Here is a 55,284-nt window from a genome sequence, read left to right on the forward strand (position 1 = left end):
CCGGAAATTGCATGGGTCGGCAAGAACGAACAGCAGTTGAAAGCTGAAGGCGTTGAAGTTAACGTCGGCACCTTCCCGTTTGCCGCTTCTGGCCGTGCCATGGCAGCCAACGACACCGGTGGTTTTGTCAAAGTCATCGCTGATGCCAAGACTGACCGCGTATTGGGCGTCCACGTGATTGGCCCAAGCGCTGCAGAACTGGTTCAGCAAGGCGCTATCGGTATGGAATTCGGCACCAGCGCCGAAGACCTGGGCATGATGGTCTTCTCCCATCCGACCCTGTCCGAAGCGTTGCACGAAGCAGCGTTGGCTGTGAATGGCGGCGCCATCCACATCGCCAACCGCAAGAAGCGCTAAGCGAGATAATAAGAAACCACGGCGGAGTTGCCCGTCGTGAGCCTTGCGCGCAAGACTCACCGCGGAATATCCGCTGGACGCAGCCTTGCGCAGCTTTACGGGCCATAAGCCCTGCAAGTTGCGCAAGCAGCAGTCACAGGTGGCGCGGCACTCATAATGAGCGCAGCGCCGAATGCGCAGTACCTAACGAAGACGGTAAAAAGCATGAATCTTCACGAGTATCAGGGTAAGCAGCTGTTCGCTGAATACGGCCTGCCAGTTTCCAAGGGCTACGCAGTAGACACCCCGGAAGCAGCAGCAGAAGCTTGCGACAAAATCGGCGGCAGCGAGTGGGTTGTCAAAGCCCAGGTCCACGCCGGTGGTCGCGGTAAAGCGGGCGGCGTTAAGCTGGTTCGCAGCAAAGAAGACGCCAAGGCCTTCGCACAGCAGTGGCTGGGCAAGCGTCTGGTGACTTACCAGACTGATGCCAATGGCCAGCCAGTCACCAAGATCCTGGTTGAATCGTGCACTGATATCGCTAAAGAGCTGTACCTGGGCGCTGTCGTTGACCGTTCGAGCCGTCGCATCGTGTTCATGGCTTCCACCGAAGGTGGCGTGGACATCGAGAAGATCGCTCACGAAACCCCAGAAAAAATTCTGAAAGCCACTATCGATCCACTGGTTGGCGCTCAGCCATTCCAGGGTCGCGAGCTGGCTTTCCAACTGGGCCTGGAAGGCAAGCAAGTTGCCCAGTTCGCCAAGATCTTCGTCGGTCTGGCCAAACTGTTCCAGGATCACGATCTGGCCCTGCTGGAAGTGAACCCGCTGGTGATCAAGGCTGACGGCGATCTGCATTGCCTCGACGCCAAGATCAACATCGACGCCAACGCCATGTACCGTCAGCCTAAGCTGAAGACTTTCCATGATCCGTCCCAGGACGATCCGCGCGAAGCGCACGCTGCCAAGTTCGAACTGAACTACGTAGCCCTGGAAGGTAACATCGGTTGCATGGTCAACGGTGCGGGCCTGGCCATGGGTACCATGGACATCGTCAACCTGCATGGCGGCAAACCAGCCAACTTCCTCGACGTAGGTGGTGGCGCTACCAAGGAACGCGTTACCGAAGCGTTCAAGATCATCCTGTCCGACTCCAACGTCGCTGCAGTACTGGTCAACATCTTCGGCGGCATCGTTCGTTGCGACATGATTGCCGAAGGCATCATCGGCGCAGTGAAAGAAGTTGGCGTTAAAATCCCGGTTGTTGTTCGCCTTGAAGGTAACAACGCTGAACTGGGCGCTAAAGTACTGGCAGAAAGCGGTTTGAACATCATCGCGGCTACCAGCCTGACCGACGCTGCTCAACAAGTTGTCAAAGCTGCGGAGGGCAAATAATGAGCGTCCTGATCAATAAAGACACCAAAGTTATCTGCCAGGGTATTACCGGTTCGCAAGGTAGTTTCCACACCCAGCAAGCCATCGAATACGGCACCAAGATGGTTGGCGGCGTAACTCCGGGCAAAGGCGGCACCGAGCATCTGGGCCTGCCAGTGTTCAACACCGTGAAAGAAGCTGTAGAAACCACTGGCGCTACCGCCAGCGTGATCTACGTTCCAGCACCTTTCTGCAAAGATTCCATCCTGGAAGCGGCATTCGGCGGCATCAAGCTGATCGTGTGCATCACCGAAGGCATTCCTACCCTGGACATGCTGGACGCTAAAGTTAAGTGCGACGAGCTGGGCGTTGTCCTGATCGGCCCTAACTGCCCAGGCGTTATCACTCCAGGCGAATGCAAGATCGGCATCATGCCAGGTCACATTCACTTGCCAGGCAAAGTCGGTATCGTTTCCCGTTCCGGCACCCTGACCTACGAAGCTGTGAAGCAGACCACTGACGCCGGTTTCGGTCAGTCGACTTGCGTCGGCATCGGCGGTGACCCGATCCCAGGCTCCAACTTCATCGACATCCTGAAGCTGTTCCAGGAAGACCCGAAGACCGAAGCGATCGTCATGATCGGTGAGATCGGCGGTTCGGCTGAAGAAGAAGCCGCTGCCTACATCAAGGCACACGTGACCAAGCCGGTTGTTTCCTACATCGCTGGTGTGACTGCCCCTGCGGGCAAGCGCATGGGCCATGCTGGCGCAATCATCTCTGGCGGCAAGGGTACTGCAGACGAGAAGTTTGCTGCCCTGGAAGACGCAGGCGTGAAAACCGTGCGTTCGCTGGCAGACATCGGCAAGGCTTTGTCCGAGCTGACCGGTTGGGCTGTCAAGTAAGCCTCGCGCTTAGCTGACGCTTTACCAGCAAAGGCCACCTTCGGGTGGCCTTTGTGCATTTGGGCCGCCCATTTATTGAAATGTACTCGGTCCCATGTGGGAGGGGCTTGCTCCCGATGAAGGTGAATCAGTCACTGATATATTGACTGGCACACTGCCATCGGGAGCAAGCCCCCTCCCACATTTTGTCTGTATTGCCAAATTAAGTATGAAAACACGACATTGAAATGTCGCTTATCGGACAGTTCGCCCTGCAACAGTGCGTTTGTCAGGCTAATTCTGTACCCTAGCCGCCTCTTTATGCGTGCGCCTCCCAAAAGGAAGCCCCGCGCTGGACCGGTCGGTCCCGATCAGGACCGGCAGCCTTTCCCTCATCCATAGGGAAGCCCTCTCTAAATTCCGATTCAGTAGTGTGGTATTTCCTCAAATGAAAGTGTTGAAAAGCCAGGATATCCTGGCGTTGGGCTTTATGACCTTTGCCCTGTTCGTGGGCGCCGGCAACATCATCTTCCCGCCTATCGTGGGCTTGCAGTCCGGGCCACACGTCTGGATGGCCGCCTTGGGGTTCCTGATTACCGCAGTTGGCCTGCCGGTCGTCACCGTGATCGCACTGGCCAAGGTCGGCGGCGGTATGGATGCGCTGAGCAGCCCGATCGGCAAGATCGCTGGCGGCCTGCTCGCGGCGGCGGCGTACCTGGCGGTTGGGCCGCTGTTCGCCACGCCGCGTACCGCCACCGTTTCGTTCGAAGTGGGCCTGGCGCCGCTGACCGGCGAAAGCCCGCTGGCGCTGTTCCTGTACAGCTCGGTGTATTTCCTGGTGGTGTTTTTCGTGTCGCTGTACCCAGGGCGCCTGCTGGACACCGTGGGGCGTTTCCTCGCGCCGCTGAAGATCATCGCCCTGGCCATCCTTGGCATCGCCGCGTTTGCCTTGCCGGCCGGTGAAGTCGGTGTCGCCACGCCGGAATACGTCGCCGCGCCATTCTCCCAGGGCTTTATCAATGGCTACCTGACCATGGATACCCTGGGTGCGCTGGTATTTGGCATTGTCATCGTCAACGCGATTCGCTCCCGTGGCGTGGAGTCGCCCAAGCTGATCACGCGTTACGCGATTATTGCCGGGCTGATTGCCGGCGTGGGCCTGGCGCTGGTGTACATCAGCCTGTTCCGCCTCGGCTCGGGCAGCCATGCCGTGGCCGCAGGTGCCAGTAACGGCGCTGCGGTGCTGCACGCCTATGTCCAACATACCTTCGGCTCACTGGGCAGCGGTTTCCTGGCGGTGCTGATTTCCCTGGCGTGCCTGGTCACCGCCGTGGGCCTGACCTGCGCCTGCGCCGAGTACTTCAGCCGTGTGCTGCCGCTGTCCTACAAGACCCTGGTGGTGATCCTCGCGCTGTTCTCGCTGTTCGTGTCCAACCTGGGCCTGACCAAGCTGATCGCGTTCTCCATCCCGGTGCTCACCGCGATCTACCCGCCGTGCATCGTGTTGGTGGCCCTGAGCTTCTGTAAGGATTTCTGGCAGGAGCAGGGCCGTATCGTTGGCCCGGTCATGCTGGTGTCGTTTATCTTTGGCTGCATCGATGCGCTCAAGGGCGCGGGCCTGGCGGATTGGATGCCGTCGCAACTGATGCACCTGCCGTTGAGCGAGCAGGGCCTGGCGTGGTTGGTGCCATCGGTGATGATCCTGGTGGTGGCGGTGGTGGTGGATCGCATGCTGGGAAAACGCAGCGAAGCCATCGCTTAATACCGGACTCACGCGTTACTGAAATGCCCCGTATCAATCGATACGGGGCATTTTTTATGGGCGTCATGCAGTGTCTTTTTGCTTGAGCTAGCGTCGAACAGGTGACTCAATTCTCAAATGGAAACTGTGAACAAGGGCCCACATGTCGTTTGTCGAAACCAATCAAGTCCACTTGCTTGCTGCCCTATGGTTCATCCTGTGTTGGGGCGGTTATACCCGTTACGCCACCTGGAAGGCCCGCGACACGGCCTGCCTGGCCAGCGTGTTGCATCTGTATCGCGAAGACTGGATGCGCCGCATGTTGCTGCGCGATAACCGCATCGCCGACGCCAGCGTGATCGGTAACCTGGAGCGGAACGCCTCGTTCTTCGCCTCCAGCACCTTGATCATCCTCGCCGGCATCCTCACCGTGCTGGGCGCCTCCGAGCGGGCGGTATCGCTGCTGGCGGATATCCCGATGGTGCAGCAGGCCTCCCAGGGTATGTCGGAGATCAAGTTGCTGTGCCTGGCGCTGGTGTTCGTCTACGCCTTCTTCACCTTCAGCTGGTGCATGCGTCAGTACAACTTTGCCGCAGTGCTGGTGGGCTCGGCGCCGATGATTGGTGAGCGGCATGTGTCGGAGCAGGAGCGCAATGCATTTGCCTTGCGGGCGGCGCGGGTGATTTCGATGGCGGCCAACCAGTTCAACTTTGGCCTGCGCGCTTATTACTTCGGCATGACCATGCTGGCCTGGTTTGTCAGCCCGTGGTTGTTCATGTTGATGAGCAGCGGGGTGGTACTAGTGCTATACCGCCGTGAGTTCCATTCCGACGTTTTACAGGTGATGGTGTATACCCCGACGGAGATGCACGTCCCGGATCCGGCAAAAGACAACGTCTCTTGAACGCCGGATAAAACAGCAGGCAAAGAAAAGCCCGCTTTATAAGCGGGCTATCTTTTGCAGCACTACAGCTTTACACCGTGCAATTACTGCTTGGCAGGCTCTGCAGGTGCGGCAGGTGCAGCTTCTTTCGCGGCGGCAGCGTTCGATTCGGCCTGAGCTTTGGCAGCATCGGCGTTTTCTTTCGCAGCGTCGTTCACTTTATCCTGTGCTTTCGCCATGTCTTGCTGAGCTTGCTCAGAATGTGCAGCGGCGTCTTGGGCTTTGTCTTCGGATTTCTTGTCGCAGGCAGCCAGGCCGAGGGCAGCGGCCAGCATCATGGAAATAGCTAATGTGTTGCGCATGGTGTTTCTCCTTATTGAAGATATCTACTGGCCTTTCGAACTCAAGGGGCCAGCATTAGTTCCTTTTGTTCCACAGATATATAAAGCTTTTCGCCAGGAACTTTCCAAATTATTACCTATCCGGCCCACCCACACTAATAAGAATTTAAAAACAATGACCGAAACCCCCTTGTTAGACCGCGCCACTCGCTTTGCTTCGGCGCTTCGCCATTGCCTGGTACTGGGGATTACGGTCCATGCTGCGACGGAGGAGGGCATGACGCTGGTGTTGCCCTACGGCGCGCATATCGTCGGTGATCCCCGCACCGGCGTCATCCACGGTGGTGCGCTGACTTCGTTGATGGACACCGCCTGCGGCATGGCCACCCTGTGCGTGCTGCCCGAGTTCGAGGTATGCCCGACCCTGGATTTGCGCATCGACTATATGCATCCCGCCGAGCCGCATAAACCGGTGTATGGCTTCGCCCAATGCTACCGGGTAACCACCGATGTGATCTTCACCCGCGGCGTGGCCTATCAGGACGATCCGCAGCAGCCCATTGCCCATGTAGTAGGCACCTTCATGCGCATGGGCAAGCACCTCAAGGGGCTGCCAGCATGAGTCATCGATTCAAGACCGGCCTGGAGCAAGCGCTTGGGCGCGGCGATTACGCGGCACTGCTCGATCTGGTTCCCTACGCAAAGCTGATTGGCGTCCAATGCTCGCGCTCAGGGGACGAATTGCTGTTTCGCCTGCCAGCCAACAAGGACAACATTGGTAACCCTATATTGCCGGCGCTGCATGGCGGGGTGATCGCCGGCTTCATGGAACTGTCAGCGGCGTTGCACTTGCTCGTATTTACCGGCGCCCCGGGCCTGCCGAAAATCATCGACTTCTCCCTGGATTACCTGCGCGGCGGCCATTTTCGCGACACCTACGCCACCTGTCAGGTGTGGCGCCAGGGCCGGCGTGTCGCCAACGTGGCGATCACCGCCTGGCAAACCACGCCAGCCGAACCAATTGCCACCGCTCGCGCACATTTCAAGATCGAGGAACCGCCGCGCCCTTGAAATCCAGGTTGGAGCCCCCAACTTTGATGACAACCCGCCGCCAACCCTTTCGGGCGCGGCCATTGCCATCCAATTGGAGTTTGATGACCATGAGTGTGGAAACTCAAAAGGAAACCCTGGGCTTCCAGACCGAGGTGAAGCAGCTGCTGCACCTCATGATCCATTCGCTGTATTCCAACAAGGAAATTTTCCTTCGCGAATTGATCTCGAACGCCTCTGACGCTGTCGACAAATTACGTTTCGAAGCCCTGTCCAAGCCTGAGTTGCTTGAAGGCGGCGCCGAACTGAAAATCCGTGTGAGCTACGACAAGGACGCCAAGACCGTCACCCTCGAAGACAACGGTATCGGCATGAGCCGTGACGATGCGATCACCCACCTGGGGACCATCGCCAAATCCGGCACCGCAGACTTCATGAAGAACCTGTCGGGCGACCAGAAAAAAGATTCTCACCTGATCGGCCAATTCGGCGTGGGTTTCTATTCGGCTTTCATCGTTGCCGACAAGGTAGAAGTATTCAGCCGCCGCGCCGGTCTTGACGCCAGCGAAGGTGTGCACTGGGCTTCCAAAGGTGAGGGCGAGTTTGAAATCGCCACCCTCGACAAGCCCGACCGTGGCACCCGTATCGTGCTGCACCTGAAAGATGGCGAAGACGAATTCGCCGATGGCTGGCGCCTGCGCAACATCATCAAGAAATATTCCGACCACATCGCCCTGCCGATCGAGCTGCCGAAAGAACAGACGGCTGCCGAAGGCGAAGAAGCACCGGCCGTCGAATGGGAAACCGTCAACCGCGCCAGCGCCCTGTGGACCCGTCCGCGTACCGAGATCAAGGACGAGGAATACCAGGAGTTCTACAAGCACATCGGCCACGATTACGAGAACCCGCTGAGCTGGAGCCACAACAAGGTCGAAGGCAAGCTGGAATACAGCTCGCTGCTCTACGTGCCGGCCCGTGCGCCGTTCGACTTGTACCAGCGCGAAGCGCCGAAGGGGCTGAAGCTTTACGTACAGCGTGTGTTCGTGATGGACCAGGCGGAATCGTTCCTGCCGCTGTACCTGCGCTTCATCAAGGGTGTGGTCGACTCCAACGACCTGTCGCTGAACGTGTCGCGTGAGATCCTGCAAAAAGACCCGATCATCGACTCCATGAAGTCGGCGTTGACCAAGCGCGTACTCGACATGCTGGAAAAACTGGCGAAGAACGAGCCTGAGAAATACAAGGGCTTCTGGAAAAACTTCGGCCAGGTCATGAAAGAAGGTCCGGCAGAAGATTTCGCCAACAAGGAAAAAATCGCCGGCCTGCTGCGTTTTGCCTCGACTCAAGGTGAAGACGGTGAACAGGTTGTGTCGCTGGCCGACTACCTGGCACGCGCCAAGGAAGGTCAGGACAAGATCTACTACCTCACCGGTGAAACCTACGCTCAGGTTAAAAACAGCCCGCACCTGGAAGTCTTCCGCAAGAAAGGCATCGAAGTGCTGCTGCTGACCGACCGTATCGATGAGTGGCTGATGAGCTACCTCACCGAATTCGCCGGCAAGTCGTTTGTGGACGTGGCGCGTGGCGACCTGGACCTGGGCAACCTGGATTCCGAGGAAGACAAGAAAGCCGCTGAAGAAGTCGCCAAGTCCAAAGAAGGCCTGGTTGAGCGCATCAAGGCGTCCCTGGGTGAAGCCGTCAGCGAAGTGCGGGTTTCCCATCGTCTGACCGATTCGCCGGCGATCCTGGCCATCGGCGAGCAGGACCTGGGCATGCAGATGCGTCAGATCCTCGAAGCCAGCGGTCAGAAGGTTCCGGATTCCAAGCCGATCTTCGAATTCAACCCGGCGCACCCGCTGATCGAGAAGCTCGACGGTGAGCAGAGCGAAGAGCGTTTTGGCGACCTGTCGCACATCCTCTTTGATCAGGCGGCCCTGGCCGCTGGCGACAGCCTGAAAGACCCGGCCGCCTATGTGCGCCGACTGAACAAGCTGTTGGTTGAACTGTCGGTTTAACACCGTTGTAGAAAAACCCGCTTCGGCGGGTTTTTTCGTTTTAGCGCACCTCAACTGGAGTGAATCATGAGCCAAGTCACACTACGTTCCGTGGTCTATCAGATTGATGGCCAGACTTATGAAAGCCGCTTGGCGTTCGATGCGACCCACAAAGGCCCGCTGCCGGGGCTGTTGATGGCGCCGAACTGGATGGGCGTGAGCGCAGGGGCCGAAGAGATCGCCAAGAGCGTGGCCGGCCACGGCTATGTGGTGTTGATCGCCGACCTCTATGGGCAAACCGTGCGCCCTTCGAACGGCGATGAGGCCGGTGCGGCGATGATGCCGCTGAAGAACGACCGTGCCTTGCTGAACAAGCGTATGCAAGCCGCCTTCGAACAGCTGCAAAGCCAGACTGAAGCGGCTGTGGATACGTCGAAACTGGCGACCTTCGGCTTCTGCTTCGGTGGCTGCTGCTCCCTGGAGCTGGCCCGTACCGGTGCGCCGTTGAAAGCGGCGGTATCGTTCCATGGCACCCTCGACACACCGAACCCCGCAGATGCGAAGAACATCAAGGGTTCAGTGCTGGTGCTGCACGGCGCCTCGGACCCGCTGGTACCGAAAGAACAACTGCCGGCGTTCGAAGATGAAATGAACGCGGCGGGTGTGGATTGGCAATTGCTCAGCTACGGTGGCGCGGTGCATTCCTTTACCGACCCCGAAGCCAATGTGCCGGGCAAGATGATGTATGACGCCAAGACCGCAGCGCGGGCGTTCCGGTCGATGCATAACTTGCTGGATGAGGTGTTCAAGGGCTGATTTTTTAGTGTCTGTTCGGACGCTATCGGGGGCAAGCCCCCTCCCACACTTGGATTGTGAATACAGTGCAAATGTGGGAGGGGCGGTGCGACGATTCGACTTGCCCCCGATGACTATCTAACAGGCAACTCAATCCTTTCAGACTCCCCCGGCACCGTCGGCCAATCCCCAGCCGCCCATCGCTGCCGCGCCTGTTCAATCACCGCCGGGTCGCTCGCCACAAAGTTCCAGTTGATCCGCCGTGGCCCATCCAGCGGCGCGCCGCCAAGTATCACCAGGTGGCAGGCACTCTCGGCAGACAGGGTCATCTCCTGTCCAGTCGGTAAGACCACCAGGCTGCGTACCTCCAGAACCTCACCGTCCAACTGCGCCTCACCCTCCAGTACATACACCGCGCGCTCCTCGTGCTCATCCGGAATCAGCAGGGTAGTGGCCGTCTGCATGCGCACGTCGGCGTACAGCGTGGGCGACAGCACCGGTACGGGCGACTTGAGACAGAACCCGCTGCCGGCGATCAGGCGCACCTGCACGCCCAGGTTATCGCTGACCGGCAAACTGGCCGCCGGATGATGGCTGTAGTGGCCCGGCCCGGTTTCGTGGTGCTTGGGCGATGCCAGCCACACTTGCAGCCCATGCAGCGTAAAACCACTGGCCTTGACCGCCTCGGGCGTGCGCTCGACGTGGGCAATCGCGCTGCCGGCAGTCATCCAGCTGACCTCGCCGGCCTGCACCACTTGGTCCGAGCCCAGGCTGTCTTTGTGCTGCAAGGTGCCTTCGAACAGATAGGTGAGGGTCGACAGCCCGATATGGGGATGCTGGCGGATATTCATCCCGCTGCCCGGCGCGTAACGGGTCGGCAGCATATGGTCGAAAAACACGAAAGGCCCGACGCTGCGACATTCACGCGAGGGCAGTGGGCGCAGGATAGGCTGGCCCTCGACATCTTCGGGGCGAGGGCGGATCACGGTGAGCGTGGTCATGGGGGCATCCCTGTCTGAGCGGGTTGGATGACGCTGAGCATAACCCGCTCGGACAAAGTTGGCGTTATTGGCTGAAGGCGCCTTCCGAAAGTGTGGTCTCGATGCTGACTTCGGCGGTGGTCATCAGTTTGTGCACCGGGCACTTGTCGGCGACACGGTGCAACTCATCGCGCTGAGCATCGGTGAGCACGCCCTTGAGGGTCAGCTTGACGTTGAGCCTGTACTTACCTTTTTGCTCTTCGGCGGCGTCGTGGGTAACTTCTACCGTCACGCCGGTGAGCGGAATGTCTTTCTTCTGCGCATAGAGCCTGACGGTCAAGGCCTTGCACGATGCCAGCGCAGCATCGAAGTAATCATGGGGAGATGGCGCTGAATCGTCACCTCCCAGGCTCTTGGGCAGGTCGGTAAACAGCTCGTGGTTGTTGATAGCGACGCTGTGACGGAAATTCTCAGCGTTCAACGTATTGACGGTAACAGGCATGGCGAACCTCACAAGGCTGTGGATGACGGTCATGCAGTAATAGAACATGCCGACGGTGGGGCGTTCCAGGTTTTTGTCCGTGCTGAACCCTGATGCGTGGCGTAGGGTCTACCCGTATCAGCCCCTATCGAGGTATCACCGTGCTCTGGACCCGTGTGAGTTTTGCCCTGATGCTCGCCGCCAGCAGCCTTGCCGCGCAGGCTCGCGAGTATGCCTACAGCGATGCGCACCTGCATTACGTGGATTTTTTCCAGGAAACCGCAGGCATGGCCAAGCTGCTCAGGGTCATGGCGGAGAATCGCATCGACCATGTGATGATTTCCGGCATTCCCGTGGCCAAGAAATGGCATGAGGACGAACCCAAGCGTCCGCGCTATTACGCAGGCGATGACGCCGATGCCTATTGGTACAGCGCCACCGATGTGATCGTCGCCGCTGCGGTCAATAAGCTGACCCCCGAACAGCGCCAGCACTTTCATCCGTTCCTGGCCGGTTTCAATCCAAACGACAAGAACTCCGCTGCCCACATCCAGCGCATGCTCGACCTCAACCCGGGGCTGTGGCAGGGCATAGGCGAGGTGTTTACCCGCCACGACGACCTCACCGCGCTGACCTCGGGTGACACACCACGTGCCAACAACGAAGCCATGACGCGCATCTATCACTTGGCGGCGGAGAACGACCTGCCGGTGATGGTGCACTCCAACATCACCTCCAAGCGCGAGCGCAACCCGTTGTACCTGGCCGAAATCGAGCAGCCGCTGCGCAACCATCCGCACACGCGTTTTATCTGGGCCCACGCCGGCACCAGCAAGGAAATCCATCGCCATCAGGTGCAAATGGAGTTCTTGCTGCCCACCTTGAATCGCCTGCTGGAAACCTACCCCAACCTGTATATCGACCTATCGTGGAGCATGCTTACCCCGTATTTGCTGGATGATGCCGGAAAGCCCCGGCCGGAGTGGGTCAAGCTGGTAGAGCGTTTCCCGGATCGCTTTATGCTGGGCTCTGACGTGGTAGGACGCTTCAACAAGCTGGGTAAGGAAATGCGCCGCTTTGATCCCTTCCTTGATGCATTGCCTGAAGACGTTGCCCACAAGGTCGCGCGGGATAACTTTTTGGCCATTCTGCCCAAGTCGCCTCGCGATGAGGGAGCGCACTGATAGCGGGTTTTGGTTTTGTGTAATGACGTAAGACGCCGTTAACGTACAGCGGTGGCGCGGTTTTTGTGTAGGGCTGGGGCTGAGGTGGCCCTATCGGGGCATAGGTATCTACACAATTTTGGCACGCTCCTGAACCTGTGACGGCTCAGGAGCCGAAGCCTCTCTAACTGACGCCCCGCGACCAAAATGTGGGAGGGGGCTTGCCCCCGATGCAGGTGACCCGGTCTCATTCAATGGCCCATAAAAAAGCCCCGAACCAGTCGGGGCTTTTCATTGGATCAAGCTACAGGCCTTACTTGCCCTGCCAGCGTTTCAGCACCAGGGTGGCGTTAGTGCCACCAAAGCCGAAGCTGTTGCTCATCACGGTGTCGATTTTTACATCTTCAACGGTCTTGGTCAGGATCGGCATATCGGCGACGACCGGGTCGATCTCGTCGATGTTGGCCGAACCGGCCATGAAGTTGCCTTCCATCATCAGCAGGCAGTAGATCGCTTCGTGAACGCCAGCGGCGCCCAGGGAGTGACCCGACAGGCTCTTGGTGGAGCTGATTTTCGGCGCCTTGTCCCCGAATACCGCACGTACGCCTTCCATTTCCTTGGCGTCGCCGACCGGAGTCGAAGTGCCGTGGGTGTTCAGGTAGTCGATCGGGGTGTCCACGGTGGACATCGCCATCTGCATGCAACGGATGGCGCCTTCACCGCTTGGCGCAACCATGTCGTAGCCGTCGGATGTCGCACCGTAGCCGACGATTTCCGCGTAGATCTTGGCGCCACGGGCCAGGGCGTGTTCCAGTTCCTCGACCACGACCATGCCGCCACCGCCGGCGATGACGAAACCGTCACGCTTGGCGTCGTAGGCGCGGGAGGCCTTTTCCGGGGTTTCGTTGTACTGGGTGGACAGCGCGCCCATGGCGTCGAACAGGAACGACTGGCTCCAATGTTCTTCTTCACCGCCGCCGGCGAATACGATGTCCTGCTTGCCCAGTTGAATCTGCTCAACGGCAGTGCCGATGCAGTGGGCGCTGGTGGCGCAGGCCGAGGAGATCGAGTAGTTGACACCCTTGATCTGGAACGGCGTGGCCAGGCAAGCCGAAACTGTGCTGCCCATGGTCCGCGTGACACGGTACGGGCCAACGCGTTTCACGCCTTTTTCGCGCAGGATGTCCAGCGCTTCCATCTGGTTCAGGGTGGATGCGCCGCCGGAGCCGGCGATCAGGCCGGTACGTACGTTCGACACCTGGTCTTCGCTCAGGCCGGAGTCGGCGATCGCGTCTTTCATGGCCAGGTAGGCGTAGGCGGCAGCGTGGCCGACGAAGCGATAGATCTTGCGATCGATCAGTTCTTCGAGGGGCAGGTCAATGGAGCCGGAAACCTGGCTACGCAGACCCATTTCGGCATATTCCGGGTTGAAGCGGATGCCAGGGCGACTTGCACGCAGGTTAGCGGTGACGGTCTCTTTGTCATTGCCCAGGCAAGAAACGATGCCCAGACCAGTGATAACGACGCGGCGCATGCGGATAACCCTTAAAAGTTGTCAGTGGAAGTGAATACGCCGACCCGAAGGCCTTCGGCAGTATAGATCTCGCGACCGTCGACAGTCACCGAACCGTCGGCGATGGCCAGGTTCAGCTTGCCCTTGAGGACGCGCTTGATTTGAATGTTGTAGGTGACTTTCTTGGCGGTCGGCAGGACCTGGCCAAAGAACTTCACTTCGCCCGAACCCAGGGCGCGACCGCGACCCGGAAGGCCTTGCCAGCCCAGGTAGAAGCCGACCAGTTGCCACATGGCATCGAGGCCCAGGCAGCCCGGCATCACCGGGTCTCCTTCGAAGTGGCAGGCGAAGAACCACAGGTCAGGGGTGATATCCAGCTCGGCGACCAATTCACCTTTGCCGTACTTGCCACCCTCTTCGCTGATATGGGTGATGCGATCCACCATCAGCATGTTCGGGGCGGGCAGTTGCGCGTTACCTGGGCCGAACAGCTCACCGCGACTGCAGCGCAGCAGGTCTTCCCGAGTAAAGGCGTTTTGTTTGGTCATGCGAGCTCCTCAATAATCCCATGCGGCAGGGTAGGGCAAATCTTCCCGAACCGAATGAAGCGTTCATGCCTCATAGCGGTAGCCTACACATAGACTATTGCGTTGTAGTGAAAGTCACAGCGTCAAGGTACTCAATGTACACTTGTTCACTGAAATGTTAAACCGGACCTGTTTATCGGCCCGTTCGGGTGCCTAAGACTGCCGCACTTTCGTCTTCCACGCCAGTCGGACTTGGCTTGAACGCCACAGCTAGTTCACCCAGCGCTGAAGGATTTGCTGCAAATCCGTGCGTTTGAACGGTTTGGCCAGGTAATCGTTCATTCCAGCAGCGAGGCAGGCTTCGCGGTCGCCCTGCAAGGCGTTGGCGGTCAGGGCGATAATCGGCAGATCGGCGCAGCCCGGCAGCTGGCGGATGCGCCGGGTGGCCTCGTAGCCGTCGATCAATGGCAGGCGGCAGTCCATCAGGATGGCCGTGAAGATCAGGCTTTCGGCGCTGCGGATCGCCTCGGCGCCATCGGTGGCCAGGCTGACTTCGAAGCCCAGGCTGCGCAGCATGGCTTCGACCACGGTACGATTAACCGGGTTGTCTTCCACCAGCAGTATATGCCGCCCGTCGCCTGCACTGGTTTTACCCACGGCGTCCGGGGCGATGGCGGGCAGGCTCTGTTGATCGATAGCCAGCGGAATTTCCAGGGTGAACACCGAACCCCGGCCTTCTTCGCTCTGGGCGCGCAGGGTGCCACCCATGCGTTCGGCCAGCGTACGGGCAATCGGCAGGCCGAGGCCGGTGCCGCCGTAACGTCTTGAAATGGAACTGTCGGCTTGCTGGAACGCGTCGAACATTAACTCCAGGCGCTCGGCGGAAATGCCGATACCACTGTCGCGCACGGTGCAGGTGAACCACACCAGTTCATGGTCCAGGGTTTGCCAGTGGGGCTGCACGTGTACCGTGCCGTGCTCGGTGAACTTCAAGGCATTGCCGATCAGGTTCACCAGAATCTGCCGGATACGGGTCGGATCACCGCGCACCCGCAGGGCTTCCATGCCCGATGGAATCGGCAGCTCCAGGGCCAGCCCGCGTTGCTGCGCACTGTGCTGGAACGCCTGGGCGCAACTGCTGATCAGCTCGGCCAGGTTGAAGGAAATATGTTCCAGCTCCAACGCGGCCCGCTCGATACGTGAAAAGTCGAGGATGTCGTTGATCACCTTGAGCAGGTGCTCGGTGGACTCGGAGGCCAGCGCCGCGTACTCGGCCTGCTCTTCGGTCATCTCGGTGGTTTCCAGCAGTTGCAGCATGCCCAGCACGCCATTCATGGGCGTGCGCAGCTCATGGCTCATCATCGCCAGGAAGTCCGACTTGGCATTGTTCGCGCGCTCGGCTTCTTCGCGGGTCTGGATCAGCTGGGCCATGGCCTGCTGCTGTTCACGGCTGGCCTGGTTGAGGCCGGCGGCCAGGTTGTTGATGTGCCGCGCCAGATCGCCCAGTTCGGAGTCATCGACAATCGGCAGCGGTGTCTTGTAGTCGCCCTGCTGGATGGCCTTCACCGCATTCCCCATGGCGCTGATCGGCTGCGACAGGCTGGCGGCCAGGCGTCGCGCCAGCAGGCAGGTGAACAACAGCGCGAACAGCGCCAGGATGCCGGCCTTGAATAGAATTTCCTGCTGGCGCTGGCTGAACGCATCGTTGGACATCCCGACGATCACTCGGCCCAGGTAATCCGCGCGCGGCGCTGTTGGTTCGTTGAGGTTGTCCTGGAAAAAGTCATTGCCCAACTGGATATGTTGCAAGCGGATCGGTGCCTGGAACACCTTCACCGACAGTGAGCGGTCGTGTTTCTCCGACGGCTGCTCGACGTACACCAGAATGTTCTCGGCGCTGTCCTGAATCTCCAGGAAGCGCACGTGGGGGGTGGCCAGCGTCGCGCGCAGCAGGGTGTCGAGCACCTCGTTGTTGCCGGAAATAACGCCGTACTCGGTGGCCGGCGCCAGTTGGTTGGCGATCAACTGGCCGGTGTGGTCCAGTTCCTGGCGCAAGTCCTGGATACGCACGAAGGTAAAGAAGCTGATCAACAGCAAGGTCAGCAACAGCGCGGGCCCCAGGGTAATGAGCTGGGTGCGGGTGTTGATGTCCCAGCGACGGCGCAAGGTCATGGGCGTCTGTCTCCTTCGGCCAAGCGGGCGGCGACGGCAGCTTCGTCGACCTGTTCGATGCCCAGTGAGCGCGCGACTTGCGGGTTGCCCACCACTTTGAAATGTTCCGGGTAGAACGTGCGCGGCCAGTTGGCAGGCGGGTGGTCCAGCAGCCGATCGAGTACCGCGAGCCAGTCAGGCTGGTCGCTGTAGGTGCTGGCCAGGCTCCCTGCGCGGACAAACCCGGCATTGGGCCCCACCAACGGCAATTGCTGGGCATAGCTGCTCAATAACAGGTTCTTGGCGGTTTTAGGGTTGTACAGTTGCGGATCGTCCAGGCCCAGCAGCACGTCACTGTTCTTGAACAGGGCTTGCAGGGGGCGGCTGTCATTGGTGTTGTCCCAGCGTTGCGGCACGATTTCCAGGCCCAGCGGCGCCGCGTATCGGTGTAGCTCGGGCAGCAGGAATTCGCTGTCGGCACCGTAAAGCACACCGATGCGCCGGGCCTGGGGCAAGATGCTGGCGATCAGGCGCAACTGGCGCGTCAGCGGCGGATCGCTCCACAACAGGCTGATTTTTGCCGGGTGAGCGCCGCCCAGGCGTTGCTGGGCTTGCAGACGGCTGATGCGCAGCACCAGGGTCGACGGGCCCTGGCTGTCCTGCAAGCGCCAGTCGAGGCCGGGCAGGTCGAGCAGGATCAGGCGGGTAGTGGCGGGCAACTGGCTCGGCGCCGGCAGGTTTTGCAGCAGGGTGAAGGAGACATGGTCTTCGGGGCGCTGCTGCGCGAGGGCCTGGGTAAAGGCTTGGACGCCGGCACCGTCCTCGGCGGCGGTCAGCAGGATTTCCGCGCTCCACACGGGCCTCGTGAACAGCAGGCACGCCAGCAGCAAGCCTTTGCGCCACAGCCTTGAAACGACAGGGAGGGTCATCCGTGACGGGTCGCCCATGTCAGAACTCTAACTGCGCGCTGAAGTAGAGCACATGGCGATGGTCATAATGGTTGTCGGGCCAGGTGGTCGGCTGGTTATCGAGGCGTTGTTGCAGCATGCCAGCCAGCTCCACGTTGGTTTTGCCCAGGGCAATGCGCTTGGCCACCCGCAGGTCGACCCGTTCGAAGCGATACTCGTTGAGTGCGTCGTCACCATAGTAGAACAAGGCGCTGGACCAGCCGTGGCCCCATTCGCGCAACCAGCCGGCCGAGCCGCTGTTACGTGCGGTCTGCGCTTTGTCCAGCGGGTTGCTGGTGCTCGCGTCGACGTAAGCGTAGGTCAGGCGCAGGCGGTCGGCGTTGCTCACGCGCCAGTCGAATTGGGATTCGGCACCGGTAAAGCGCGAGCTGTTGGCGTTGCTGGCGATGTATTGGTTGTTGCGCAACGGCGAGCTGATCATGTCGGTGATTTCGTCATAGAACAGCTTCACGTCGACATTCAACCCGAGGTCGGCAAAGAACCCGTTGTAGCCCAGTTCGCGCGAGCGCATCAACTCTTTATCGAGATTGCCCGGGCCGCGTGTTACCACAAAATATTGCCCGGAATTCTGCCCATACACCGGCGAACTGAGGTTGGTGACGCGGTAGCTCCAGTTGACGTTGTTCTCGAACATGTCCGGTGAACGGATCGCCTCGGAGTACACCGCCCGCAGACCGTGGCGCGGGTTGATCAGGTAGTTGACCGCCACGCGGGGTGTCAGCGAGTTACCGCTCAAGTGGGTGTCTTCGTACATCGCGCCGCCTTGCAGCAGCCAGTGTTCGCTGGCGCGCCATTCCAAGTGGCCGAACAGGCGCCAGGTGGTGTCGTCCAGCGTTCCGTTGAAGTAGGTGTCGGAGTCGGCGCGGTCGTAGCGGTAATTCATTCCGCTGACCAGGCGCAGGCTGTCGGAGAGGCTGAGGGTGTCTTGCAGCTCCAGGTCGTAGCGGCTTTCCTGGGTGCTCTGGTCGATATCGCCGCACACGCTTTGGCTGGCGCCGTTGCGCCATTGGTCCAGTACCTGGTTGCCCAACGCCTGCTCGGCGGCGCTGCCGGGCGGAGCGCTACCCTGGCTGAACTGATCCATGTGCCGCGCCAGCTTTTCGGCGTAGTTGGGGTTGAGCTGCCACAGCTGGGTCAGTTCGGGGCTGAACGAGACCTTGGCGTCACAGGCTTTCCAGATCTGCCGACGGTTCCATTGCTGGGCCGACCCCTGGATATACAGGCTGTGGTCGGGGTTGAAGTCGAAATTCCAGCGCATTGAGCCCGCGTAGTCCTTGGCGGTGACGTCGGAATTGGTGCCGCCCTCGGTAATCCCGGCGAACACCGGAGTGTAGGTATAGGGACGCTGATTGGTGCCTTCCTTGGCATCCAGCTGCCAGTCGATGCTCTGTTGCGCATTCAACGTTTGGCTGACGGCCAGGCTGAAGCGGCTGAGGCGGCGGCTGTCACGGCGGTCGGCACCGGCGGCATCGCTGTCAAAACCATCGTCCTGTTGCCCGGACAGCGACAGGCGCAAGTCGCCGGTTTCCCAGCCCACGCCCTGGCTGGCATAGACATCGTTGATCCCGCGTTCACCGCGGATGACCTTCACCCGCGTGCCCTGGCTGTTGGCCGGTGAACGGGTGAGGATATTGACCACCGCCATCAGCGCATTGGCGCCGTAGCTGACGGTATTGGGGCCACGAAACACCTCGATACGCTCGATGTCTTCCATGGCCACTGGAATATCGCTCCAGTCCACCGTCGCCAGGCCTGCGCGGTACACCGAGCGTCCGTCGATCAACACCTGCATGCGCCGTGCATCGCTGGCGCTGGTGCCGTGGTAATTCACCGCCGCCTGATTGCCGGTGGTGTAGCCGACCATCATCCCCGGCACCAGGCGCAACAGCTCGGCAATGTCACGCGCACCGCTGGCCTTGATCAACTCGCTGTCGATCACAGTCATGCTGCCGGGTACGGCCGCGGCCGATTGCTTGAGGCGGGTGGCGGTCAATACCTGCGGCAGCGGTTGGCTGTCGAGGAACAGATCGTCGGCCGACGCACTGGCGCTGCACGCCAGGGTCAACGGCAGCATCAACAGCAGGGATGAGCGGGGAGGAGGGCCCAGGTACACGGCGCGGCCTTGATAATTGCGGATAGCCGCCCATGTTAACTGAGGTGAGGCCTTTTGCCAGTCGTGAGACCTGCAATAACTTCATTCAAGTGTGGCATTTTCCGACAAGCGCACGAATTCACACGGGGGCTGGCCGCAAGCAGGTCGCCCCGTATAATGCCGCCATCGCCACTGGTATGGATTAACGGATTGCATATGACTGAACAGCGCCCTATCGCGGTCCTGGGAGGCGGAAGTTTTGGTACCGCCGTGGCTAACCTGCTGGCCGAGAACGGCTACGCCGTGCGCCAGTGGATGCGTGATCCCGAGCAGGCCGAGGCCATTCGCGTGCATCGGGAAAACCCGCGTTACCTTAAAGGCATCAAGATTCATCCGGCGGTCGAACCCGTTACCGATCTGTTGGCAACCCTTACCGCCTGCGACCTGTGCTTTGTCGCGCTGCCTTCCAGCGCCTTGCGCTCGGTGCTGGCGCCCCACGCCGAACGCCTGGCGGGCAAGCTGCTGGTCAGCCTGACCAAGGGTATCGAGGCGCAGACATTCAAGCTGATGAGCGAAATCCTCCAGGAGATCGCCCCCCAGGCGCGCATTGGTGTGCTGTCCGGGCCGAACCTGGCGCGGGAAGTGGCCGAGCATGCGCTGACCGCCACGGTGGTCGCCAGTGAAGACGAGCAACTGTGCGAGCGCGTCCAGGCGGTGCTGCATGGTCGCACCTTCCGCGTCTACGCCAGTGCCGACCGGTTCGGCGTCGAACTGGGCGGTGCGCTGAAGAACGTCTACGCCATCATCGCCGGCATGGCCGTGGCCTTGGGGATGGGCGAAAACACCAAGAGCATGCTGATTACCCGTGCTCTGGCGGAGATGACCCGTTTCGCCGTGAATCAGGGCGCCAACCCGATGACGTTCCTGGGCCTGGCGGGCGTCGGCGACCTGATCGTCACCTGCTCGTCGCCGAAAAGCCGTAACTATCAGGTCGGGTTCGCGCTGGGCCAGGGGTTGAGCCTGGAAGAGGCCGTGACTCGCCTGGGCGAAGTGGCCGAAGGGGTCAACACCCTCAAGGTGCTCAAGGCCAAGGCTCAGGAAGTCGGGGTGTACATGCCGCTGGTTGCCGGGCTGCACGCGATCCTGTTTGAAGGGCGCACCTTGGACCAGGTCATCGAGCTGCTGATGCGCGCCGAGCCGAAAACCGATGTCGACTTTATTTCCACCAGCGGTTTCAACTGAGGAACGCGGCATGAACGATTCGAAAGCAGCCCCCAAGTATGAGTCCATTGTGCTGCGCATCCTGTGGATGCTGGTATTTGCCTTGGTGTGGCAGGTGGCGCAGTTCGTGCTCGGCGCCTTGGTGGTGGTGCAACTGATTTACCGGTTGATCTATGGCGCGCCGAACCTGAGCCTGATGAACGTTGGCGACAGCCTCAGCCAGTTCCTTGCGCAGATCGGTCGCTTCGGCAGCTTCCATACCGAGCAAAAACCCTGGCCGTTCGCTGATTGGCCAACCCCGCGTGCACCGGAAGGCGAAGCCGCGCATAGCGTGCCGCCAGCACCGCACCCGGTGCGTGATGAAGAGCCCAAGCTATGAAATTGTGGATCCTGCGCCACGGGCAAGCCCAAGCTCATGCGCCAACTGACGCCGAGCGCAACCTCACCGAGCATGGCCGGGCTGAAGTATTGCGCAGTGCCGCGCACCTGATCGGCCAGCCGCTCAGTGCCATCATCGCCAGCCCTTATGCGAGGGCGCAGCAGACGGCGCAACTGGTGCGCGAGGTGTTGGGGTTCGAGCCTCAGATCCGTACGGTGCCGTGGCTGACGCCAGAGGACAGCCCGGCGCAGGTGCTGGAAAAACTCGATACCGATGACAACGTGCTGCTGGTCAGCCATCAGCCGCTGGTGGGCAACCTGATCAGCTTTTTGCAGCACGGTCACTCGCGTCAGCCGCAGCCGATGCATACCGCCAGCCTCGCGCTGTTGGAGGGTGACTTCCCATTGGCGGGGTTGATGAGCCTGGTCAGCGTTGAAAATCCATAAGCTATAGCGCTTATCTGGAATGCCGTTGTGTGTCAGGATTAGGATCGTAATAAAACCAATAAGGACAGTCCCATGAGCCTGTGGCGCACGCAACCGAATATCGAACAGCTCAACGCGAGCCAGAAAAACACCATCGGTGAATTGCTGGATATTCGCTTCGAAAGCTTCGACGACGAATCCATCACCGCCAGCATGGTGGTCGATCACCGCACCCATCAGCCCTACGGCTTGTTGCATGGCGGCGCCTCGGTGGTACTGGCCGAAAGCCTGGGCTCCGTGGCGGCCTACCTGTGCGTCGATGCGAGCAAATTCTATTGCGTGGGCCTGGAGGTCAACGCCAATCACCTGCGCGGTGTGCGCAGCGGGCGCGTAACGGCGGTGGCCAGGGCCATTCATATCGGCCGCACGACCCAAGTGTGGGACATCCGCTTGACCAACGACGAGGGCAAGGCCAGTTGCGTATCGCGCCTGACCGTGGCCGTGGTGCCCCTGGGCGAACAGCCTCCGGCGCGATAGACATGGCGTGAGTGTCATCATTCCTGGCGGTTACGGTCATTGCCGTGAACGCCAGGCATGGTGACAATCAACCTCTGTTCCTGAAGAGCGCGCCGCTATGTCGCAGCATGTGTTTTTCGCCCACGCCAATGGCTTCCCGTCGGCCACCTACGGCAAGTTGTTCGCGGCCCTGGCTCCCGAATATACGGTGGGGCATCTGCCGCAGCACGGCCACGATCCCAGGTTCCCGGTGGACGATAACTGGCAGAACCTGGTGGATGAACTGATCCACCATCTGCAGCAGCAACCGGAGCCGGTGTGGGGCGTCGGCCATTCCCTGGGCGGGGTCTTGCATTTGCACGCCGCCATGCGCTGCCCGCAGCTGTACCGTGGCGTGGTGATGCTGGACTCGCCGGTGTTGACCCGCGCGGATCGCTGGGTGATTCGCGCCGCCAAACGCTTTGGCTTCATCGACCGCCTGACCCCGGCCGGACGCACCCTGGGCCGCCGTGAGGAATTCACCGACCTGGACGCCGCGCGCGCTTACTTCGCCGGTAAGACCCTGTTTCGCGGTTTCGACCCCGAGTGCTTCGAGGCGTACCTGCAACATGGTCTGCTGCCAGTGGGCGACCGTCTGCGTCTGCGTTTCGACCCCGCGACGGAAATCAGCATCTATCGGGGCGTGCCTCACACCAGCCCCGGCCAGGTGCGCCAGTTGAAAGTGCCGCTGGCGGTGGTGCGCGGCCAGCAGAGCCGTGTGGTGATGCGCCATCATGTCAGCGGCGTAGGTCGCCTGCCCATGGGTGAGATGCTCACCATGCCCGGCGGCCATATGTTTCCCCTTGAGCGACCCCAGGACACCGCGACCTTGATCAAGCACCTGTTTGCCCGTTGGCAGGCCCGTGAGCGCAGTTGCGCATGAGCGCGCCCGTGGAAGAAGTACGCCTGAGCCTGCCGCATATCGAGCTGGCGGCGCATCTGTTCGGGCCTGAAGACGGCTTGCCCGTCATCGCCCTGCACGGTTGGCTGGACAACGCCAACAGCTTTGCGCGCCTGGCGCCGAAGCTGCAGGGGTTGCGCATCGTCGCGCTGGATATGGCCGGGCACGGGCACTCGGCCCATCGTCCGGCCGGGGCCGGTTACGCCGTGTGGGATTACGTCCACGATGTGTTGCAAGTGGCCGAGCAACTGGGCTGGCAACGTTTTGCATTACTTGGCCATTCCCTCGGCGCCATCGTTTCCCTGGTGCTGGCCGGAGCGTTACCGGAGCGCGTGACGCACCTGGGGTTGATCGACGGGGTGATCCCGCCGACCGCCCGCGGCGAGAACGCGGCCGAGCGGCTGGGCATGGCATTGCAGGCGCAATTGAGCCTGCAGGGCAAGCGCAAGCCGGTCTATGCGAGCCTGGATCGGGCGGTCGAGGCGCGCATGCACGGCCTCGTCGCGGTCAGCCGCGAAGCCGCCGAACTGCTGGCCCAGCGCGGTTTGATGCCGGTGCCGGGTGGCTACACCTGGCGCAGCGACAGCCGCCTGACCCTGGCATCACCGATGCGCCTGACCGATGAACAAGCCATGGCGTTCGTACGACGCGTGAGTTGCCCTACGCAGCTGGTGGTCGCGGCTGACGGCCTGTTGGCGAAACATTCCGAATTGCTTTCACAGCTGCCCTTTACCGTGACGACGCTGCCGGGTGGCCATCATTTGCACCTGAATGACGAGCCCGGTGCGGTTCTTGTTGCAGACTGTTTCAATCGGTTCTTCTCCGCGCCTTGACTTGGCGCGGTCAACTGCCGAGGCTGGGCGGATTGAAAGGGAGTCAACCATGAACCATCTTGAAACCGCTGCGACCCTCCATGGCCACGGCTCATTGATCCGATGAGCCTGGGTAAAGGCTGTATCCGTGCCTTTGGGCTGTGCTGTTTCAGCCCGCTGGTGTTCGCCGCCGATGTACCGGGAAGCCAGGACTTACCGGCCATTGCCCGCCAGGTGGACGCGCAGATCGTCGACTATCGCCCTGCTGAAGAAAAGGAACGCATCTACCCCATGGGCGCGATCCGCAAGATCAGCGGTCAATTGCGCTCCGAAGCCCAGGCCACCGCACGCGGTCCAACCACCGCGATCACCTACGAGCTGCCCGCCGAGCACAGCTCCAGCACCGCTTTTACCGCCACCCGCGAAGCCTTGCAGGCTCAGGGCGCGCAGCTGTTGTTCTGGTGCCAGGCCCGCGATTGCGGCGAAAGCAGCCTGTGGGCCAATGAAGTGTTCGGCAACGCCAAGCTGGTGGGCGCCGATGGCCAGCAGGAATACCTGCTGTTGCGCCTGGCGGCCCCCCAGGACAACTCGCTGGTGGCGCTGTACGGCATCACCCGTGGCAATCGCCGCGCCTATCTGCATGTCGAGCAACTGGATGCCAGCACCCCGCTGGGCACTCTTCTGCCCACGTCGGCAACGCTGTTGCGTGAGCTGAAAAGCACCGGCGAGCTGGACTTTCCCGCGCTCGGCGCCGAGCCCGACGCCACCTGGTTGACCTTGATTTCCCGTGGGCTGAACCTCGACACCAACCTGCGCGTCAGCCTGACCGGGCCCAGCGCCGAAGCCTGGCGCCAGGGCCTGATCGACAGTGGCGTACGCGCCGCGCGCCTGGAAACCGGCACAGGCAAGGCTGAAGGCCTGCATGTGCATCTGATACGCTAAGCGCCACAGGGCGAACGGACCCGCGCCGTTCGCCTAAGCTGTCTTCCTACATGACTCTTTTCGAGATACCCGATGCTCAATAACGATCGCCTGCTGGTGCAAATCCTGCTGCTGGTGCTGTTCGGTGCCAGCTTCTGGGTCATGGCGCCGTTCTGGTCGGCGCTGTTCTGGGGCGCGGTGCTGGCGTTTGCCAGTTGGCCGCTGATGGTACTGCTGACCCGTGGGCTGGGCGGTCGCGAATCACTGGCGGCCGGTATCCTGACATTGGGCTGGATGTTGCTGGTCGCGCTGCCGCTGGTGTGGCTGGGGTTCAACCTGGCGGACCATGTGCGCGATGCCGTCGTGTTGATCAAGGATATCCAGGTCGACGGCTTGCCCAATGCGCCCACCTGGCTGGGCTCGATTCCGCTTATCGGCGAGCGGCTGGTGGCGACGTGGGACAGCATCGACCAACAGGGCGCGGCGCTGATGCTGAGCATCAAGCCTTACCTGGGCCAGGTCGGCAATTGGTTGCTGGCGCGCAGTGCGCAAATCGGCGGCGGCATTCTCGAACTGACCTTGAGCCTGGTTTTCGTGTTTTTTTTCTACCGCGACGGGCCGCGCCTGGCGATGTTCGTGCACCGTCTGCTGGAGCGCCTGATCGGCGACCGCGCCAGCTATTACATCGAACTGGTGGCCGGTACGGTGCAACGGGTGGTCAATGGCGTGATCGGCACGGCTGCCGCCCAGGCCGTGCTGGCGCTGATCGGCTTCCTGATTGCCGGCGTGCCTGGCGCGTTGCTGCTGGGGGGCGTCACTTTCCTGCTCAGCCTGATTCCCATGGGCCCGCCGCTGGTGTGGATTCCGGCCACGGCCTGGTTGGCGTGGAAGGGTGACTACACCTACGCGGTGTTCCTTGGCGTGTGGGGCACCTTCATCATCAGCGGCGTCGACAACGTGCTCAAGCCTTACCTGATCAGCCGTGGCGGCAACCTGCCGTTGGTGATCGTGCTGCTGGGCGTATTCGGCGGCTTGATCGCGTTCGGCTTTATCGGCCTGTTTATTGGCCCGACCTTGCTCGCGGTGGCCTACAGCTTGTTGACCGACTGGAGCGCCACCCAGGCCCAGGCGCGGCGCGAAGACAAACCGCTTTAAGCCCTCGGCAGCCACACTACGGCGGTCAAACCGCCGCCTGGCGTATCGTCCAGGCTCAGGTGGCCGCCGAGGCGCTCGACCGCTTCCTTGGCAATCGTCATGCCCAGGCCGACGCCGCCGGAATTACGGTTGCGCGAGCCCTCCAGGCGAAAGAACGGTTCGAACACCGCTTCGCGCTTATCGGCCGCGATGCCAGGGCCGTGATCGATCACCCGAATCACCAGGGCGCCGCGGCTGTCGGCCAGCTCCACGCGCGCCGAGCCGGCATAGCGCAGGGCATTGTCGATCAGGTTGTTGAGGCACGAACGCAACGCCATCGGTTGCACCTGCAAGGGCGCGCAGGTGCCGCACACCTGCACATCGCTGCCCTGGTCCTGGGCGTTTTCGCTGAGCGATTCCACCAGCGCCTGCACGTCGAGCCAGTGGCGGGTCTCGCTGGTGCGCTGTTCGTGCAGGTAGCTCAAGGTGGCGTCGAGCATGCCGATCATGTCGTTGAGGTCCTGGCGCATCTGGCCTTGCAGCTTGGTGTCTTCGATCTGTTCCAGGCGCAGTTTCAGGCGGGAGAGCGGCGTGCGCAGGTCATGGGAGACTGCCCCGAGCATGCGTGCGCGCTGGCTGACTTGTTCGCGGATGCGCCTTTGCATCAGGTTGAAGGTTGACGCGGCCTGGCGTGCCTCGCGAGGCCCGGATTCGTCCAGCGGCGGGCTGTCGAGGTCGAGGCTCAAACGCTCGGCAGCCGCGCTCAGGCGCTGGATCGGCCGGCTCAAGAGCTTGGCGCCGTACCAGGCGGCGATGATCAGCGAGATGAATTGAAACGTCAGCGGCACCACCGGGCCGCCGAACCAGGGGCGCTGATGCTTGGCCAACGGTTTCATCGAGCCATCCGGCTGCTCGACGAAGGTTTCCGGTGGCGGTGGCGGCGGAGGGCCGTAATGATGGAACCAGAAGAACGCCAGCGCATGCGCCAGCACGATGGCCACCAGCAACACGCCGAACAGCCGCCCGAACAACGTATTGAAGGTGGCGCGCATCAACCGATATCCCGCGCGTCGAACAGATAGCCTTCGCCGCGCACGGTCTTGATCAAATGCGGGGCCTTGGGGTCGTCGCCGAGTTTCTGGCGCAGGCGCGACACCAGCAGGTCGATGCTGCGGTCGAAGGCTTCGATGGAGCGACCGCGCGCTGCATCCAGCAATTGCTCGCGGCTCAACACGCGGCGCGGCCGTTCGATAAACACCCACAGCAGGCGGAACTCGGCGTTGGACAGCGGCACCACCAAGCCGTTGTCGGCCACCAATTGGCGCAACACGCTGTTGAGGCGCCAGTTGTCGAAGCGGATGTTGGCGCGCTGCTCGGTACGGTCATCGCGCACCCGGCGCAGGATGGTCTGGATACGCGCCACCAGTTCGCGCGGTTCGAAAGGTTTGGACATATAGTCGTCGGCGCCCAGTTCCAGGCCGATAATACGGTCGGTGGGCTCACAGCGGGCGGTGAGCATCAGGATCGGAATGTCCGATTCAGCCCGCAGCCAGCGGCACAAGGTGAGGCCGTCTTCGCCCGGTAGCATCAGGTCGAGCACCACCACATCGAAGGTCTCGGCTTGCATGGCCAGGCGCATCGCCGCGCCGTCGGTCACGCCCGTGGCGAGAATATTGAAGCGCGCCAGGTAATCGATCAGCAATTCACGAATCGGCGCATCGTCATCGACGATCAGCGCACGGGTGTTCCAGCGCTTGTCGTCGGCGATCACCGCGCCTGGGTGCTCGTCGTTTACCGGGACGGAAGGAGTCTGCATAGTGCGATCATCTACCTGATTGTTACGGCCAGCATAGGCGCCCAGCCCCATGGCTGGAAGTGCTGGACGCTCGGTCAAGCGGCGAGGCTAACGGTGGGGCGTGTTGGGCGCATGTCGTGAATGTATCGGCTTTGAAATAATTGCCGGAAACCGGTGCCTATCAACGCCGAAATCAGTATTTACCGATCATCGGATCCCGCAACGGCGCCGCTTGCGCTACAATCCGCGCCGATTTCGACTTGCCTGAGAGCCCATTCCAATGTCCGTCTGCCAGACTCCTATCATCGTCGCCCTGGATTACCCCACCCGTGACGCCGCACTGAAGCTGGCTGACCAGTTGGACCCTACGCTTTGCCGGGTCAAGGTCGGCAAGGAACTGTTCACCAGTTGCGCGGCGGAAATCGTCGGCACCCTGCGTGACAAGGGCTTCGAAGTGTTTCTTGACCTTAAATTCCACGATATCCCCAATACCACCGCCATGGCGGTCAAGGCAGCGGCCGAGATGGGCGTGTGGATGGTCAATGTGCATTGCTCCGGCGGCCTGCGCATGATGAGCGCCTGCCGGGAAGTGCTGGAACAGCGCCGCGGGCCCAAACCGCTACTGATCGGCGTGACTGTGCTGACCAGCATGGAGCGCGAGGACCTGGCCGGCATCGGCCTGGACATCGAGCCGCAGGAGCAGGTGTTGCGCCTGGCCGCGCTGGCGCAAAAAGCCGGCCTCGACGGCCTGGTCTGCTCGGCCCTCGAGGCCCAGGCGCTCAAAAGCGCTCACCCGACGCTGCAACTGGTGACCCCGGGGATCCGCCCGGCGGGCAGCGCCCAGGATGACCAGCGCCGTATTCTGACGCCGCGCCAGGCGCTCGATGCCGGTTCCGACTACCTGGTGATTGGCCGTCCGATCAGCCAGGCGGCCGATCCGGCCAAGGCGCTGGCAGCCGTCGTTGCCGAAATCGCCTGATACCAAATGTAGGAGGGGGCTTGCTCCCGATAGCGGTGTGACAGTCAACAGATGTACTGGCTGATCCACCGCCATCGGGAGCAAGCCCCCTCCCACATTTTGATTCGGTTTCGTCAGTTATCACTGTGCACAGCCATTGCGCCCACGCCATTTCCTGAACAATGAAGATCCCCTGTGGGAGGGGGCTTGCTCCCACATTTGTCTATCCTGTATCAGCTGACCTTCAGCACCAGCTTGCCGAAGTTCTCGCCGTTGAATAGCTTCATCAACGTCTCGGGAAACGTCTCCAGCCCTTCAACGATATCTTCCTTGCTCTTGAGCTTGCCCTGCGCCATCCAACCGGCCATTTCCTGCCCGGCAGCGGCAAAGTTCGCTGCGTGATCCATCACCACAAAGCCTTCCATCCGTGCGCGGTTGACCAGCAATGACAGATAGTTGGCCGGGCCTTTCACGGCTTCCTTGTTGTTGTACTGGCTGATGGCCCCACAAATCACCACCCGCGCCTTCAGCGCCAGGCGGCTGAGCACCGCGTCGAGAATGTCGCCGCCAACGTTATCGAAGTACACATCCACGCCTTTGGGACACTCACGCTTGAGGGCGGCGGGTACGTCTTCGTGTTTGTAGTCGATGGCGGCATCGAAGCCCAGTTCGTCCACCAGGAACCTGCACTTGTCGGCGCCCCCGGCGATGCCCACCACGCGGCAGCCCTTGAGTTTGGCGATCTGCCCGGCAATGCTGCCGACCGCACCGGCCGCGCCGGAGATCACGACGGTCTCGCCGGGCTTGGGGGCACCTGTGTCCAGCAGCGCGAAGTAAGCGGTCATGCCGGTCATGCCCAGCGCAGACAGGTAGCGCGGCAGGGGCGCGAGTTTCGGGTCGACCTTGTAGAAACCGCGCGGCTCGCCCAGGAAATAATCCTGCACGCCCAAGGCGCCGTTGACGTAGTCGCCGACCGCAAAATTCGGGTGGTTGGAGGCAATCACCTTGCCTACTCCCAATGCGCGCATCACTTCGCCGAGACCGACAGGCGGAATGTAGGACTTGCCCTCATTCATCCAGCCGCGCATGGCGGGGTCCAGAGACAGGTACTCGTTGCGCACCAGTATCTGCCCGTCCTGCGGCGTGCCTACCGGGACTTCCTGAAAGGTGAAGGTGTCCCGCGTGGCGGCGCCGACCGGGCGTTTGGCAAGCAGGAACTGGCGGTTGGTCTGGGCAGTCATGGCGGCAACTCTTTAGAGGGGAGTATGAGTGATAGACAAGGAACCGCCTGTGAGCAAGGTTGTTCGAGCCACGCGAATGCTTGCCGATAGACGGGGTTGATAGTCAGCCCGGTGGCCTTATCACCCGGACGCATGCAGCGCCAACCGGCCTTCTGATAGTGCTGACGCGTCACTCTCCTGATTGGCTAGACTCGCTCGACGGCTATCAATCCCCAAAAGGACATTCCCATGAGCATGACGTTTTCCGGCCAGGTCGCCCTGGTGACCGGCGCCGCCGCCGGTATTGGCCGCGCGACCGCGTTGGCGTTCGCCGCCGAAGGCTTGAAAGTGGTGGTGGCCGACCTCGATGTGGCGGGCGGCGAGGGCACGGTTGCATTGATTCAGCAATCGGGTGGCGAAGCCTTGTTTGTGCGCTGCAACGTCACCCTGGAGGCGGATGTGCAGCAATTGATGGCGCAGACCGTCGCCGCCTACGGCCGCCTGGACTATGCCTTCAACAACGCCGGGATCGAGATCGAGAAGGGCAAGCTGGCTGACGGCAGCCTGGATGAGTTCGATGCCATCATGGGGGTCAACGTCAAAGGCGTGTGGTTGTGCATGAAGTATCAACTGCCGCTGTTGCTGGCCCAGGGCGGTGGCGCCATCGTCAACACGGCGTCGGTGGCGGGGCTGGGCGCGGCGCCGAAAATGAGCATCTATGCGGCGTCCAAGCATGCGGTGATCGGCCTGACGAAGTCGGCAGCCATCGAGTACGCGAAAAAGAAAATCCGCGTCAATGCGGTCTGCCCGGCGGTGATTGATACCGACATGTTCCGCCGCGCCTATGAAGCTGACCCGCGCAAGGCCGAATTTGCCGCAGCGATGCACCCGGTCGGGCGCATTGGCAAGGTCGAGGAAATTGCCAGCGCGGTGTTGTACCTGTGCAGTGATGGTGCGGCCTTCACCACCGGTCAGGCCCTGGCGGTGGACGGCGGTGCCACGGCGATTTAAGACTTCACACTGCAACCTGTTCGAAAAGGACTGGGGGTGTTGTGGGGTGTTTCCATAGCTGGCACAAAGCCGCGATCGAATGTGTATCACCAGGTAAAAAACCCAATAAAATCAATACTTTAATAAAAGTTTGGAGCGGGTTTTATTGGGCTTCTGTGCTTAACTGTTTGGGTTGAATAACAAACAGTTGAAGTGAGTGGCTCATGGATTTAGGGATTGATCGACAAGCCCCGGTACCGGTGGTGCAGCAAATCATCAGCGCAGTCGCGGGATGGATTGGCAAGCATGGGGTGAGCCCCGGCACACGCTTACCGTCTGTGCGGCAATTGGCCCTCGACAACCTGCTCAGCCAGTCCAGCGTGATCGAGGCATTCGAACGGATGGAGGCCCAAGGCATGCTGGCCTCGAAAAAAGGCTCGGGGTTCGTCGTGGCGCAGCCCGCGAGCATTCAGGAGAACCAGTGGTACGAAGGCGCCGAACAGGGCTGGGGCAGGTTTACCGACAGCCCTTTAGGCGAGCTCAAGCTCAGCTGTGGCTGGCTGCCGGACGCCTGGCGCGAGAGCGATGACATCAGCTATGCGATCCGCGAAGTCAGCCGCACCGACACCGCAGGCCTGTTCAACTACAGCACGCCTCTGGGCCTGCCGGCCCTGCGTGAACAATTGCTCAAGCGCCTGACCCAGATTCACGTGCCCAGCAGTCTCGACTGCATTCTCACCACCCATGGCGCCAGCCATGCCCTGGACCTGCTCATCCGCACGCTGCTCAGGGCCGGCGATACGGTGGTGGTCGAGACCCCCGGGTATGGCAACCTCTACCGGCAACTGGCGTTTCACGGGGTAACGTTGCTGGAAGTGCCCCGCACGCGCAGCGGCCCGGATATCGAGGTGCTGGAGGCGCACCTGCAATGCCATCGGCCCAAATGCTTGTTCATCAACAGCCTCTATCACAACCCTACCGGCACCAGCCTATGCCGTGCGGTGGCCGAGCGTTTGCTGGCGCTGGCATGCAGCCGGGATTTCCTGATCATCGAGGAAGACGTCTACGGCGATCTGCAGCACGCCAGTTGCACGCGGTTGTCGGCGTTGCCCCATGATGACCGTGTCATCTACGTCTCCAGTTTTTCCAAGACGCTGAGCAGCGCCTTGCGCGTGGGCTACCTGAGCGCCAGTGCGGCGATCATCGCGCAACTGGCGCAACTCAAGACCCTGACGGGCATCGGCACCTCACGCTTTGCCGAAGCGATAGTGGCCACGTTGCTGGTCAACGGCGCCTACCGCAAGTGGGTGCAGCGCCTGCGCAAGCGCCTGAATACGCAAATGGCCGCCACCTTGCAGGTGCTGGAGGATGAAGAATGGCAAGTGTTTGCAGTACCCGCCGGCGGCATGTTCCTGTGGGCGCGGCCTGGCGCGCAAAACCCTTCGCGCGTGCAGGCGTGTGCCCGCAATCTCGGTGTGCTGCTGGCGCCGGGCATGCTGTTCAACCCGGCGGGTGAGTGCTGCGAGTGGTTGCGCATCAACGTGGCCTACGCAGCTGATCCGCGAGCGCTGGCGCTGTTTCGTGCCCTGGGGCCCGCCAGATCGACCTCGACCATTCTGAAAACGACGGGTGTGTAGCTTTTTGCCATTATTGTGGCGCCCACGACTTGTGTTCAGTGCCCCGTGATTGCGACTCTCGCTGCTGGTAAGCGGGTTTATGGCATCTGCCATTGCAAGAGGACTCAAGTGCAATGATTTCGGGCGCGCAACGACGTTTCGCCAACCTCGGTATGGCGAAAAAACTGGGCTTGGGTTTTACCCTGGTGCTGCTGCTGACGGCAGTGATAGCGGCCATTGGCGTATGGTCGCTGCAAACCGTTGGCCAGCGCTTCGAAGGCCTCAAGCGCATGTCTTCGCTCAACAGTGAACTGCAGAAGGTGCGCCTGATCGAACAGGATTACGCCTTGCACGCCGACCCCAAGGCTGTTGACGCCCTGCATGAAAGTGTCGACGCGCTGGCCGCGCTGGCGGCCAGTCTCAAGGCCCAGTCCGCTGCCAACGTGCCGGTCATGACCGATGTCGAGCAAGCCCTGGCGGCCTACCGCAAGGCGTTCGACGAGTTCGTCGAACTGACCCAGGCCAAGGACCTGGCCCTGGAAATGGCCAGTTGGTCAGTGTCCAGCGTGGCCAATAACCTCGATGTGTTGCAGGCCGGCCTGGCGGACGATGGCGCCTATGGCCTGAAGGAAAGCCAGGGCAAGGCGGGTGCCGAGTTTATCGAGCAGGCAGGGCAGGTGAGCCAGGTGTCGCGGTTGATGCTGCAGGCGATGAACGAAGCGCGGCTACGCCTGGATCAGAGCCGCAAGGCCGATGCGGAGGAGGCCGAGCAGGGCAAGATCGAACAGGCCGACCAGGCGCTGGCTCAGGCCGAACAACTGAAAACCTCGGTCAAGGACCCCGGCTACCAGACCGTGCTCAATGAAGTGTCCGGGCATATCGCGGCGTTCAGCGAAAAGCTCGGCGAGTACACCGGCCTGTTGGCCCAGGAAAAAGTGGTTTACAAACAATTGCATGATCGCGCCGATCAGGTGGTCAGCCGAGTCAACCAGGCCTATGACGCCGAAGACCAGTCGATGCAGGCGCAGTTGGGCAAAAGCACGCTGCTGATCATCGGTTCATCCGCCCTGGCGCTGGTGGTGGGGCTGATCGCGGCCTGGGTGATTACCCGCTTGATCGTGGCGCCGCTGCGCAGTGTGATCGCAGTGGCGCAGCAGATTGCCTCCGGTGACCTGAGTGGGCGCATGGAGGTCAGCCGCCGCGACGAAATCGGCCAACTGATGCAGGCGATGCAGCAGATGGGCAACGGCCTGAGCCATATGGTCAGCGGGTTGCAGGCCGGTATCGAGCAACTGGCCAGCTCGGCGCAGACGCTGTCCAGCGTTACCGAGCAGACCAACGTCGAAGTCAGCAGCCAGAAGGAAGAAACCGAACAGGTGGCCACGGCGATGAACCAGATGACCGCCACGGTGCACGACGTGGCGCGCAACGCCGAAGAGGCCGCGCAAGCCGCACAGACGGCGGATGACAAGGTCGACAGCGGCCAACAGGTGGTGCGCCAGAGTTTGCAGCGCATTGAATTGCTGGCCACGTCCAGCAACAGTGCCAGCGCCAGTATCGAAAGCCTCAGCGCGGAGATCCAGAACATCGGCACGGTCCTGGGCGTGATCAAGAGCGTCGCCGAGCAAACCAACTTGCTCGCCCTGAACGCCGCGATCGAAGCGGCCCGCGCAGGGGAGCAAGGGCGCGGCTTTGCGGTGGTCGCCGATGAGGTGCGGGCCCTGGCCAAGCGCACTCAGCAATCGACCGAAGAAATCGAACGCCTGGTCAGCACCTTGCGCAGCGCGGCGCAGTCGTCGGTGCAGCAGATTCAACAAAGCGGCGAACTGGTGAAGCTGGCGGTCAGCGATGCGTTGGAAACCGAGAGCGCCCTGGGCAGCATTGCAGCGGCGGTGTCATTGATCCAGCAGATGAACCAGCAGATTGCCGCAGCGGCTGAAGAGCAAAGCTCGGTGGCCGAAGAGATCAACCGCAGCGTCACCAGCATCCGGGCAAGTGCCGATCAATCGGCGTTGAGCATGCAAGGCAATGCCGCCTCGAGCATCCAGCTGGCGCAGCTGGGCGCGGAACTCAAGGGCATGGTGGGGCACTTTCGCCTCTGATCGCGGCCGGGGCGCCGCGATCAGAGGGGAAGGCGATCAGGCGTTGTTGGCGAAGAACGTCAGCAGCGCCTCGTTGACGAAGTCCGGATTCTCCCGGCTGGAGATATGCCCGGCGTCGGGAATCAACGTCAGGGCACAGCCGATCAGCTCGGCCATTTCCCGGGATTCCGCAGGTGGCCGCGGCTTGTCCTGCTCGCCGCACATGACCAGGGTGGTATCGCAATCCAGGCGATGAAGCTGATCGAGAGTGTCTGCGCGGCTGAAAATCAAGCGGCCCAGGGGCACCACGCTGTCCAGCAGGCGTTCCCGGGGGAAATCCTGCAGCGACTGACGAAAATCCTGATACAGCGCTGATTCGCGGTCGATTTCCGGCCTGAAGAAAATCGGCGCGATCACATCCAGCAGCGGCGGCGGGATAGCGCCGGCGTCTTCGATCATCTTGAACAGCGAGAAGTAATACTGGCGCGTGGCGTCCGGCTCGGCGCCGAGGTAGGTGTCCATCAGCACCAGGCTGTTGACGCGTTCAGGTGCCAGCAAGGCGAGGCGGGCGCCCCACATGCCGCCGACCGACAAGCCCACCAGGTTGACCTGTGAGATGTCCAGCTGGTCGAGCAAAGCCAGGTTGTGACGTGCCAGGTCATCAAGGGACAGGGTTTGCGCAGGCAGCGTGCCCGACTCGCCATGGCCCCACAGTTCAGGGACGATCACACGGTATTGCTGCGACAGCGCTTCGATCTGCGGTGCCCACATGTCGCGGTCCCACAGGTAGCTCGAACCCAACAGGACGACCGGGCCGGTGCCCTGGTCGATATAGTGCAGCGGTTGTCCATCAATCACGGCGACAGGCATAGCAGGCCTCTAACTTCACGGAGTGAGGGGCACTTTTTTACGCTAGTCGGGGGCGGGGGGATAGATGCAAACTGATGGCACCGTCATGTGCGGCGCAGACAGGAGCGAGCAAGCTCGCTCCTGCACCTGGAAGGCCGGCCCGTGACGGGGCCAGCGGCACTCAATCGTAAATGGCTTTCTTTTTCCACTCGGCATCGGCGTCGACGACTTTCAGGCCTTCGGTCAGTTCGTTGACTTCGTTCTCGGCTGGCGCGCTGTTGGTCAACACCGTGGAGTTGGCGCGGGCCAACTGCGACTCCAGCAATTGCAGCTGTGCGCTGTACAGCACGGGCTCCGGTTGTTTGCGCAGGTACTGCACGCCACGCTCGAACGCCAGGCGCGCCTGCCCCGGCTGACCTTGCTGCAGGGCATGCTGGCCCAGGTTGTTGAAAAACTCGATGTGCAGCAGCACCAGGATATGGCGGATTTCCTTGATCCAGTGCTTGGCCTCGTTGGTCGGCAGAAAGCCGTCCTGGGCTGCACGGGTGACCTGGCCATGCAGTGCTTCGAGCAGGAAGCGCACATCCTTGGCCTTGGCTTCGGTCTGGATCGGCGCGGGCGGGTTGGCCACCGGAATCGATTCGCCCTGGGCGATCATTGCATTCAGCTCGGCGATCCGCGCCTTGAGCGCGGCGCTGGACTTGTTGAGGTTCAGCAGGCGTTGGTTGACGTTGAGTTCCAGGCGGGTCAGCAACAGCTTGAGCGCCGGCGTCATCAACTGGCCGGGAAAGGTCTCGGTGATTTCACCACAGCGACGCAGCCGATCATTGAGCTCGATCTCGGTACGCTTCTTTTCCAGCTTATTGTTTTCCACCACATGGTTCATGTAGCCAATGGCGATCAGTATTACGATCCCGGCTATTACCAGCAGGGTGATCATGAGTGGTGTCACCGGTGTGACCTCTTTATAGGGTTTGCTGTGGAGTGTAGTGACTGCGCTAACCGGCGGATAGGACTGTTCGACCAGTTGCCCAGGTAGTTTCTTCTATATAGGTAAAGTGATCCTGCATGGATGCACATTGCCATCATTTGCCTATGGCAACTATAGCGCCTTGTGGCGCGTCAGAATATAGGCGCCAGGGCTTGGGCGCAGCAGAATGCCCGCGCAGGCCGCTCAACGGGGCGAAGTCATTGATTTAAATAAATTTATCCTTGGGGGTTGACGACCTTTCAATCCATCCATAGAATGCGCGCCACTTACAGCGTAAAGCACACAGCGAAACGCGGTAGGGAGTGAATGTTGTACGTGTGTCCCCTTCGTCTAGTGGCCTAGGACACCGCCCTTTCACGGCGGTAACAGGGGTTCGAGTCCCCTAGGGGACGCCATATGCGGGAATAGCTCAGTTGGTAGAGCACGACCTTGCCAAGGTCGGGGTCGCGAGTTCGAGTCTCGTTTCCCGCTCCAATTTACAAGCAGTGTGGCCCTCGGGCGGCATTGAGTGAAACCAGGACCACGTCTTCGGACGAGGCCTCTGGGCACTGAAATACACACCATGTGTTTCAGTAGCGTGTCCCCTTCGTCTAGTGGCCTAGGACACCGCCCTTTCACGGCGGTAACAGGGGTTCGAGTCCCCTAGGGGACGCCATTTGCGGGAATAGCTCAGTTGGTAGAGCACGACCTTGCCAAGGTCGGGGTCGCGAGTTCGAGTCTCGTTTCCCGCTCCAATTCAAAGAAAAAGCCACTCAAACGAGTGGCTTTTTTTTGTCTGCGAAAAACAGCGCCCACCTCTTGAAGTCATTGGCGCTGAAGGCTGTTGGCCGGCTGAGCCAACCGCAACGCATTTTCCGGCTGGCCCAGCGGCGAGAACTGCTGGCCGCTGCGCACCACTAGTCTGTGGTCCCGAGAGCAAGCAACTGGCCGACCTGGAGATTGCACTGAGTGAAATGGCCTGGGTGCTGGAGATCCAGCTGTGCCATCCCACTCAGCGGTCGGTGGGGTCTTTGAAGATATGCTGATGGTGCAAGCCCTGGGCAAGCCCCCTCCCACATTAGAGACTCAGAGTTTAGGCAACTGGCCGACACGCCCCATCATTTCCGTAACGATCTGCAGGTCCAGCAGGAACTGCTCGACGGTCTTGAACTCACCGTCAGTGTGCCCGGTGTATTTCTGTTCCGGGCGGGCCAGGCCGAATTGCACGCCGTTGGGCAGGTCGTGCACGGAGGTGGCGCCGGCGGATGTGCCGAACTTGTGCTGCATGCCCAGGTTTTCAGTGGCCACTGCCAGCAACGCTTTTACCCATTCCCCCTCGGGGTTGCGGTACATCGGTTTATCCAGCGAATAGGTGAAGTTCACGTTGACCTTGGCGTGCGCGTTCCAGGCGTTCAGTTTCTGCTCGAGCTGTGCCTTGAGTGCCTCCGGGGTTTTACCCTTCGGCGCGCGCAGGTTCACCGCCAGCTTTAAGGCTTTGTCATCCAGGCCGACAAAGGTAGGCGAGGTGGTCAGCGGCCCCATGAAGTCATCGGCAAAGCCCACGCCCAATTTGCCGCCCAGGTAATCCAGGCCCCAGTTGTCCGCCGCATACTTCGCAGCATCGGTGATGTGGTTGTGCTGGAGGGCAATCTTGCCATCGAGGCTGTGGATCAACTCCAGCATACGTGCCACCGGGTTGACCCCGGATTCGGGCTCGGAAGAGTGGGCCGACACGCCGGTGACGGTGAGTTTGACGTTCTTGCCGTCGACCTTGGCGGTCACCTGGAAATTGCCGCCATTGCGCTTGGCATAGTCATCCCCGGCCTGCTGCAGGCTGGCCGCTAATTCAGCAGGGTTATCGCTGACCAATGTGGCGACCGATACCGACGGAATCTGGTTGGTGGCCTTGCCGCCGGTCATTGCGATGATCTCCGCGCCGGTGCCTTCTCCCTTGCGCACCGGGAAGGTGGCCATGACAGTGCCCGAGCCTTTCTCGGCAATCACCACCGGGTAACCGCCATCCAGCGCGAGGTTGTATTGCGGCACGGGGTTGCGTTCAAAGTAATAAGGAATGGCGTCACCGGAGGTTTCTTCAGTGGTGTCCACCAGCAGCTTGAACGTACGCGCCAGCGGCAGCTTTTCTTCCTTGATCACTTTCATGGCGTACATCGCCACGACGATCGCGTTCTTGTCGTCCTCGGTGCCACGGCCATACATGCGGTCGCCGATCAGCGTGACCTTGAACGGGTCGAGCTTGGTGCCATCCGGCAGCACCCAATTTTCCGGCGTCACCGGTACCACATCGGCGTGGGCATGCACACCGACCACTTCTTTACTGCTGCCTTCCAGGGAAATTTCATACACGCGGTTATCGACGTTACGGAAGTTCAGGTTGAAAGACTTGGCCAGGGCCTGGATTTTGTCGGCGATCTTGAGGAATTCCGGGTTTTTATACTGCGGTAGCCCGTCGACGTTGAACGTCGGGATTTCCACCAGTTCGCGCAGGGTCTCGAGCGCGGCTTTGCCGTACTTCACGCGGGTGTAAATGCCCAGCAGGCGGTTGATCTCGTTCTGCTGGTCGGCACTCAGGGTTTTGTTATCGAGAAAGGCGCTGATGGCCGGGGCGATGTCACCGCTCTTGCCCAGGTCGCCTTTAGCCAGGGCACCGAGGAAACTGCGAAAATCGCTGACCGATGTGTCGCTGAAACTCTTCAGAATCGCGGTGTTCTGTTCAGGCGTGATGTTGGCGAGCGCAGCTGGGGTGACGGCTGCAAGGCTGGCGGCGAACAGGGTGGCGGCCGCGAGTTTTTTCAGTGGAAAGTGCATGGTTAGAGGCATTCCTTTGCAGGGCGTGAGTAGGGTGTTTCTGACCGATAAGGCAGAAACATTTCTACACACTACCATTACCCAGATGCCCTAGGTCAATGCTGGCCAGGATGAGGCGCGGGGTACTCATCCGTCACGTTCAAGGCTCTAGCGTAGGGGCTGTCCCGCTGGTGCCTACCCACGCCGGGCGGGTTGTAGCGTTGCGGGCTGGCCACCAGGTAGACCGGATAGCAGACTGTTATTGCGGCTCAAAAACGCAGCATACGATTTTTACCCATCCTTCAGACTCAGTCACATGCATCCGCAAGAGTAAAAAAGCCGGTTGACCAGACAATTGCTCTCGCTCTTTGCATCCAGATAGCGACCACCGAACTCCGTCCAAACTTTTGCTGCTGCCGAAGATTGATCCAGTAAAATTAAAGTGGAGTGGGGGGGCCAGCCTTTAATCAGCGCCAACCTATCTTGGATTTTTAGATTAAATATCTATAATTTAGCGGGTGCGGAGGCGGAAGTGATTATAAAGAGCGGGAAGGACGGATAGCAAACCGCCTGGTGTGAAAAAGTGTCATAAATAAAATTGCTTTGAATTCAATAGGGAAAAAACCAATCAGTGGTTTGAAAAAAATCAATACGCGAAAACATGAAATTTTATTCATGTTGGTGGGCGGCGATACCCGAGCCGCGATGCTTGATATTGCTCCGATCAACCAAGTACATTTCACTTAAGTTCCAGCATCCATGGTCGCCAACAGGAAGTCACTCTATGCTCGTTGCTAAAGCTGAAGTGTTCTTGACAGAAGTGCCCTATAAAAATCCTTATCAAACCGCAACCAATATAACCGCCAAAGGCCGGCATGTAGTGTTAAAGCTTACGACAGACACAGGACTCATTGGGTGGGGAGAATCGGGGATTATATCGAGAGGGTATCCTGCCCAAGGGGATACTCCCGAAACAATGCTTGCAGTATTGGAAGCCTATTTGTGCCCTGCAATAATTGGTAAAAATCCATGTCTGTTTGAAGTGATAATGAGTGATCTGGATCTGTTCAAGCTGCCGGAGCGGACCGAATTTGCTATGCAGACTCATTAGGGATTTGCGAACCTTTCAAGGTTCAGGCGACTATTAAACTAATCAGGACATCATTACCTGACATTGACCTCGAAGTTAACTTCCATGACGATAGAGGTTTGGCGATGGCAAATACCTTGGCCTCCATTCAGGCGGGTGCTACTTTTATTTCCTGCACGGTCAATGGCATTGGCGAACGATGCGGCATCACCGAAACATGCCTTCTGATTACTAATTTGCACTTCAACTCGATAGCTTGCAGCGGCAAAGCCTCAAAAATTCTTAAGCTCAGCAACATCGTTTCGAAAGAGCTGGGCGACGCCTTTGATCGACGGCGCCCGATCATTGGCGAGTACAGCTTCGTACATACCGCAAAGCTTCATGTGACCGCCAATTCCCGAAGCAGAAATTGCTATCACTGGATAGACCCTGCTTACTTGAGCGAGTAAACGGCGCCTTGAATCTTATGCGAGCATCTCAACATGATGAGTCATGAGTGGTTGACAGGCGTCGGTCTGGTTTTTCTCGGAATAATAACGGGATTCGTCGGGACCAATACCGGTGGGAGTGTGTTTTTAACCGTTCCGGTGATGATCTGGCTGGGGATTCCGCCTCAGTCGTCGATCGCCACAGCGCGCTTGGCCTCGGTAGGCACTATGGTTGCAGGACTGCGACACTTTCATAATCAGGGAAAGGTCGATTATGCACTGGCCTTTCCAGCTGCGGCACTGGGGTTGGTTGGGGCTCTGGGAGGAGCGAGCGTTCTTCTTCAAATAGATCCTGCGCTGTTGCACAAAGTAATTGGCGGGCTGACATTGCTGCTCGTCGCGTTGTCCCTTATAAAAAAACCTCGTAGCGGCGAAACACCTCCCTCAGCAATCAGGCGTCTGTTTGGTTATATCCTCTTTATCCCAGTAGGCATGATCGGCGGGTTATTCGGTGGACAAGCTAAACTTTCGACGTATTTATTCATTATCTTTTTTAGGAAAACCATCAGCGAATCGGTGGGGACCCGCAAAGTCGGCGGGTTAGTACTCTCCGTGGGTTCACTAATCATTTTCGGCGTCAGCGGCATCATTAACTGGCAGTACGGATGTTGTCTGGTTATTGGCACGTTATTGGGTGCAAATGCCGGCGCGAAGTTTGCGATAAAGAAGGGCGACCAGTGGATGGAGTCAGTTTTCAATATAGTCGTGGTTATGTTGGCATTGAGGATGCTGTTCTGGTGAGCGGAAATCACGCAGCCCATTCAGACCTGAAATAGCCATGTCCTGCCTTTCCTAGATTCGACGGTTTCTAGGTAACATCCTATTGACGCTTTGCTTTCCACAGCCTGAGCTCGTGCACCGGCTTTTGGCAGGTTGAAGCGGCTCGCTTCGCTTCGTGGTTAACGTAGGCTGCTACAAAGTTGTGTAGATACTTATGGCCATCGGGGGCAAGCCTCCTTCACATTTTGAGCTCGACATGTCAGTTGATTTCGTAGCGCACCGACAATGCGCCTTTCTTCTCCGACACGGCCAGGATCGTCACTTGGCCCACTTCCCCCAACGCCTGGACATGGGTGCCGCCACAGGCGTAGGCCGGCAGTTCGCCGAAGCCGACTTCGCGTGTGCCTTCATCCAGCCACATCTGCCGTGAGTAGTCAGCGGCGATCCACTGATTGACTTGCTGTTGGATTGCCTCGGCGTCCATGGTTTGTGCGGCTTCGCCGCGGATAAAAGTAATCTTTCCTTCCCCCGGCCAATGGTGAGCCTTGATCGGCATCCAGCCCAGGCGTTCGCCTGCATTGCCAATCAAATGCCCCGCTGAGTGAAGGCGGCTGTGGACCCGTGCATTGATCGGGCCGGGTTCCACAGGTTGATTGACGTAGTGCACCACATGCTCGGCTTCCTGCATGACGCGCAGCACCTGGCTGTCGCCGAGCCACCCGGTGTCGAATGGCTGGCCGCCGCCCTGGGGATGGAAAATCGTCGACTGCACAACAACGGCGAATTGCTCAGCGTGCGGGGTGCAACTGAGCACTTCCAGTTCGGCAGTCAGGTGATCGTGGGTGAAAAACAGGCGCTGGGTCATGGTCGTCTACATCCGCATTCAGGTTCTGCGGGCAGTATAAATACTGCGCTGATAGGTGATAATCCATGCAAATATCAATGGACCTGTGCGTCATGAGCATCAATCTTCCTTTGCCGCTGCTGGGCGAAATGGCGATTTTCGTCAAAGTGGTGGAAACCGGCAGCTTCTCCGAGGCGGCGAGGCAGCTGAGCGTTTCACCTTCGGCGGTGAGCCGCAGCATTTCGCGCCTGGAACAGGCCTTGGCAACCCGGTTGTTGCAGCGCACCACGCGCAAGCTGCGCCTTAGCGAGGGCGGCGAAGAGGTGTTCAAGCGGTGCCAGGAGATGGTCAACGCGGCGCGCTCGGTGATGGAAATCAGCGGGCAATTTACCCATGAAGCCGAAGGCCTGGTGCGAGTCAGCGTGCCCAAGGCGGTGGGGCGGTTTGTGGTGCATCCGCATATGCCGGAATTTCTGCGGCGCTATCCCAAGGTGGATGTGCAACTGATCCTTGAGGATCGGCATGTGGATTTGATCGATGACAATGTCGACCTGAGCATCCGCATCACCGACAGCCCGCCACCCGGTCTGATCGGGCGGCAGCTATTGCCGATTGAACATTTGCTGTGTGCGACGCCGCAATACCTGGCCGAGCATGGCACGCCCAGTCACCCCCATGATCTGCTGGAGCACAGTTGCATCTACCTGGGTGAAACCCCAGGGGATTCACGCTGGAAGTTTCGCCGGGCCGGCAAGGCGGTGACGGTCGGCGTACGCGGGCGATATGCGGCGAACCACACGGGCGTGCGGCTGGATGCGGTGTTGCAGCATGTGGGGATTGGCAGCTTGCCGTATTTCACGGCGCGACATGCTTTGGAGGCGGGGCAGTTGGTGCAGGTATTGCCGGAATGGGATTTTATTGCGTCGTATCATGGTGAAGCGTGGTTGCTGCACTCACCGACGCGATACTTGCCGCCGAAGTTGCGGGTGTTCATTGATTATCTGGTGGAGTGCATGGCGAAGGAGCCGACACTGCGCCGCCGTTAAAAATGTGGGACGGTTCTACACCCCGATGGCGGCGGATCAGTGACAGGTAAGCTGACTGACACACTGCTATCGGGGGCAAGTCGAATCGTCGCACCGCCCCTCCCACATTTGGATTGGGTGTTCTGCAAGTCAGTGCTTGCTCTGGTCGTCCGGCATGGCCAGCAGCTGCTTTTCCTGGTTCCAGTCGAACGGTTCGTCGTTCAACTCGGCTTCATGGCGACGCTCTTCCAGGGCCTGGTACAGGTCCAGTTCTTCGTCGGGCATGAAGTGCAGGCAATCGCCGCCAAAGAACCACAGCAGGTCGCGCGGTACCAGGTGGGCGATTTGCGGATAGCGCAGGATGACCTGGCTCATCATGTCCTGGCCAAGGTATTGGCTTTCGATCGGATCGATCGGCAGCAGGGCGCGCAGTTCGTCGAAACGTTCCAGAAACAACAAATGGCTTTCCTCGGGTACCTGTTCGGCTTCGCCGACGGCAACCAGGATGCTACGCAGGTGGTCGAGCAAGACGAGATGATCGGCAACGACGTTGGACACGAGATAAGTCCTCTAAAGCAAAAACGGGCGCGAGAGTATAGGCCTCTCGCGCCCGTTTTTATATGACCGCTGGTATCAGCGGACCTTACCTTCAGCCTGCAGCAGCTCTTCCTTGCTGAAATCATCCACGTCGATCACCTTGCGGCGAGCCGCTTCGGCGTCACGCAGGGTTTGCGCTTCGGCGGGTTGCAGCACGCCAGCGTGCAGCGCGGCGTCAATGGCATGCTCGCCGGCAGTCGGTTTGACTTGCCCGCTTTTGAGCGCGGCGTGCAGTTTTTTCTGCAGCGGATGGCTGGCACCGAGCAGGTCATAGGCATGTTGCAGTGCGCCCACCGGGTCTTGCGCCGACTGTGGGCGATAGCAGCCAGCCAGCAGCTCTTCCAGGGTCGGGTCGCCCTTGGCCCGGCCGATCACGGCGGCAACCTCGGCATCCAGGGCATCGGACGGCCCGGTATGCCGGCGTCCGAACGGGAACACGATCACCCGCAGCAGGCAGCCGAGGATTTTATTCGGGAAGTTGCTCAGCAATTCATCCAGTGCACGCTCGGACTGGCCAAGGCTTTCCTCCATGGCCCAAGCGAACAGCGGTTCCAGGTGATCCGGCGAATCCAGGTCGTGGTAACGCTTGAGCGCCGCCGACGCCAGGTACATGTGGCTCAGCACATCACCCAGGCGCGCCGACAGCCGTTCACGGCGTTTCAACTCGCCGCCCAGCAGCATCATGCTCAGGTCTGCGAGCAGGGCGAACGCGGCGGCCTGACGGTTGAGTGCGCGGAAATAACCCTGGCTCAAACGGTTGCCTGGGGCTTTTTCGAAGTGACCGATGCCCAGGTTCAATACCAAGGTACTGGCGGCGTTGCTCACGGCGAATCCGATGTGTTGCATCAGCAGGCCATCGAATTCCTTCAATGCCTGGTCACGGTCTTCACGACCGGCCAGGGCCATTTCCTTGAGCACGAACGGATGGCAGCGAATCGCACCCTGGCCGAAGATCATCAGGTTACGCGAAAGGATATTCGCGCCTTCCACGGTGATGAAGATCGGCGCCCCTTGCCAGCTACGGCCCAGGTAGTTGTTCGGGCCCATGATGATGCCCTTGCCTCCATGCACGTCCATGGCGTGGCTGATGCACTCGCGGCCGCGTTCGGTGAGGTGGTACTTGAGGATCGCCGACAGCACCGAGGGCTTCTCGCCCATGTCCACGGCATTGGCGGTGAGCATGCGGGCGCTGTCCATCAGCCAGGCGTTGCCGCCGATGCGCGCCAGGGCTTCCTGGATACCTTCGAAGGCCGACAGCGGCACGTTGAACTGTTCACGCACTTGCGCGTATTGGCCGGTCACCAGGCTGGTGAACTTGGCGGCGCCGGTGCCTACTGCAGGCAGGGAAATCGAACGGCCAACGGACAGGCAGTTCATCAGCATCATCCAGCCCTTGCCGAGCATCTCCTGGCCGCCGATGAGGAATTCGAGCGGAATGAAGACGTCCTTGCCCGAGTTGGGGCCATTCATGAACGCGGCGCCCAGGGGCAGGTGGCGGCGGCCGATTTCGACGCCGGGGGTGTCGGTAGGAATCAGCGCGAGGCTGATGCCCAGGTCTTCTTCCTCGCCCAGCAGATGGTCCGGGTCATGGGCCTTGAACGCCAGGCCGAGCAAGGTCGCGACCGGGCCGAGGGTGATGTAGCGCTTTTCCCAGTTCAGGCGCAGGCCGAGGGTTTCCTTGCCTTGCCACTCGTCTTTGCAGATGACGCCGGTGTCGGGCATGGCACCGGCATCGGAGCCGGCCAGCGGGCCGGTCAGGGCGAAACACGGAATATCGTCGCCACGCGCCAGGCGCGGCAGGTAATGGTTGCGCTGCTCGTCGGTGCCGTAGTGCAACAGCAATTCGGCAGGGCCCAGGGAGTTGGGCACCATGACGGTGGAAGCCAGGTCGCCGCTGCGGGTGGCCAGTTTCATCGCGACCTGGGAGTGGGCATAGGCTGAGAAGCCCTTGCCACCGTATTCCTTGGGGATGATCAGGGCGAAGAAACCATGGGTCTTGATGTGCTCCCAGGCAGCGGGGGGCAGGTCCATGGCCTGGCCGATTTCCCAATCACTGACCATGGCGCAGAGTTCTTCGGTGGGGCCGCCGATGAAGGCCTGTTCTTCCTCGGTCAATTGCACCTTGGGGTAGGCCAGCAATTTGTCCCAGTCAGGGCGCCCGCTGAACAGTTCGCCATCCCACCACACCGTGCCCGCGTCGATAGCATCGCGCTCGGTTTCGGACATCGGCGGCAGGACTTTCTGGAACCAGCTGAACAACGGCTTGGTAAAGTATTGGCGGCGCAGGTCGGGCAGCAGCAGGGGGACGGCCACGATCGCGATCAGCACCCAGAAAATCAGCAGCAGCCAACCCGGTGCATGGCTCCAGGCGCCCATCGCCAACAGGTAAACGGCGACCACACCCAGGGCGGGCAGGGGCGCGGTGCGGCGGTGTGCCAGGTAGGCAATACCGACCACCAGAACCAGTATCCACAACAACAGCATATTCAATCCTCCGTGAAACCAGGGGCGAAACCACCAGGGAGCTTAGACGGCGTCCGGCCAAGCGGGGTGATCAGGGTGTTACAAGTTGTACTGGGGATACCTGAGTCCCAGCCGCTTCTTCGATAGTGACCACCCTGTCGGGGTGGAGTTCGCCGGGAAACATCGTGGAACCCACGCGGATTTATATGACCAGGCAGTCAATCTCGACGGCGCCGTGCATGAGACGGTGCGCTGCACCCCCTGCACCTTGAACACCCAGGCTTGCCGGGCGGCGGGCAGAGTGATTCAAGGCGCGTGTGAACCGGCGTATGCTGCGACGTTCATCAAGCCATGTTCACCAACGATAAGGCGCGGTCATGCTGAAAATCTGGGGTCGTAAAAACTCATCAAATGTCAGGAAGGCACTCTGGTGCGCCGAGGAACTCGGCCTGGACTATGAGGCGATTGATGCGGGCGGCGCTTTTGGTGTGGTCGACACGCCGCAATACCGGGCCTTGAACCCCAATGGCCGGGTGCCGATGATCGAAGACGGCGACTTCGTACTGTGGGAATCCAACACCATCGTGCGTTACTTGTGCGCCAAGCACGCGTCGGACTTTTACCCAAGTGACCTGCAAATCCGGGCCAGCGCCGAAAAGTGGATGGACTGGACCACGTCCACGCTCGCCGATCCCTTCAAGGCCGTGTTCTGGGGCATCGTGCGCACACCGCCGGAAAAACAGAACTGGGACAGCATCAATGCCGGGCGCCAAGCCTGCATTGATGCACTCAAAACGGTCGACCAGGCCCTTGCCGAACAACCCTACCTTTCCGGCAAAGCCTTCGGCATCGGGGATATTCCCCTGGGCTGCTTTATCTATGCCTGGTTCGAGATGCCCATCGAACGCCCGGCAATGCCCAACCTGGAGGCGTGGTACCAGCGCCTGAAGCAACGTCCGGCCTACCGCAAGGCAGTGATGACCGCGTTGACCTGATACACACTATTAACAAGGGTGACTGTACTTGTGCGGCCCGGGCACGCACCATGCTGGAACACATCGCAGGTTGAACTACCTGCGCTGTGCCCTCATCTATTGTTTCTATTCTTTTCCTTGGTGCGTAATCCGATATGAGTTCCGCTCTGTCCATCCGGCAGCTAACCAAAACCTACGGCAACGGTTTCCAGGCCCTGAGTGGTATCGATCTGGACGTCGCCGAAGGTGATTTCTTCGCCTTGCTCGGCCCCAACGGTGCCGGCAAATCCACCACCATCGGTATCCTCTCCACCCTGGTCAACAAGACCAGCGGCACGGTGAATATCTTTGGCTATGACCTGGACAAATCCCCGGCGGCGCTCAAGCGTTCCATCGGCGTGGTGCCTCAGGAATTCAACTTCAACCAGTTCGAAAAGACCTTCGACATTGTCGTGACCCAGGCCGGTTACTACGGCATCCCGCCGAAAATCGCCAAGGAACGCGCCGAGCAGTACCTGACCCAACTGGGCCTGTGGGACAAGCGCGATGTGCCTTCGCGCTCGTTGTCCGGCGGCATGAAGCGGCGCCTGATGATCGCCCGCGCACTGGTGCATGAACCGCGCCTGCTGATCCTCGACGAGCCCACCGCTGGCGTGGACATCGAGTTGCGTCGTTCGATGTGGACCTTTCTCACCGAGCTGAACGAGAAGGGCATCACCATCATCCTCACGACCCACTATCTGGAAGAGGCCGAGCAGTTGTGCCGCAACATCGGCATCATCGACCACGGCACGATTGTCGAGAACACCAGCATGCGTAACCTGCTGGGCCAGCTCCACGTGGAAACCTTCCTGCTCGACCTGAAAAACAACCTTTCGGCACCGCCGCAATTGTTGGGCTACCCGAGCCGCCTGGTGGACAGCCACACGCTGGAAGTGCAGGTGGACAAAGCTATGGGCATTACGGCGCTGTTCAGCCAACTGGCGGCCCAGAACATCGAAGTGTTGAGCCTGCGTAACAAAACTAATCGCCTTGAGGAGTTGTTCGTGTCCCTGGTGGAGAAAAATCTGGCGAAGGTGGCGGTATGAGTTCCGAACTGCAACCCAACCTCGTCGCGCTGCAGACCATCGTCTACCGCGAAGTGAAGCGCTTTACCCGGATCTGGCCGCAGACCTTGCTGCCGCCGGCGATCACCATGGTCCTGTACTTCGTGATCTTCGGTAACCTGATCGGCCGGCAGATCGGTGACATGGGTGGCTTCACCTATATGGAGTACATCGTGCCGGGCCTGATCATGATGTCGGTGATCACCAACTCCTACGGCAACGTGGTGTCGAGTTTCTTTGGCAGCAAGTTTCAGCGCTCCATCGAAGAGCTGATGGTGTCACCGGTGTCGCCGCACACCATCCTGATCGGCTACACCTTGGGCGGCGTGCTGCGTGGCTTGATGGTGGGTGTGATCGTGACCCTGCTGTCGTTGTTCTTCACCCACCTGCAAGTGCATCACCTGGGGGTCACCATTCTGGTCGTGGTGCTCACGGCGACGATCTTCTCGCTGCTGGGGTTTATCAACGCAGTGTTTGCGCGCAACTTCGATGATATTTCGATCATTCCGACGTTCGTGCTGACGCCGCTGACCTACCTGGGCGGGGTGTTCTACTCCATCACGTTGCTGCCGCCGTTCTGGCAGACCGTGTCCCTGGCCAACCCGGTGCTGCACATGGTCAACGCCTTCCGCTACGGCATCCTGGGCGTGTCGGATATCAAGATCAGCGTGGCGATCACGTTCATGTTGGTGGCCACGGTGGTGTTGTACGTCGGCTGTGCGCGCTTGCTGGTAAGCGGCCGCGGAATGCGTACGTAACCACTGACGATACGCGGTAAGAAAATGTGGGAGGGGGCTTGCTCCCGATAGCGTTGGATCAGTCAGTACAGAGATGACTGACAGACCGCTATCGGGAGCAAGCCCCCTCCCACATTTGGTTTTGGATAAGGCTTTAGTTTTTCAGCGCCAAGTCGATCAGCGTATGCAGCTCTTCAACCGCCAGCGGCTGGGTCGAGAACAGAATACGAAACACCGTCGGTGCTGCGAGCAAATTGATCAAACGATCCACGCTGGGGGCTGGCTGGTCCGGATAACGATCAACGATCACCTGCAACTGCCCGCTCAGAATGCTCACGCAATACCCCGGCGTCACGCTGCACTGCACGTCGCGCATCATGTGACGCCCAGGCTCCGAACTCATTTCATCCAGATACTGCTCCGCCCAGGCTTGCAGGTCGCCGCGCAGGCTGCCGGTAATGGCCGGCTCGCTGTCCGGGCGCATGCGCGCCAGGGCCACATCGGCCAGCAGCGCAGAGAGGTCACCCCAGCGCCGGTAAATGGTCGAGGGCGTGACGCCCGCGCGTGTCGCAATCATCGGCACGGTGACGCTTGCGCGTTCATGGGTTTCCAGCAGTTCGCGGACGGCCGAATGCACCGATTCTTGTACCCGGGCACTACGGCCCCCCGGGCGAAGGCCTTCTTTGATCGCCATGGGTAAAACCTTAACACAAAGAATTTGCTTTAAGCGCCGACGGGTAGCACACTCCGCAAAAGCAAAATATTAGCTTTAGTGGAGCGTGCCTATGCCCAGCAACCTGTCTCAACGGTCCAGCCTGACATTTCTGGTGATCACCGTACTGACCTTTCTCGCCGCCTCCAGCGCGCCGACGCCGTTGTACCAGGTGTATCAGGACAACCTGCATTTCTCGGCAGCGATGCTGACGCTGATCTTCGGCGTGTATGCCGTGAGTCTGCTGGCGGCGCTGCTGACCGTGGGATCGCTGTCGGATTACATCGGGCGCAAGCCGGTGATTTTCGTCGCGCTGGTCCTGAATATCGTGGCGATGCTGCTGTTTATCAACGCCGACAGCGCCGCCTGCCTGATTGCCGCGCGGGGGCTGCAAGGCTTTGCCACGGGTACGGCGACGGCAGTGTTGAGCGCAACGCTGCTCGACACCGACCGCCTGCGCGGGCCGATGCTCAATAGCCTCGCGCCGATGCTGGGGATGGCCAGTGGCGGTTTGGGCAGCGGTTTGCTGGTGGAATATGCGCCCTGGCCGACCCAGTTGATCTACTTCACCCTGCTCGGATTGATGGTGCTTCAGGCGCTGTATGTGTGGCGCTTGTCGGAAACCGTCAGCCGCATACCGGGTGCCTTGAAATCCCTGGCGCCGACCCTGCACGTGCCGAAGCAGGCGCGCCGGGCCCTGGGCTTGGCGATGCCGTTGAATGTGGCGGTATGGGCGCTGGGTGGTTTCTATTCATCCCTGGCGCCGTCGCTGGTGCGAGCAGCAACGGGTTCGACTTCGCACCTGATCGGCGGCGGACTGGTGGCCGTAATTACCTTGAGTGGCGCAGTGATGATCTACAGCCTGCGCGAGCACCCGGCGGATAAGGTCATGCGCCTGTCTGCGATGTTGCTGGCGGCGGGCGTGGCACTGTTGCTGACGGCTGTGCAAAGCGCCAGCCTGTGGTTGTTCTTTGTCGCCAGTGTGGTGGCCGGCCTGGGTTTTGGCGGCGGGTTCATGGGCAGTGTGCGCAGTATCGTCGGGTTGGCATTGCCCCATGAGCGCGCAGGGTTGATGTCGGCGTTCTACGTGTTGAGTTACCTGGCGTTCTGCTTGCCGGCGCTGCTGGCGGGTAACTTGAGCCGGGAGTTTGGTTTGATCGCTACCACCGATGCGTACGGCGCACTCCTGATTCTGCTGGCCCTGGGCGCTTTGGCCGGAATGCGCTTGCAGCGCTCGCTATATCTGCATAACAGATAACATATAGAGATATTACCCGTTATATAGATATTCGATCCGCTTCTATGATGGCTTCAACCTCATGCGAGGAAGAGGATTGCCATCATGACCTGCTTGACCCCCATCAGCTATAAACCCTTCTGTCACCTGGCCCGCCCACGGGAAGTGATTCGTCAGTTCACCCCGAACTGGTTTGCCGCGACCATGGGCACCGGCGTGCTGGCGCTGGCCCTGGCGCAACTGCCGGTGGCACTGCCCGGCGTGCATGCCGTCGCCGAAGGGCTGTGGATGTTTACCATCGGCCTGTTCATCCTGTTCAGCGCGCTGTATGCCGCACGCTGGGTGATGTTTTTCCACGAGGCGCGGCGGATTTTCGCGCACTCCACGGTCTCGATGTTTTTCGGCACCATTCCCATGGGGCTGGCGACCCTGCTGAATGGTTTGCTGCTGTTTGGCCTGCCACGCTGGGGCAACGCTGTGATCCCCCTGGCCGAAGCCCTGTGGTGGGTGGACGTGGCGATGGCGTTGGCCTGCGGCGTGTTGATTCCGTTCATGATGTTCACCCGCCAGGAGCACAGCATCGACCAGATGACCGCGGTGTGGCTGCTGCCGGTGGTGGCCGCTGAAGTCGCCGCCGCCAGCGGGGGCCTGCTGGCGCCGCACCTGGCGGATGCCCATGGGCAACTGGTGATGCTGGTGACCAGCTACGTACTCTGGGCGTTCTCCCTGCCGGTGGCCTTCAGCATCCTGACCATCCTGATGCTGCGCATGGCCCTGCACAAACTGCCCCACGCCAACATGGCGGCCTCGAGCTGGCTGGCGCTGGGGCCCATCGGCACCGGTGCCCTGGGCATGTTGCTGCTCGGCGGTGATGCGCCGGCGATCTTTGTCGCCAATGGCCTGCCGGGTGTCGGCGAGATAGCCAACGGGCTCGGCCTGGTGGCAGGCATCACCCTGTGGGGTTTCGGCTTGTGGTGGATGTTGCTGGCGGTGTTGATCACCCTGCGTTACCTGCGCGCCGGTATCCCGTTCAACCTCGGCTGGTGGGGCTTTACCTTTCCGCTGGGGGTGTACGCGCTGGCCACGCTCAAGCTTGCAAGCCTGCTGCACCTGGGGTTCTTCAGCGTATTGGGCAGTGGGCTGGTGGTGGCCCTGGCGCTGATGTGGCTGATCGTGGCCACGCGCACGGTGCAGGGTGCCTATAAAGGCGAGCTTTTTGTTTCACCTTGCATTGCAGGGCTAGCGAATAAGTAAGCCGGATTAGGTAAAGTCGTGGCCTGATCAATAACAGGCCACGCAGGAACACGGACGATGAGCCACCCCTCACAATTCACCTTGCTGCGCACGCGGCGTTTCCTGCCGTTTTTCATCACCCAGCTCCTGGGCGCGTTCAACGACAACATCTTCAAGCAATCGCTGATCCTGGCGATTCTCTACAAGCTCACCCTCGACGGTGACCGTTCCATCTGGGTCAACCTGTGCGCCTTGCTGTTCATCCTGCCGTTCTTTCTGTTCTCGGCGCTGGCCGGGCAATTTGGCGAGAAATTCAACAAGGACGCGTTGATCCGCGCGATCAAGCTTGGTGAGATCGTGATCATGGCGGTGGGGGCCACCGGCTTTCTGTTCGATCACCTGGAATTGATGCTGCTGGCGCTGTTCGCCATGGGCACCCACTCGGCGCTGTTCGGCCCGGTGAAGTACTCGATCATGCCCCAGGCGCTGCACGACGATGAGTTGGTCGGCGGCAACGGCCTGGTGGAAATGGGCACGTTCCTGGCGATCCTCGCTGGCACCATCGGCGCGGGCATCATGATGTCGTCCGCCCATTACGCGCCGGTGGTGGCCGTGGCGATTGTCGGCGTGGCGCTGCTGGGTTACCTCGCCAGCCGCAGCATTCCACGGGCGGCGGCTTCTACGCCGCAATTGCGCCTGGACTGGAACATCTTCACCCAGTCCTGGGCCACGCTGCGCATGGGCCTGGGCCAGACCCCGGCGGTGTCGCGCTCGATCGTCGGCAATTCATGGTTCTGGTTCGTCGGCGCGATCTACCTGACGCAGATTCCGGCCTACGCAAAGGAATGGCTGTATGGCGACGAAACCGTGGTCACCCTGATCCTCACCGTGTTCTCGGTGGGGATCGCCCTTGGTTCGATGCTCTGTGAAAAGCTGTCCGGGCGTAAGGTGGAAATCGGCCTGGTACCGTTCGGCTCGTTCGGCCTGACGGTGTTCGGCCTGCTGCTGTGGTGGCATTCCGGCGGCTTCGCGCAGAATGTCCAGCCCAACGACTGGCTTGCGGTGCTCGGCTACGGCCAAGCCTGGTGGGTGTTGTTCGATATCCTCGGCCTGGGCGTGTTTGGTGGCTTTTACATCGTGCCGCTGTACGCGCTGATCCAGTCGCGCACCGCCGAGAATCAGCGTGCGCGCGTGATCGCCGCCAACAACATCCTCAATGCGCTGTTCATGGTGGTCTCGGCGATTGTGTCGATCCTGCTGCTGAGCGTGGCCAAGCTGTCGATCCCCGAGTTGTTCCTGGTGGTGTCGCTGCTCAACATTGCGGTCAATACCTACATCTTCAGGATCGTGCCCGAGTTCACCATGCGCTTCATGATCTGGCTGCTCAGCCATTCCATGTACCGCGTCGAGCACCGCAACCTGGAGCAGATTCCGGATGAAGGCGCGGCCTTGCTCGTTTGCAACCATGTGTCGTTTGTCGATGCGCTGCTGATTGGCGGCGCAGTGCGTCGGCCGATTCGGTTTGTCATGTACTACAAGATCTACCGCTTGCCGGTGCTCAACTTCATCTTCCGCACCGCCGGGGCGATTCCGATTGCCGGGCGTCACGAAGACATCCAGATCTACGAAAAGGCTTTTACTCGGATCGCCGAATACTTGAAGGACGGTGAGCTGGTGTGCATCTTCCCGGAAGGCAAGTTGACCGGCGATGGCGAGATGAATGAGTTTCGCGGTGGCGTGACGCGGATTCTGGAAGAGACGCCGGTGCCGGTGATTCCGATGGCATTGCAGGGGTTGTGGGGGAGTTTTTTCAGCCGCGATCTGGATAAGGGGTTGTTCCATCGGATCTGGTCGCGGGTGGTGTTGGTGGCGGGGGCGCCTGTTCCTGTAGAGGAGGCGACACCTGCGCAGTTGCAGGCTGTGGTCGGTGTTCTGCGTGGGAGTGTCAGGTAGTTCTGTGCTGGATGTACTGGCCTCATCGGGGGCAAGCCCCCTCCCACATTTGAATGCGTTCACAAATCAAAAGTGGGAGGGGGCTTGCCCCCGATGGCGGTAGTGGCCTAGGTGGAGATTTTGAGGCCAATAAGCCCGCAGATGATCAACGCCACGCTGGCCAACCGAAACAGCGCCATGGATTCCCCAAACAGGATAATCCCGGCGATCACCGTGCCCACGGCACCCACCCCGGTCCATACGGCGTAGGCGGTGCCCAGCGGCAGCTCCTTTACCGCCATCCCCAGCAGGCCAAGGCTGATGGCCATGGCGGCAATGGTCAGTGCGGTGGGCAGGGGCTTGCTGAAACCGTCGGTGTATTTCAGGCCGACAGCCCAGCCGACTTCGAACAACCCGGCAAAAAACAGGATGATCCAGGACATGATGACCTCGCTTCTTCAGGCGGGGTCGTCCCCGGATTCACGCTCGTTGGCGTCGCGGGGTCGTCCCCGCGAAGCGCTTAGAGTGCCGAACATGCACCCCACGATCAAGTTTGCGGGGTGTTCTCCAGCGCGCGGCGGTCTTCCTTCTCGCTCATGCGGCGAAAATAGGTCGAGAGCAACGCCCCGGAAATATTGTGCCAGACGCTGAACAGCGCACTGGGCACCGCCGCCAGCGGCGAGAAGTGCGCGCTGGCCAGCGCGGCGCCGAGCCCGGAGTTCTGCATACCCACTTCCAGCGCCAGTGACTTGCGTTGGGCCAGGGGCAATTTGAACAGCCGTCCGGTGAAGTAACCGAGCAGGTAGCCGAAGCTGTTGTGCAGCATCACCACCGCCATGATCAACAGGCCCGACTCGGCAATCTTCGCCTGGCTGGCGGCAACCACCGCGGCGACGATGATCACGATGCTGACCACCGAGACCAGCGGCAACACCTCGACCGCATGCCGTACCCGACTCCCCAGCAGCCGCTGCGCGACCACCCCGAGCACGATAGGCAGCAGCACCACTTGCAGGATCGACCAGAACAACTCCATGAACGACACCGGCAGCCAGGCCGAGGCCAGCAACCAGATCAACGCCGGCGTGAGCAGCGGGGCGAGGAGGGTGGTGACGGCGGCGATGGCCACCGACAGCGCCAGATCGCCACGGGCCAGCCATGTCATCACGTTGGATGAAGTGCCGCTCGGGCAGCAGCCGACCAGAATCACCCCGACGGCAATTTCCG

Annotated in this window: 52 protein-coding genes, 4 tRNA genes and 1 pseudogene (2 of these 57 cut by a window edge); 37 read left to right on the top strand and 20 right to left on the bottom strand. The window is 60.5% G+C overall.

Going from position 1 to position 55,284, the window contains the following annotated elements:
• The 5 genes from lpdA to C4J84_RS08915 all read left to right on the top strand — a co-directional run.
• Positions 1-357: the final stretch of a dihydrolipoyl dehydrogenase gene (gene lpdA, locus C4J84_RS08895; protein WP_124370171.1), read on the top strand. The gene continues 1,080 nt to the left of window position 1, outside the view; 357 of the gene's 1,437 nt are visible here — the last part of the coding sequence; its start codon lies off the left edge, out of view; it ends in the stop codon at positions 355-357.
• A gap of 204 nt (positions 358-561) precedes the next feature.
• Complete coding sequence (gene sucC / locus C4J84_RS08900; RefSeq protein ID WP_003190011.1) at positions 562-1,728, top strand: ADP-forming succinate--CoA ligase subunit beta; 1,167 nt, start codon at positions 562-564, stop codon at positions 1,726-1,728.
• Positions 1,728-2,609 (top strand): succinate--CoA ligase subunit alpha, encoded by an 882-nt coding sequence (gene sucD, locus C4J84_RS08905; protein WP_048729999.1) that lies wholly within the window; start codon positions 1,728-1,730, stop codon positions 2,607-2,609. Before sucC ends, sucD begins: the two co-directional genes overlap by 1 nt.
• Positions 2,610-3,036: 427 nt before the next feature.
• Positions 3,037-4,350 carry a branched-chain amino acid transport system II carrier protein gene (brnQ, locus tag C4J84_RS08910; protein ID WP_124361981.1) on the top strand — a complete coding sequence of 438 codons (1,314 nt, stop codon included), beginning with the start codon at positions 3,037-3,039 and terminating at the stop codon, positions 4,348-4,350.
• A gap of 142 nt (positions 4,351-4,492) precedes the next feature.
• Entirely contained in the window at positions 4,493-5,233 is a 741-nt protein-coding gene (locus C4J84_RS08915) for a DUF599 domain-containing protein (RefSeq protein WP_124403559.1), read from the top strand.
• Between the two features lie 83 nt (positions 5,234-5,316).
• Here C4J84_RS08915 and C4J84_RS08920 read toward each other — a convergent pair whose 3' ends face one another.
• Positions 5,317-5,574, bottom strand: coding sequence for a hypothetical protein (locus C4J84_RS08920; protein WP_124361983.1), 258 nt, complete (start codon positions 5,572-5,574; stop codon positions 5,317-5,319).
• Positions 5,575-5,728: 154 nt separating this feature from the next.
• On the opposite strand from C4J84_RS08920, the gene C4J84_RS08925 reads away from it, so the two are divergent.
• From C4J84_RS08925 to C4J84_RS08940, 4 genes are all read left to right on the top strand, one after another.
• Entirely contained in the window at positions 5,729-6,175 is a 447-nt protein-coding gene (locus C4J84_RS08925; RefSeq protein ID WP_124435185.1) for a PaaI family thioesterase, read from the top strand.
• The gene (locus C4J84_RS08930) at positions 6,172-6,624 is read left to right on the top strand and encodes a PaaI family thioesterase (RefSeq protein WP_124435186.1); all 453 of its coding nucleotides are present in this window, start codon (positions 6,172-6,174) and stop codon (positions 6,622-6,624) included. Before C4J84_RS08925 ends, C4J84_RS08930 begins: the two co-directional genes overlap by 4 nt.
• 89 nt (positions 6,625-6,713) lie before the next feature.
• Positions 6,714-8,618, top strand: a complete 1,905-nt coding sequence (gene htpG, locus C4J84_RS08935) for a molecular chaperone HtpG (protein ID WP_124435187.1) — start codon at positions 6,714-6,716, stop codon at positions 8,616-8,618.
• A gap of 66 nt (positions 8,619-8,684) precedes the next feature.
• Positions 8,685-9,413 (top strand): dienelactone hydrolase family protein, encoded by a 729-nt coding sequence (locus C4J84_RS08940; RefSeq protein ID WP_124370176.1) that lies wholly within the window; start codon positions 8,685-8,687, stop codon positions 9,411-9,413.
• Positions 9,414-9,526: 113 nt separating this feature from the next.
• Here C4J84_RS08940 and C4J84_RS08945 read toward each other — a convergent pair whose 3' ends face one another.
• Both C4J84_RS08945 and C4J84_RS08950 read right to left on the bottom strand, forming a co-directional pair.
• Positions 9,527-10,393 carry a pirin family protein gene (locus C4J84_RS08945; protein ID WP_124370177.1) on the bottom strand — a complete coding sequence of 289 codons (867 nt, stop codon included), beginning with the start codon at positions 10,391-10,393 and terminating at the stop codon, positions 9,527-9,529.
• 64 nt (positions 10,394-10,457) lie between these two features.
• Positions 10,458-10,874 (bottom strand): OsmC family protein, encoded by a 417-nt coding sequence (locus C4J84_RS08950; RefSeq protein WP_124361989.1) that lies wholly within the window; start codon positions 10,872-10,874, stop codon positions 10,458-10,460.
• A gap of 170 nt (positions 10,875-11,044) precedes the next feature.
• Between C4J84_RS08950 and C4J84_RS08955 the strand changes: the two genes are divergently transcribed.
• Positions 11,045-12,037: an amidohydrolase family protein gene (locus C4J84_RS08955; protein ID WP_372238204.1), complete on the top strand. Its 993-nt coding sequence runs from the start codon at positions 11,045-11,047 to the stop codon at positions 12,035-12,037.
• Between the two features lie 292 nt (positions 12,038-12,329).
• On the opposite strand, the gene fabB is transcribed toward C4J84_RS08955, so the two are convergent.
• From fabB to C4J84_RS08980, 5 genes are all read right to left on the bottom strand, one after another.
• The gene (fabB, locus tag C4J84_RS08960; protein ID WP_124366438.1) at positions 12,330-13,550 is read right to left on the bottom strand and encodes a beta-ketoacyl-ACP synthase I; all 1,221 of its coding nucleotides are present in this window, start codon (positions 13,548-13,550) and stop codon (positions 12,330-12,332) included.
• 11 nt (positions 13,551-13,561) lie between these two features.
• On the bottom strand, positions 13,562-14,077 hold the full coding sequence (gene fabA, locus C4J84_RS08965; RefSeq protein ID WP_003210552.1) for a 3-hydroxyacyl-[acyl-carrier-protein] dehydratase FabA: 516 nt from the start codon (positions 14,075-14,077) through the stop codon (positions 13,562-13,564).
• Positions 14,078-14,326: 249 nt separating this feature from the next.
• Positions 14,327-16,228: an ATP-binding protein gene (locus tag C4J84_RS08970; protein ID WP_124370179.1), complete on the bottom strand. Its 1,902-nt coding sequence runs from the start codon at positions 16,226-16,228 to the stop codon at positions 14,327-14,329.
• Positions 16,225-17,154 carry an ABC transporter substrate-binding protein gene (locus C4J84_RS08975; RefSeq protein ID WP_124435188.1) on the bottom strand — a complete coding sequence of 310 codons (930 nt, stop codon included), beginning with the start codon at positions 17,152-17,154 and terminating at the stop codon, positions 16,225-16,227. Before C4J84_RS08975 ends, C4J84_RS08970 begins: the two co-directional genes overlap by 4 nt.
• 1 nt (position 17,155) lies before the next feature.
• On the bottom strand, positions 17,156-19,288 hold the full coding sequence (locus C4J84_RS08980) for a TonB-dependent siderophore receptor (protein ID WP_124370181.1): 2,133 nt from the start codon (positions 19,286-19,288) through the stop codon (positions 17,156-17,158).
• A gap of 195 nt (positions 19,289-19,483) precedes the next feature.
• Between C4J84_RS08980 and C4J84_RS08985 the strand changes: the two genes are divergently transcribed.
• The 8 genes from C4J84_RS08985 to C4J84_RS09020 all read left to right on the top strand — a co-directional run bounded on the left by C4J84_RS08985 (position 19,484) and on the right by C4J84_RS09020 (position 25,636).
• A complete protein-coding gene (locus tag C4J84_RS08985) occupies positions 19,484-20,509 on the top strand; it encodes an NAD(P)H-dependent glycerol-3-phosphate dehydrogenase (protein WP_124370182.1) in 1,026 nt (341 codons plus the stop codon).
• Between the two features lie 10 nt (positions 20,510-20,519).
• Complete coding sequence (locus C4J84_RS08990; RefSeq protein WP_124361997.1) at positions 20,520-20,867, top strand: DUF4389 domain-containing protein; 348 nt, start codon at positions 20,520-20,522, stop codon at positions 20,865-20,867.
• Positions 20,864-21,313: a phosphohistidine phosphatase SixA gene (gene sixA / locus C4J84_RS08995; protein WP_124370183.1), complete on the top strand. Its 450-nt coding sequence runs from the start codon at positions 20,864-20,866 to the stop codon at positions 21,311-21,313. Before C4J84_RS08990 ends, sixA begins: the two co-directional genes overlap by 4 nt.
• A gap of 72 nt (positions 21,314-21,385) precedes the next feature.
• Positions 21,386-21,829, top strand: a complete 444-nt coding sequence (locus C4J84_RS09000) for a hotdog fold thioesterase (RefSeq protein WP_124361999.1) — start codon at positions 21,386-21,388, stop codon at positions 21,827-21,829.
• Positions 21,830-21,926: 97 nt separating this feature from the next.
• On the top strand, positions 21,927-22,730 hold the full coding sequence (locus C4J84_RS09005) for an alpha/beta fold hydrolase (RefSeq protein WP_124370184.1): 804 nt from the start codon (positions 21,927-21,929) through the stop codon (positions 22,728-22,730).
• Positions 22,727-23,581, top strand: coding sequence for an alpha/beta hydrolase (locus C4J84_RS09010; RefSeq protein ID WP_124362001.1), 855 nt, complete (start codon positions 22,727-22,729; stop codon positions 23,579-23,581). Before C4J84_RS09005 ends, C4J84_RS09010 begins: the two co-directional genes overlap by 4 nt.
• Before the next feature lie 102 nt (positions 23,582-23,683).
• On the top strand, positions 23,684-24,502 hold the full coding sequence (locus C4J84_RS09015; protein ID WP_124370185.1) for a DUF4892 domain-containing protein: 819 nt from the start codon (positions 23,684-23,686) through the stop codon (positions 24,500-24,502).
• Positions 24,503-24,574: 72 nt separating this feature from the next.
• Positions 24,575-25,636 (top strand): AI-2E family transporter, encoded by a 1,062-nt coding sequence (locus tag C4J84_RS09020; protein ID WP_124362003.1) that lies wholly within the window; start codon positions 24,575-24,577, stop codon positions 25,634-25,636.
• On the opposite strand, the gene C4J84_RS09025 is transcribed toward C4J84_RS09020, so the two are convergent.
• Positions 25,633-26,667 (bottom strand): HAMP domain-containing sensor histidine kinase, encoded by a 1,035-nt coding sequence (locus C4J84_RS09025; RefSeq protein ID WP_124366446.1) that lies wholly within the window; start codon positions 26,665-26,667, stop codon positions 25,633-25,635. The two genes, C4J84_RS09020 and C4J84_RS09025, sit on opposite strands and share 4 nt — an antisense overlap.
• A complete protein-coding gene (locus C4J84_RS09030; RefSeq protein WP_124370186.1) occupies positions 26,667-27,431 on the bottom strand; it encodes a response regulator in 765 nt (254 codons plus the stop codon). Before C4J84_RS09030 ends, C4J84_RS09025 begins: the two co-directional genes overlap by 1 nt.
• Before the next feature lie 259 nt (positions 27,432-27,690).
• Here C4J84_RS09030 and pyrF point away from each other — a divergent pair, with 259 nt between their 5' ends.
• Positions 27,691-28,389, top strand: a complete 699-nt coding sequence (gene pyrF / locus C4J84_RS09035) for an orotidine-5'-phosphate decarboxylase (RefSeq protein WP_124370187.1) — start codon at positions 27,691-27,693, stop codon at positions 28,387-28,389.
• 212 nt (positions 28,390-28,601) lie between these two features.
• On the opposite strand, the gene C4J84_RS09040 is transcribed toward pyrF, so the two are convergent.
• The gene (locus C4J84_RS09040; RefSeq protein WP_124370188.1) at positions 28,602-29,609 is read right to left on the bottom strand and encodes an NADP-dependent oxidoreductase; all 1,008 of its coding nucleotides are present in this window, start codon (positions 29,607-29,609) and stop codon (positions 28,602-28,604) included.
• 228 nt (positions 29,610-29,837) lie between these two features.
• On the opposite strand from C4J84_RS09040, the gene C4J84_RS09045 reads away from it, so the two are divergent.
• From C4J84_RS09045 to C4J84_RS26695, 4 genes and pseudogenes are all read left to right on the top strand, one after another.
• The gene (locus C4J84_RS09045; RefSeq protein ID WP_124370189.1) at positions 29,838-30,599 is read left to right on the top strand and encodes an SDR family oxidoreductase; all 762 of its coding nucleotides are present in this window, start codon (positions 29,838-29,840) and stop codon (positions 30,597-30,599) included.
• 203 nt (positions 30,600-30,802) lie between these two features.
• Positions 30,803-32,215, top strand: a complete 1,413-nt coding sequence (locus C4J84_RS09050; RefSeq protein ID WP_124370190.1) for a PLP-dependent aminotransferase family protein — start codon at positions 30,803-30,805, stop codon at positions 32,213-32,215.
• A gap of 995 nt (positions 32,216-33,210) precedes the next feature.
• Positions 33,211-33,435 (top strand): annotated as a pseudogene (locus C4J84_RS26690) (HAMP domain-containing protein); the annotation flags it as partial.
• Between the two features lie 18 nt (positions 33,436-33,453).
• Positions 33,454-34,296, top strand: a complete 843-nt coding sequence (locus C4J84_RS26695) for a methyl-accepting chemotaxis protein (RefSeq protein WP_372238205.1) — start codon at positions 33,454-33,456, stop codon at positions 34,294-34,296.
• Between the two features lie 36 nt (positions 34,297-34,332).
• On the opposite strand, the gene C4J84_RS09060 is transcribed toward C4J84_RS26695, so the two are convergent.
• Both C4J84_RS09060 and C4J84_RS09065 read right to left on the bottom strand, forming a co-directional pair.
• Positions 34,333-35,145, bottom strand: a complete 813-nt coding sequence (locus C4J84_RS09060) for an alpha/beta fold hydrolase (RefSeq protein ID WP_124370192.1) — start codon at positions 35,143-35,145, stop codon at positions 34,333-34,335.
• Between the two features lie 160 nt (positions 35,146-35,305).
• Positions 35,306-36,064, bottom strand: coding sequence for a hypothetical protein (locus tag C4J84_RS09065; protein ID WP_124370193.1), 759 nt, complete (start codon positions 36,062-36,064; stop codon positions 35,306-35,308).
• Between the two features lie 370 nt (positions 36,065-36,434).
• On the opposite strand from C4J84_RS09065, the gene C4J84_RS09070 reads away from it, so the two are divergent.
• From C4J84_RS09070 to C4J84_RS09085, 4 genes are all read left to right on the top strand, one after another.
• Positions 36,435-36,510 (top strand) — tRNA-Glu (locus C4J84_RS09070).
• 3 nt (positions 36,511-36,513) lie between these two features.
• Positions 36,514-36,589, top strand: a tRNA-Gly gene (locus tag C4J84_RS09075).
• Positions 36,590-36,694: 105 nt separating this feature from the next.
• Positions 36,695-36,770 (top strand) — tRNA-Glu (locus C4J84_RS09080).
• 3 nt (positions 36,771-36,773) lie between these two features.
• Positions 36,774-36,849, top strand: a tRNA-Gly gene (locus C4J84_RS09085).
• Between the two features lie 331 nt (positions 36,850-37,180).
• Here the strand turns inward: C4J84_RS09085 and C4J84_RS09090 are convergent.
• Positions 37,181-38,920: a dipeptidase gene (locus C4J84_RS09090; RefSeq protein ID WP_124370194.1), complete on the bottom strand. Its 1,740-nt coding sequence runs from the start codon at positions 38,918-38,920 to the stop codon at positions 37,181-37,183.
• Positions 38,921-39,683: 763 nt separating this feature from the next.
• Here C4J84_RS09090 and C4J84_RS09095 point away from each other — a divergent pair.
• The 3 genes from C4J84_RS09095 to C4J84_RS09105 are packed head-to-tail and all read left to right on the top strand — an operon-like array spanning position 39,684 to position 41,218.
• Complete coding sequence (locus tag C4J84_RS09095) at positions 39,684-40,010, top strand: hypothetical protein (protein ID WP_164487768.1); 327 nt, start codon at positions 39,684-39,686, stop codon at positions 40,008-40,010.
• Positions 40,011-40,012: 2 nt separating this feature from the next.
• Entirely contained in the window at positions 40,013-40,438 is a 426-nt protein-coding gene (locus C4J84_RS09100) for a hypothetical protein (protein WP_256681416.1), read from the top strand.
• Positions 40,439-40,471: 33 nt separating this feature from the next.
• Positions 40,472-41,218, top strand: coding sequence for a sulfite exporter TauE/SafE family protein (locus C4J84_RS09105; protein ID WP_124366456.1), 747 nt, complete (start codon positions 40,472-40,474; stop codon positions 41,216-41,218).
• A gap of 238 nt (positions 41,219-41,456) precedes the next feature.
• Here C4J84_RS09105 and C4J84_RS09115 read toward each other — a convergent pair whose 3' ends face one another.
• Positions 41,457-42,062: an alanyl-tRNA editing protein gene (locus C4J84_RS09115; RefSeq protein WP_124435191.1), complete on the bottom strand. Its 606-nt coding sequence runs from the start codon at positions 42,060-42,062 to the stop codon at positions 41,457-41,459.
• Between the two features lie 92 nt (positions 42,063-42,154).
• Between C4J84_RS09115 and C4J84_RS09120 the strand changes: the two genes are divergently transcribed.
• A complete protein-coding gene (locus tag C4J84_RS09120) occupies positions 42,155-43,087 on the top strand; it encodes a LysR family transcriptional regulator (protein ID WP_124372408.1) in 933 nt (310 codons plus the stop codon).
• A gap of 129 nt (positions 43,088-43,216) precedes the next feature.
• Here the strand turns inward: C4J84_RS09120 and C4J84_RS09125 are convergent, their stop codons facing one another.
• Both C4J84_RS09125 and C4J84_RS09130 read right to left on the bottom strand, forming a co-directional pair.
• The gene (locus C4J84_RS09125; protein WP_124362017.1) at positions 43,217-43,624 is read right to left on the bottom strand and encodes a PA2817 family protein; all 408 of its coding nucleotides are present in this window, start codon (positions 43,622-43,624) and stop codon (positions 43,217-43,219) included.
• Between the two features lie 75 nt (positions 43,625-43,699).
• Positions 43,700-46,147, bottom strand: a complete 2,448-nt coding sequence (locus C4J84_RS09130) for an acyl-CoA dehydrogenase (protein ID WP_124435192.1) — start codon at positions 46,145-46,147, stop codon at positions 43,700-43,702.
• A gap of 356 nt (positions 46,148-46,503) precedes the next feature.
• Between C4J84_RS09130 and C4J84_RS09140 the strand changes: the two genes are divergently transcribed.
• The 3 genes from C4J84_RS09140 to C4J84_RS09150 all read left to right on the top strand — a co-directional run bounded on the left by C4J84_RS09140 (position 46,504) and on the right by C4J84_RS09150 (position 48,964).
• Positions 46,504-47,121 carry a glutathione S-transferase family protein gene (locus C4J84_RS09140; protein WP_124435193.1) on the top strand — a complete coding sequence of 206 codons (618 nt, stop codon included), beginning with the start codon at positions 46,504-46,506 and terminating at the stop codon, positions 47,119-47,121.
• 134 nt (positions 47,122-47,255) lie between these two features.
• Positions 47,256-48,188 (top strand): ABC transporter ATP-binding protein, encoded by a 933-nt coding sequence (locus tag C4J84_RS09145; protein ID WP_124435194.1) that lies wholly within the window; start codon positions 47,256-47,258, stop codon positions 48,186-48,188.
• Positions 48,185-48,964: an ABC transporter permease gene (locus C4J84_RS09150; protein ID WP_058420148.1), complete on the top strand. Its 780-nt coding sequence runs from the start codon at positions 48,185-48,187 to the stop codon at positions 48,962-48,964. The genes C4J84_RS09145 and C4J84_RS09150 overlap by 4 nt, the downstream gene beginning before the upstream one ends.
• 133 nt (positions 48,965-49,097) lie before the next feature.
• Here the strand turns inward: C4J84_RS09150 and C4J84_RS09155 are convergent, their stop codons facing one another.
• The gene (locus C4J84_RS09155) at positions 49,098-49,637 is read right to left on the bottom strand and encodes a TetR/AcrR family transcriptional regulator (RefSeq protein WP_124435195.1); all 540 of its coding nucleotides are present in this window, start codon (positions 49,635-49,637) and stop codon (positions 49,098-49,100) included.
• A 91-nt stretch (positions 49,638-49,728) separates the two neighbouring features.
• Here C4J84_RS09155 and C4J84_RS09160 point away from each other — a divergent pair, with 91 nt between their 5' ends.
• From C4J84_RS09160 to C4J84_RS09170, 3 genes are all read left to right on the top strand, one after another.
• On the top strand, positions 49,729-50,913 hold the full coding sequence (locus C4J84_RS09160) for an MFS transporter (protein ID WP_124435196.1): 1,185 nt from the start codon (positions 49,729-49,731) through the stop codon (positions 50,911-50,913).
• Between the two features lie 84 nt (positions 50,914-50,997).
• Positions 50,998-52,146, top strand: a complete 1,149-nt coding sequence (locus tag C4J84_RS09165) for a TDT family transporter (protein WP_124435197.1) — start codon at positions 50,998-51,000, stop codon at positions 52,144-52,146.
• 57 nt (positions 52,147-52,203) lie between these two features.
• Positions 52,204-54,078 carry an MFS transporter gene (locus C4J84_RS09170; protein ID WP_124435198.1) on the top strand — a complete coding sequence of 625 codons (1,875 nt, stop codon included), beginning with the start codon at positions 52,204-52,206 and terminating at the stop codon, positions 54,076-54,078.
• Positions 54,079-54,185: 107 nt separating this feature from the next.
• On the opposite strand, the gene sugE is transcribed toward C4J84_RS09170, so the two are convergent.
• The gene (sugE, locus tag C4J84_RS09175; RefSeq protein WP_124362026.1) at positions 54,186-54,500 is read right to left on the bottom strand and encodes a quaternary ammonium compound efflux SMR transporter SugE; all 315 of its coding nucleotides are present in this window, start codon (positions 54,498-54,500) and stop codon (positions 54,186-54,188) included.
• A gap of 104 nt (positions 54,501-54,604) precedes the next feature.
• Positions 54,605-55,284, bottom strand: partial view of a bile acid:sodium symporter family protein gene (locus C4J84_RS09180; protein WP_124429166.1) — the 3' portion only. It continues 286 nt past the right edge of the window; the window shows 680 of its 966 coding nt (coding positions 287-966); the start codon falls outside the window, past its right edge; its stop codon occupies positions 54,605-54,607.

Origin of the sequence: Pseudomonas sp. R11-23-07 (assembly GCF_003852295.1) — a bacterium.
Taxonomy (GTDB): domain Bacteria; phylum Pseudomonadota; class Gammaproteobacteria; order Pseudomonadales; family Pseudomonadaceae; genus Aquipseudomonas.

What these genes read in the sequence shown, in the direction of transcription:
- C4J84_RS09155 (WP_124435195.1), bottom strand. Translation starts at nt 49,637, where the DNA reads ATGGCGATCAAAGAAGGCCTTCGCCCGGGGGGCCGTAGTGCCCGGGTA.
- C4J84_RS09005 (WP_124370184.1), top strand. Translation starts at nt 21,927, where the DNA reads ATGTCGCAGCATGTGTTTTTCGCCCACGCCAATGGCTTCCCGTCGGCC.
- C4J84_RS09050 (WP_124370190.1), top strand. Translation starts at nt 30,803, where the DNA reads ATGGATTTAGGGATTGATCGACAAGCCCCGGTACCGGTGGTGCAGCAA.
- C4J84_RS09165 (WP_124435197.1), top strand. Translation starts at nt 50,998, where the DNA reads ATGACCTGCTTGACCCCCATCAGCTATAAACCCTTCTGTCACCTGGCC.
- C4J84_RS08945 (WP_124370177.1), bottom strand. Translation starts at nt 10,393, where the DNA reads ATGACCACGCTCACCGTGATCCGCCCTCGCCCCGAAGATGTCGAGGGC.
- C4J84_RS09140 (WP_124435193.1), top strand. Translation starts at nt 46,504, where the DNA reads ATGCTGAAAATCTGGGGTCGTAAAAACTCATCAAATGTCAGGAAGGCA.
- C4J84_RS08970 (WP_124370179.1), bottom strand. Translation starts at nt 16,228, where the DNA reads ATGACCTTGCGCCGTCGCTGGGACATCAACACCCGCACCCAGCTCATT.
- C4J84_RS09030 (WP_124370186.1), bottom strand. Translation starts at nt 27,431, where the DNA reads ATGCAGACTCCTTCCGTCCCGGTAAACGACGAGCACCCAGGCGCGGTG.
- C4J84_RS08990 (WP_124361997.1), top strand. Translation starts at nt 20,520, where the DNA reads ATGAACGATTCGAAAGCAGCCCCCAAGTATGAGTCCATTGTGCTGCGC.
- C4J84_RS08985 (WP_124370182.1), top strand. Translation starts at nt 19,484, where the DNA reads ATGACTGAACAGCGCCCTATCGCGGTCCTGGGAGGCGGAAGTTTTGGT.
- C4J84_RS08915 (WP_124403559.1), top strand. Translation starts at nt 4,493, where the DNA reads ATGTCGTTTGTCGAAACCAATCAAGTCCACTTGCTTGCTGCCCTATGG.
- C4J84_RS09105 (WP_124366456.1), top strand. Translation starts at nt 40,472, where the DNA reads ATGATGAGTCATGAGTGGTTGACAGGCGTCGGTCTGGTTTTTCTCGGA.
- C4J84_RS08925 (WP_124435185.1), top strand. Translation starts at nt 5,729, where the DNA reads ATGACCGAAACCCCCTTGTTAGACCGCGCCACTCGCTTTGCTTCGGCG.
- C4J84_RS09095 (WP_164487768.1), top strand. Translation starts at nt 39,684, where the DNA reads ATGCTCGTTGCTAAAGCTGAAGTGTTCTTGACAGAAGTGCCCTATAAA.
- C4J84_RS09115 (WP_124435191.1), bottom strand. Translation starts at nt 42,062, where the DNA reads ATGACCCAGCGCCTGTTTTTCACCCACGATCACCTGACTGCCGAACTG.
- C4J84_RS09000 (WP_124361999.1), top strand. Translation starts at nt 21,386, where the DNA reads ATGAGCCTGTGGCGCACGCAACCGAATATCGAACAGCTCAACGCGAGC.
- C4J84_RS09160 (WP_124435196.1), top strand. Translation starts at nt 49,729, where the DNA reads ATGCCCAGCAACCTGTCTCAACGGTCCAGCCTGACATTTCTGGTGATC.
- fabB (WP_124366438.1), bottom strand. Translation starts at nt 13,550, where the DNA reads ATGCGCCGCGTCGTTATCACTGGTCTGGGCATCGTTTCTTGCCTGGGC.
- C4J84_RS09025 (WP_124366446.1), bottom strand. Translation starts at nt 26,667, where the DNA reads ATGCGCGCCACCTTCAATACGTTGTTCGGGCGGCTGTTCGGCGTGTTG.
- C4J84_RS09145 (WP_124435194.1), top strand. Translation starts at nt 47,256, where the DNA reads ATGAGTTCCGCTCTGTCCATCCGGCAGCTAACCAAAACCTACGGCAAC.
- sugE (WP_124362026.1), bottom strand. Translation starts at nt 54,500, where the DNA reads ATGTCCTGGATCATCCTGTTTTTTGCCGGGTTGTTCGAAGTCGGCTGG.
- C4J84_RS26695 (WP_372238205.1), top strand. Translation starts at nt 33,454, where the DNA reads ATGGTCAGCGGGTTGCAGGCCGGTATCGAGCAACTGGCCAGCTCGGCG.
- C4J84_RS09170 (WP_124435198.1), top strand. Translation starts at nt 52,204, where the DNA reads ATGAGCCACCCCTCACAATTCACCTTGCTGCGCACGCGGCGTTTCCTG.
- C4J84_RS09045 (WP_124370189.1), top strand. Translation starts at nt 29,838, where the DNA reads ATGAGCATGACGTTTTCCGGCCAGGTCGCCCTGGTGACCGGCGCCGCC.
- sixA (WP_124370183.1), top strand. Translation starts at nt 20,864, where the DNA reads ATGAAATTGTGGATCCTGCGCCACGGGCAAGCCCAAGCTCATGCGCCA.
- C4J84_RS08930 (WP_124435186.1), top strand. Translation starts at nt 6,172, where the DNA reads ATGAGTCATCGATTCAAGACCGGCCTGGAGCAAGCGCTTGGGCGCGGC.
- C4J84_RS09150 (WP_058420148.1), top strand. Translation starts at nt 48,185, where the DNA reads ATGAGTTCCGAACTGCAACCCAACCTCGTCGCGCTGCAGACCATCGTC.
- C4J84_RS08955 (WP_372238204.1), top strand. Translation starts at nt 11,045, where the DNA reads ATGCTCGCCGCCAGCAGCCTTGCCGCGCAGGCTCGCGAGTATGCCTAC.
- C4J84_RS09090 (WP_124370194.1), bottom strand. Translation starts at nt 38,920, where the DNA reads ATGCACTTTCCACTGAAAAAACTCGCGGCCGCCACCCTGTTCGCCGCC.
- C4J84_RS09130 (WP_124435192.1), bottom strand. Translation starts at nt 46,147, where the DNA reads ATGCTGTTGTTGTGGATACTGGTTCTGGTGGTCGGTATTGCCTACCTG.
- brnQ (WP_124361981.1), top strand. Translation starts at nt 3,037, where the DNA reads ATGAAAGTGTTGAAAAGCCAGGATATCCTGGCGTTGGGCTTTATGACC.
- C4J84_RS08920 (WP_124361983.1), bottom strand. Translation starts at nt 5,574, where the DNA reads ATGCGCAACACATTAGCTATTTCCATGATGCTGGCCGCTGCCCTCGGC.
- fabA (WP_003210552.1), bottom strand. Translation starts at nt 14,077, where the DNA reads ATGACCAAACAAAACGCCTTTACTCGGGAAGACCTGCTGCGCTGCAGT.
- pyrF (WP_124370187.1), top strand. Translation starts at nt 27,691, where the DNA reads ATGTCCGTCTGCCAGACTCCTATCATCGTCGCCCTGGATTACCCCACC.
- C4J84_RS08940 (WP_124370176.1), top strand. Translation starts at nt 8,685, where the DNA reads ATGAGCCAAGTCACACTACGTTCCGTGGTCTATCAGATTGATGGCCAG.
- sucD (WP_048729999.1), top strand. Translation starts at nt 1,728, where the DNA reads ATGAGCGTCCTGATCAATAAAGACACCAAAGTTATCTGCCAGGGTATT.
- C4J84_RS09065 (WP_124370193.1), bottom strand. Translation starts at nt 36,064, where the DNA reads ATGATCACCCTGCTGGTAATAGCCGGGATCGTAATACTGATCGCCATT.
- sucC (WP_003190011.1), top strand. Translation starts at nt 562, where the DNA reads ATGAATCTTCACGAGTATCAGGGTAAGCAGCTGTTCGCTGAATACGGC.
- C4J84_RS09060 (WP_124370192.1), bottom strand. Translation starts at nt 35,145, where the DNA reads ATGCCTGTCGCCGTGATTGATGGACAACCGCTGCACTATATCGACCAG.
- C4J84_RS08975 (WP_124435188.1), bottom strand. Translation starts at nt 17,154, where the DNA reads ATGGGCGACCCGTCACGGATGACCCTCCCTGTCGTTTCAAGGCTGTGG.
- C4J84_RS09020 (WP_124362003.1), top strand. Translation starts at nt 24,575, where the DNA reads ATGCTCAATAACGATCGCCTGCTGGTGCAAATCCTGCTGCTGGTGCTG.
- C4J84_RS09040 (WP_124370188.1), bottom strand. Translation starts at nt 29,609, where the DNA reads ATGACTGCCCAGACCAACCGCCAGTTCCTGCTTGCCAAACGCCCGGTC.
- C4J84_RS09015 (WP_124370185.1), top strand. Translation starts at nt 23,684, where the DNA reads ATGAGCCTGGGTAAAGGCTGTATCCGTGCCTTTGGGCTGTGCTGTTTC.
- C4J84_RS09120 (WP_124372408.1), top strand. Translation starts at nt 42,155, where the DNA reads ATGAGCATCAATCTTCCTTTGCCGCTGCTGGGCGAAATGGCGATTTTC.
- htpG (WP_124435187.1), top strand. Translation starts at nt 6,714, where the DNA reads ATGAGTGTGGAAACTCAAAAGGAAACCCTGGGCTTCCAGACCGAGGTG.
- C4J84_RS09010 (WP_124362001.1), top strand. Translation starts at nt 22,727, where the DNA reads ATGAGCGCGCCCGTGGAAGAAGTACGCCTGAGCCTGCCGCATATCGAG.
- C4J84_RS08950 (WP_124361989.1), bottom strand. Translation starts at nt 10,874, where the DNA reads ATGCCTGTTACCGTCAATACGTTGAACGCTGAGAATTTCCGTCACAGC.